52 protein-coding genes and 2 tRNA genes (1 of these 54 only partly in view) are annotated in these 56,667 nt (G+C 65.5%); 20 read left to right on the forward strand and 34 right to left on the reverse strand.

Translation table 11 applies throughout. The features are described from left to right. Positions 1 to 289: 289 nt before the first annotated feature. Positions 290 to 976, forward strand: coding sequence for a monofunctional biosynthetic peptidoglycan transglycosylase (gene mtgA, locus Q0996_RS17525; protein ID WP_299622647.1), 687 nt, complete (start codon positions 290 to 292; stop codon positions 974 to 976). Here mtgA and Q0996_RS17530 read toward each other — a convergent pair. The 8 genes from Q0996_RS17530 to Q0996_RS17565 form a co-directional block, all read right to left on the reverse strand. Beyond that, positions 973 to 2,193, reverse strand: a complete 1,221-nt coding sequence (locus tag Q0996_RS17530; RefSeq protein ID WP_299622650.1) for an O-antigen ligase — start codon at positions 2,191 to 2,193, stop codon at positions 973 to 975. The two genes, mtgA and Q0996_RS17530, sit on opposite strands and share 4 nt — an antisense overlap. Further along, on the reverse strand, positions 2,127 to 3,209 hold the full coding sequence (locus Q0996_RS17535) for a glycosyltransferase (RefSeq protein WP_299622653.1): 1,083 nt from the start codon (positions 3,207 to 3,209) through the stop codon (positions 2,127 to 2,129). The genes Q0996_RS17530 and Q0996_RS17535 overlap by 67 nt, the downstream gene beginning before the upstream one ends. Positions 3,210 to 3,492: 283 nt before the next feature. After that, positions 3,493 to 5,151: a S8 family serine peptidase gene (locus Q0996_RS17540; protein ID WP_299622656.1), complete on the reverse strand. Its 1,659-nt coding sequence runs from the start codon at positions 5,149 to 5,151 to the stop codon at positions 3,493 to 3,495. Between the two features lie 4 nt (positions 5,152 to 5,155). Continuing rightward, positions 5,156 to 5,788 carry a hypothetical protein gene (locus Q0996_RS17545; RefSeq protein WP_299622659.1) on the reverse strand — a complete coding sequence of 211 codons (633 nt, stop codon included), beginning with the start codon at positions 5,786 to 5,788 and terminating at the stop codon, positions 5,156 to 5,158. Further along, positions 5,788 to 6,342, reverse strand: coding sequence for a sigma-70 family RNA polymerase sigma factor (locus Q0996_RS17550; RefSeq protein WP_299622662.1), 555 nt, complete (start codon positions 6,340 to 6,342; stop codon positions 5,788 to 5,790). Before Q0996_RS17550 ends, Q0996_RS17545 begins: the two co-directional genes overlap by 1 nt. A 42-nt stretch (positions 6,343 to 6,384) precedes the next feature. Then, positions 6,385 to 7,512, reverse strand: coding sequence for a hypothetical protein (locus tag Q0996_RS17555; protein ID WP_299622665.1), 1,128 nt, complete (start codon positions 7,510 to 7,512; stop codon positions 6,385 to 6,387). 105 nt (positions 7,513 to 7,617) lie between these two features. Continuing rightward, a complete protein-coding gene (locus Q0996_RS17560) occupies positions 7,618 to 8,847 on the reverse strand; it encodes a hypothetical protein (RefSeq protein WP_299622668.1) in 1,230 nt (409 codons plus the stop codon). 11 nt (positions 8,848 to 8,858) lie between these two features. Then, the gene (locus Q0996_RS17565) at positions 8,859 to 10,883 is read right to left on the reverse strand and encodes a hypothetical protein (protein WP_299622671.1); all 2,025 of its coding nucleotides are present in this window, start codon (positions 10,881 to 10,883) and stop codon (positions 8,859 to 8,861) included. 261 nt (positions 10,884 to 11,144) lie between these two features. On the opposite strand from Q0996_RS17565, the gene Q0996_RS17570 reads away from it, so the two are divergent. Together Q0996_RS17570 and Q0996_RS17575 are read left to right on the forward strand one after the other, a co-directional pair. Beyond that, positions 11,145 to 11,221 (forward strand) — tRNA-Pro (locus tag Q0996_RS17570). 118 nt (positions 11,222 to 11,339) lie between these two features. Further along, positions 11,340 to 11,810, forward strand: coding sequence for an ASCH domain-containing protein (locus tag Q0996_RS17575; protein ID WP_299622674.1), 471 nt, complete (start codon positions 11,340 to 11,342; stop codon positions 11,808 to 11,810). 62 nt (positions 11,811 to 11,872) lie between these two features. On the opposite strand, the gene Q0996_RS17580 is transcribed toward Q0996_RS17575, so the two are convergent. Continuing rightward, positions 11,873 to 12,994 carry a branched-chain amino acid ABC transporter substrate-binding protein gene (locus Q0996_RS17580; protein ID WP_299622676.1) on the reverse strand — a complete coding sequence of 374 codons (1,122 nt, stop codon included), beginning with the start codon at positions 12,992 to 12,994 and terminating at the stop codon, positions 11,873 to 11,875. Between the two features lie 333 nt (positions 12,995 to 13,327). Here Q0996_RS17580 and Q0996_RS17585 point away from each other — a divergent pair, with 333 nt between their 5' ends. The 3 genes from Q0996_RS17585 (at position 13,328) to Q0996_RS17595 (ending at position 14,306) form a co-directional block, all read left to right on the forward strand. After that, on the forward strand, positions 13,328 to 13,741 hold the full coding sequence (locus Q0996_RS17585; RefSeq protein ID WP_299622679.1) for a VOC family protein: 414 nt from the start codon (positions 13,328 to 13,330) through the stop codon (positions 13,739 to 13,741). A 130-nt stretch (positions 13,742 to 13,871) separates the two neighbouring features. Further along, positions 13,872 to 14,177 (forward strand): ETC complex I subunit, encoded by a 306-nt coding sequence (locus Q0996_RS17590; protein ID WP_299622681.1) that lies wholly within the window; start codon positions 13,872 to 13,874, stop codon positions 14,175 to 14,177. A gap of 52 nt (positions 14,178 to 14,229) precedes the next feature. Further along, positions 14,230 to 14,306, forward strand: a tRNA-Arg gene (locus Q0996_RS17595). A 36-nt stretch (positions 14,307 to 14,342) separates the two neighbouring features. Here Q0996_RS17595 and Q0996_RS17600 read toward each other — a convergent pair. Then, entirely contained in the window at positions 14,343 to 14,669 is a 327-nt protein-coding gene (locus tag Q0996_RS17600) for a MocE family 2Fe-2S type ferredoxin (protein ID WP_299622684.1), read from the reverse strand. Positions 14,670 to 14,693: 24 nt separating this feature from the next. Continuing rightward, positions 14,694 to 15,770, reverse strand: coding sequence for a fatty acid desaturase (locus Q0996_RS17605; protein ID WP_299622687.1), 1,077 nt, complete (start codon positions 15,768 to 15,770; stop codon positions 14,694 to 14,696). Between the two features lie 168 nt (positions 15,771 to 15,938). On the opposite strand from Q0996_RS17605, the gene Q0996_RS17610 reads away from it, so the two are divergent. After that, a complete protein-coding gene (locus Q0996_RS17610; protein ID WP_299622689.1) occupies positions 15,939 to 16,967 on the forward strand; it encodes a LacI family DNA-binding transcriptional regulator in 1,029 nt (342 codons plus the stop codon). A gap of 51 nt (positions 16,968 to 17,018) precedes the next feature. Here the strand turns inward: Q0996_RS17610 and Q0996_RS17615 are convergent, their stop codons facing one another. The 11 genes from Q0996_RS17615 to metC all read right to left on the reverse strand — a co-directional run bounded on the left by Q0996_RS17615 (position 17,019) and on the right by metC (position 26,080). Further along, positions 17,019 to 17,225 (reverse strand): hypothetical protein, encoded by a 207-nt coding sequence (locus Q0996_RS17615; RefSeq protein ID WP_299622692.1) that lies wholly within the window; start codon positions 17,223 to 17,225, stop codon positions 17,019 to 17,021. A 184-nt stretch (positions 17,226 to 17,409) separates the two neighbouring features. Then, complete coding sequence (locus Q0996_RS17620) at positions 17,410 to 19,095, reverse strand: DUF3376 domain-containing protein (RefSeq protein ID WP_299622695.1); 1,686 nt, start codon at positions 19,093 to 19,095, stop codon at positions 17,410 to 17,412. A 54-nt stretch (positions 19,096 to 19,149) separates the two neighbouring features. Further along, positions 19,150 to 19,503, reverse strand: a complete 354-nt coding sequence (locus Q0996_RS17625) for a hypothetical protein (RefSeq protein ID WP_299622697.1) — start codon at positions 19,501 to 19,503, stop codon at positions 19,150 to 19,152. Positions 19,504 to 19,562: 59 nt separating this feature from the next. Beyond that, positions 19,563 to 20,498 carry a hypothetical protein gene (locus Q0996_RS17630; protein ID WP_299622700.1) on the reverse strand — a complete coding sequence of 312 codons (936 nt, stop codon included), beginning with the start codon at positions 20,496 to 20,498 and terminating at the stop codon, positions 19,563 to 19,565. Positions 20,499 to 20,758: 260 nt separating this feature from the next. Next, on the reverse strand, positions 20,759 to 21,034 hold the full coding sequence (locus tag Q0996_RS17635) for a hypothetical protein (protein WP_299622702.1): 276 nt from the start codon (positions 21,032 to 21,034) through the stop codon (positions 20,759 to 20,761). Between the two features lie 397 nt (positions 21,035 to 21,431). Continuing rightward, entirely contained in the window at positions 21,432 to 21,680 is a 249-nt protein-coding gene (locus tag Q0996_RS17640) for a hypothetical protein (RefSeq protein WP_299622705.1), read from the reverse strand. A gap of 100 nt (positions 21,681 to 21,780) precedes the next feature. Next, the gene (modC, locus tag Q0996_RS17645; protein ID WP_299622708.1) at positions 21,781 to 22,905 is read right to left on the reverse strand and encodes a molybdenum ABC transporter ATP-binding protein; all 1,125 of its coding nucleotides are present in this window, start codon (positions 22,903 to 22,905) and stop codon (positions 21,781 to 21,783) included. A 10-nt stretch (positions 22,906 to 22,915) separates the two neighbouring features. Next, positions 22,916 to 23,608 (reverse strand): molybdate ABC transporter permease subunit, encoded by a 693-nt coding sequence (modB, locus tag Q0996_RS17650; RefSeq protein ID WP_299622711.1) that lies wholly within the window; start codon positions 23,606 to 23,608, stop codon positions 22,916 to 22,918. 39 nt (positions 23,609 to 23,647) lie between these two features. After that, positions 23,648 to 24,430: a molybdate ABC transporter substrate-binding protein gene (gene modA, locus Q0996_RS17655; protein WP_299622714.1), complete on the reverse strand. Its 783-nt coding sequence runs from the start codon at positions 24,428 to 24,430 to the stop codon at positions 23,648 to 23,650. A gap of 4 nt (positions 24,431 to 24,434) precedes the next feature. Then, positions 24,435 to 24,833, reverse strand: a complete 399-nt coding sequence (gene hisI / locus Q0996_RS17660; RefSeq protein ID WP_299622717.1) for a phosphoribosyl-AMP cyclohydrolase — start codon at positions 24,831 to 24,833, stop codon at positions 24,435 to 24,437. Between the two features lie 32 nt (positions 24,834 to 24,865). Next, a complete protein-coding gene (gene metC / locus Q0996_RS17665) occupies positions 24,866 to 26,080 on the reverse strand; it encodes a cystathionine beta-lyase (RefSeq protein ID WP_299622720.1) in 1,215 nt (404 codons plus the stop codon). 504 nt (positions 26,081 to 26,584) lie between these two features. On the opposite strand from metC, the gene Q0996_RS17670 reads away from it, so the two are divergent. The 5 genes from Q0996_RS17670 (at position 26,585) to Q0996_RS17690 (ending at position 32,140) form a co-directional block, all read left to right on the forward strand. Further along, positions 26,585 to 27,604, forward strand: a complete 1,020-nt coding sequence (locus Q0996_RS17670; protein WP_299622722.1) for an amino acid ABC transporter substrate-binding protein — start codon at positions 26,585 to 26,587, stop codon at positions 27,602 to 27,604. A gap of 110 nt (positions 27,605 to 27,714) precedes the next feature. After that, on the forward strand, positions 27,715 to 28,905 hold the full coding sequence (locus tag Q0996_RS17675) for an amino acid ABC transporter permease (RefSeq protein ID WP_299622725.1): 1,191 nt from the start codon (positions 27,715 to 27,717) through the stop codon (positions 28,903 to 28,905). Positions 28,906 to 28,921: 16 nt separating this feature from the next. Further along, complete coding sequence (locus Q0996_RS17680) at positions 28,922 to 30,037, forward strand: amino acid ABC transporter permease (RefSeq protein WP_299622728.1); 1,116 nt, start codon at positions 28,922 to 28,924, stop codon at positions 30,035 to 30,037. A gap of 30 nt (positions 30,038 to 30,067) precedes the next feature. Further along, complete coding sequence (locus Q0996_RS17685) at positions 30,068 to 30,841, forward strand: amino acid ABC transporter ATP-binding protein (protein WP_299622731.1); 774 nt, start codon at positions 30,068 to 30,070, stop codon at positions 30,839 to 30,841. Between the two features lie 201 nt (positions 30,842 to 31,042). Beyond that, positions 31,043 to 32,140, forward strand: coding sequence for a radical SAM protein (locus tag Q0996_RS17690; RefSeq protein ID WP_299622733.1), 1,098 nt, complete (start codon positions 31,043 to 31,045; stop codon positions 32,138 to 32,140). Here Q0996_RS17690 and Q0996_RS17695 read toward each other — a convergent pair. From Q0996_RS17695 to Q0996_RS17715, 5 genes are all read right to left on the reverse strand, one after another. Continuing rightward, on the reverse strand, positions 32,117 to 33,130 hold the full coding sequence (locus tag Q0996_RS17695; protein WP_299622736.1) for a GNAT family acetyltransferase: 1,014 nt from the start codon (positions 33,128 to 33,130) through the stop codon (positions 32,117 to 32,119). The two genes, Q0996_RS17690 and Q0996_RS17695, sit on opposite strands and share 24 nt — an antisense overlap. Before the next feature lie 20 nt (positions 33,131 to 33,150). After that, the gene (gene sseA / locus Q0996_RS17700) at positions 33,151 to 34,014 is read right to left on the reverse strand and encodes a 3-mercaptopyruvate sulfurtransferase (protein ID WP_299622739.1); all 864 of its coding nucleotides are present in this window, start codon (positions 34,012 to 34,014) and stop codon (positions 33,151 to 33,153) included. A 40-nt stretch (positions 34,015 to 34,054) separates the two neighbouring features. Further along, positions 34,055 to 34,762 carry an alanyl-tRNA editing protein gene (locus Q0996_RS17705; protein ID WP_299622741.1) on the reverse strand — a complete coding sequence of 236 codons (708 nt, stop codon included), beginning with the start codon at positions 34,760 to 34,762 and terminating at the stop codon, positions 34,055 to 34,057. 36 nt (positions 34,763 to 34,798) lie between these two features. Continuing rightward, positions 34,799 to 35,809 (reverse strand): cysteine synthase A, encoded by a 1,011-nt coding sequence (locus Q0996_RS17710; RefSeq protein ID WP_299622744.1) that lies wholly within the window; start codon positions 35,807 to 35,809, stop codon positions 34,799 to 34,801. 176 nt (positions 35,810 to 35,985) lie between these two features. Continuing rightward, complete coding sequence (locus tag Q0996_RS17715) at positions 35,986 to 36,597, reverse strand: NUDIX domain-containing protein (protein ID WP_299622747.1); 612 nt, start codon at positions 36,595 to 36,597, stop codon at positions 35,986 to 35,988. A gap of 176 nt (positions 36,598 to 36,773) precedes the next feature. Here Q0996_RS17715 and Q0996_RS17720 point away from each other — a divergent pair, with 176 nt between their 5' ends. The 6 genes from Q0996_RS17720 (at position 36,774) to Q0996_RS17745 (ending at position 45,595) form a co-directional block, all read left to right on the forward strand. Beyond that, complete coding sequence (locus Q0996_RS17720; protein WP_322096745.1) at positions 36,774 to 37,997, forward strand: bifunctional alpha/beta hydrolase/OsmC family protein; 1,224 nt, start codon at positions 36,774 to 36,776, stop codon at positions 37,995 to 37,997. 561 nt (positions 37,998 to 38,558) lie between these two features. After that, a complete protein-coding gene (locus Q0996_RS17725; RefSeq protein WP_299622749.1) occupies positions 38,559 to 40,265 on the forward strand; it encodes an ABC transporter substrate-binding protein in 1,707 nt (568 codons plus the stop codon). Between the two features lie 148 nt (positions 40,266 to 40,413). Then, positions 40,414 to 41,361, forward strand: coding sequence for an ABC transporter permease (locus tag Q0996_RS17730; protein ID WP_299622752.1), 948 nt, complete (start codon positions 40,414 to 40,416; stop codon positions 41,359 to 41,361). 9 nt (positions 41,362 to 41,370) lie between these two features. After that, positions 41,371 to 42,258 (forward strand): ABC transporter permease, encoded by an 888-nt coding sequence (locus Q0996_RS17735; RefSeq protein WP_299622754.1) that lies wholly within the window; start codon positions 41,371 to 41,373, stop codon positions 42,256 to 42,258. An 11-nt stretch (positions 42,259 to 42,269) separates the two neighbouring features. After that, a complete protein-coding gene (locus Q0996_RS17740) occupies positions 42,270 to 44,381 on the forward strand; it encodes an ABC transporter ATP-binding protein (RefSeq protein ID WP_299622757.1) in 2,112 nt (703 codons plus the stop codon). 161 nt (positions 44,382 to 44,542) lie between these two features. Then, complete coding sequence (locus Q0996_RS17745; protein WP_299622760.1) at positions 44,543 to 45,595, forward strand: SPOR domain-containing protein; 1,053 nt, start codon at positions 44,543 to 44,545, stop codon at positions 45,593 to 45,595. Positions 45,596 to 45,612: 17 nt separating this feature from the next. Here the strand turns inward: Q0996_RS17745 and Q0996_RS17750 are convergent, their stop codons facing one another. Then, positions 45,613 to 45,885, reverse strand: a complete 273-nt coding sequence (locus Q0996_RS17750; protein ID WP_299622762.1) for a hypothetical protein — start codon at positions 45,883 to 45,885, stop codon at positions 45,613 to 45,615. A 239-nt stretch (positions 45,886 to 46,124) separates the two neighbouring features. On the opposite strand from Q0996_RS17750, the gene Q0996_RS17755 reads away from it, so the two are divergent. Next, a complete protein-coding gene (locus Q0996_RS17755) occupies positions 46,125 to 49,244 on the forward strand; it encodes a PAS-domain containing protein (protein WP_299622765.1) in 3,120 nt (1,039 codons plus the stop codon). Between the two features lie 90 nt (positions 49,245 to 49,334). Then, complete coding sequence (gene cls, locus Q0996_RS17760; RefSeq protein ID WP_299622768.1) at positions 49,335 to 50,780, forward strand: cardiolipin synthase; 1,446 nt, start codon at positions 49,335 to 49,337, stop codon at positions 50,778 to 50,780. Positions 50,781 to 50,808: 28 nt separating this feature from the next. On the opposite strand, the gene Q0996_RS17765 is transcribed toward cls, so the two are convergent. The 6 genes in view from Q0996_RS17765 to Q0996_RS17790 are tightly spaced (at most 10 nt apart) and all read right to left on the reverse strand, a layout consistent with a single transcriptional unit that may run on beyond the window. Next, the gene (locus tag Q0996_RS17765; RefSeq protein WP_299622770.1) at positions 50,809 to 51,783 is read right to left on the reverse strand and encodes a type II secretion system F family protein; all 975 of its coding nucleotides are present in this window, start codon (positions 51,781 to 51,783) and stop codon (positions 50,809 to 50,811) included. Continuing rightward, positions 51,780 to 52,790, reverse strand: a complete 1,011-nt coding sequence (locus Q0996_RS17770) for a type II secretion system F family protein (protein ID WP_299622772.1) — start codon at positions 52,788 to 52,790, stop codon at positions 51,780 to 51,782. Before Q0996_RS17770 ends, Q0996_RS17765 begins: the two co-directional genes overlap by 4 nt. Continuing rightward, complete coding sequence (locus tag Q0996_RS17775; protein ID WP_299622775.1) at positions 52,787 to 54,424, reverse strand: CpaF family protein; 1,638 nt, start codon at positions 54,422 to 54,424, stop codon at positions 52,787 to 52,789. Before Q0996_RS17775 ends, Q0996_RS17770 begins: the two co-directional genes overlap by 4 nt. Before the next feature lie 6 nt (positions 54,425 to 54,430). After that, positions 54,431 to 55,672: a CpaE family protein gene (locus tag Q0996_RS17780; protein WP_299622777.1), complete on the reverse strand. Its 1,242-nt coding sequence runs from the start codon at positions 55,670 to 55,672 to the stop codon at positions 54,431 to 54,433. After that, complete coding sequence (locus Q0996_RS17785; protein ID WP_299622779.1) at positions 55,669 to 56,388, reverse strand: CpaD family pilus assembly lipoprotein; 720 nt, start codon at positions 56,386 to 56,388, stop codon at positions 55,669 to 55,671. The genes Q0996_RS17780 and Q0996_RS17785 overlap by 4 nt, the downstream gene beginning before the upstream one ends. Before the next feature lie 10 nt (positions 56,389 to 56,398). Further along, a protein-coding gene (locus Q0996_RS17790) for a type II and III secretion system protein family protein (RefSeq protein ID WP_299622781.1) crosses the window boundary here: on the reverse strand, positions 56,399 to 56,667 show its 3' end. It continues 1,096 nt past the right edge of the window; only the last 269 of its 1,365 coding nucleotides appear in the window; its start codon lies off the right edge, out of view; its stop codon occupies positions 56,399 to 56,401.

The following is a 56,667-nucleotide window of genomic DNA, read 5'->3' on the forward strand; positions in this document are numbered from 1 at the left end:
ATTTCGCCGTCATGGTCCGAGCGCATTTGGCCCGCGGTTAGGAGCGACGAGGAAGGACATGCTCAAGCATATTCGACCCAGTGGGCCCATGGGAGCGACGCGGCCGCGGGCCAAACGCGCCGGATCCCTCTGGGACGGGGCAGATATGCGCCAGGGCGGCGTCGCGGACGCCTTGTGGGGGATCACCCCACGGCGCCGCCCGCTCCTAGCCCTGGCGCACATCTGCTCCCGCCACGACGGCGAAGTGAATGTCAACAGGCCCTAAAGCCTTGCGCCGTCGGGAACAGCCGTGATCAAGCGGGTCTTGCGCGTCTTCCGGCGCCTCCTGTTCTGGACCCTGGGCATCGCTATCGTCACACCGCTGGTCCTGATCCTGATCTATCGCGTCGTGCCGCCGCCGATCACGCCGCTGATGGTGATCCGCGTCGTCGAGGGGCGCGGCCTGGAGCGTGACTGGACGCCTCTGGCAGAGATCAGTCCCCATCTGCGCCGTACCGTGGTGGCGGCCGAAGACAATCTCTTCTGCGAGCACAGCGGCTTCGACTGGGACTCCCTGGAAGCGGCGGTCCGCTCCTATGCGGCGGGCAAGCGCGCCGGGGGCGGCAGCACCCTCTCCATGCAGACCGCCAAGAACCTGTTTCTCTGGCCGCGGCGCAGCGTCGTCCGCAAAGCCCTGGAAGTGCCGCTGACCGGCGCGCTGGAACTGCTCTGGCCCAAGCAACGGATCCTGGAGGTCTATCTCAACATTGCCGAATGGGGCCCGGGGATCTACGGCGCCGAGGCGGCGGCACGGGCGAACTATGGCGTGGGCGCGAAAGACCTCAGCCTCCGCCAGGCCTCCCAGCTTGCCGCCGTTCTGCCCAGTCCGCTGAAATGGCGTGCGGCCCCCGCGGGCGACTATGTTGCCAAGCGTTCAGCGACAATCCGCAAACGCACCCGCCAACTCGGGCCGCTGCTCGACTGCGTGAGCGACTAGGGCTCGACAGAGCCGCCCCGGGAATCCCGGTCGCGGAGTTCGCGCGCGGCCAGCAGACCGAATGGCAGCCACAAGGTCACCCATTCCCGCCCAAGGTTTTGCACCAGGGAACGACTGTCGAAGAGGGACGCAACGAATCCGAAAACCAGCAGCACCAGATAGATCGGCTTTCCCTTCAAGGCAGCTCTGTAAGCCCATAGAGCGGCAACTCCCAAAAGTGCAACGAGCAGCAAGGTTGCCGGAATGCCGCCGTAGAATTGATTGGCCAGGAGCAGATTGTGGGCGGATCGAGACGGCCCGTGCTTGCCGGCAAAGCCGCCTTCCGCCAAGCTGCCGTGACCGAACCAGGGGTGCTCTGCTATAGCCTGGAGGGCTTGCTGCCAGATTTCGAAATGGCCGCTCGGAGCCCGCTCATACAGGTATACAATGGGCTTCAGTTCAAGGAGTACACCGCCCAGAAGCCCGACGGTACAAAGGCCGAAGACAATCATGGCAATGCGGCGGTCTGCAATCAGAGTGGTGATCAGCAGGGCGCAGATCAGTGCGATCAGCGGCCCTCGACTCGCCGTCAACATCATGAAACAAAGCCCAAGACCGATGACCCCGACCCAGAGCAAGCGCTCTCCCATTCCACGTGCCTGAGGCAACAGACAAAAGGCCGCGATCAGGACAACCGAGCCATAGAGCGTCGCCCCGATGATTGGGTGCGACGCCAAGCCGAAGCCGGTCAACCGCCAAAGGTCTGGCTCACCACTGAAAATGCGCACTGCAAAGACGACCAGCAGAGTCAGACTGGCCGAGAGCGCGAAGCAGACAAACAGCCGTTTCTCGAAGCTTTCAGAACCAGCGGCCAACAGCGCTGTGATTGCAAAGAAAACGGATACCAGCAGGGCTAGGCGCAAGAGGTTCGCCATGTCGGTCCAGATCAGCCCCTCGGTCCAGAGTCCCGAGACCAAGACGTAGGCGACGTAGGCGAAGGCAAGCTTTGCAATGCTTGCGTGGCCGAGAGAACGCAGATTCAGTTCGCGCAGGCTCAGAATGAAAATCGGTAGCGCCACAACATAGAAAAGAACTCGGTGGCCGCGCGTCTCAAGAACGAATGCGGTGCAGAGCACCAGAATGTGGGCAGCCTTAACGACCTCGCTGTGCGTCAGTGCGCCATAGATTTTCTTTGCGGTTGTGAAGGTCTTGCCGGGTTCGAGATCGCTTGAAGCCAAGGATAGTTCTCTGAAAGAGGATCGTCGAAGCTCTGCTCCAGGATGTACCTGGCAACCCGCTCTGACGCAAACAACGAATGGCCTGCAGCCCAACCGGCCTCGGCAACCTTTCGACGCTCACGGTCATTGCGGGCGAAGAACGCCAGCTTGTCCACCAATTCGTCAGGACCATCGAAAAACGCGATCTGATTGTCTGTGAAGATGTCCCCGAAACCGGTTGACCTGGAAACGAAAGTCAAAAGGCCGTTTCCAAGTAACTGGCTCATCCGGTCAGAGGCGTAGAGATAAGCGTTGTCCGGTCGGCTGAGGCTGATCCCCATCCGTGCATTGGCCAAAGCGGCAAGGTAAGCGGCACCAAAGACCGGTGGCTTGCCCGGCGTGCAGCGAATGTCGGCGCTCAGACCGGGGACCTGGCTGATGGCTTCGGTGACGAAGTCCACCCGGCTGTCTTTCGTGTTTACAGCAAAGAATACGTCATGGTCCTGGTCATTGCGCATAAAGGCGCGGCCCGTATCGATCGCAGAGTCAACCGGGTTGGGGATGAAGTAGACCTCGGCACGGCTGCCCCGGAGTGTTTCGAGGATAGGTGCCGCGGTCGTCACGAAGATTTTGTCGACGATCTCGGCGCGGCGCTTCACGCGCTTCTGGTTAGGCCCATCTGAAAGGGCATCGACATTCCGGTAGGCAATGCGAATGTCTGGCATTTCGTCTCGAATTGCGGCCAGCGTCGAGTTACGGATCACCTCGCAATGACCGAGAAGCAATAAGTCCGGTCGGAAGTTCCGGCAGGTCGTGATCAGCTTGCGATTTGCCGCATGCCAACCCGTAATCGAAGTTAGCAGCGGTGTTGAAGCCCTGGCGATTTCTCTGTCATTGAAGGCGTGGAGATTGCAGCCATTACGGATGAGACCGTGGAGCAACTTCGGTAAGATCATGTAGAAGGAATTGCCGAAGTCACGTCCGAACACATTTCCGACCAACAAGACCTTGCGGCCCGAGTAGTTGGATGAGTTCATGCTGCCGTCCTGGAGTTCGGAATATGTAAGAGTTGAACGGAAAGCAACCTCTGCGCAAGCCGCTTGTTGCGCGCTCGAATTGCTCGCCGGCCAGATGTACTCGTTTTGGCTAGACAGTTTCATGGATCTGGGCGGGCAACATCTAAGGTGCCACGCACGCGGCAAGGAGCCGCGGATCCACCAGCAGACTCGGCTGCTGCTTGCTTGGGTGAGTGGCTGAGCTTCCAGGTCCCTTCCGTGTGGTTCGGCTGTGAACCAGGTCGATAGGGGCTGAAAGTATTCCTCAGCAGTCCTGCGGCGGCTGTAGAAGCCCCCAGCCGAAGGTGCTGTCGCGGCCGGGAGACCCGAGGTCGCGCGCCTTGTCGATCAGCGCTTGGCTGGCCGCAGAGGGTGTGATGTCGGGCTGTGCAGCCAGCATCAGTGCGGCCGCTGCGGCAACGAAGGGAGCCGCGAAGGAGGTGCCGCTGTTGTAGCCGCCGCCTTGACCGCCGCGCGCGCTCCAGACGTCGACGCCCGGTGCGGCCAGGTCGATGTAGTCGCCGCGATTGGCCTGGCGATAGGGCTGCAGCGCGGCATCGATCGCCGTGACCGCGACCACGGGTGGATATCCGGCCGGGAAGACCGGCGCCGCGTTGGGCCCTTCATTGCCGGCTGCGGCGACCAGCACCATTCCCGCCTCGTGTGCCCGCTCCACGGCCAGGCGCAGGACCAGGTTGCTAGACCCGGAGAGGCTGAGGTTCACGATCCTCACGCCCTGCTGGCCGAGCCAGTCGACGGCCCGTGCGATGGCATCGGTCGTGCCCACGACGCGGCCGTTGGCGCGCAGTCCGAAGATTGCCGCGGCGTAGAGCCGGGCCGATGGCAGCAGGCCCGCCGTTGTGCTGGCGGGATCGCCGATGATCAGCGCGGCGATGGCCGTGCCGTGATCCGCGGGAGCCGCCCGCAGCCCGGCGGCCAGAAAGCTCCGCGCCGTCACGCTGCGGCCGTGCAGCGCGGGGTGCCGGGGGTCGACCGCGGTGTCCACCAGACCGATCTCGACGTCCTGCCGGCAGGAGCCGGTAGGCTCGGGCCAGCCGACGAGCGCTTTGGCATAGGTCCGGGGTTCCGCTGCCGCCTGCGGGCTGTAGAGCGTATTGGCGTCGAAGGTCGTCGCCGGGAAGCCCTGACGCAGGTTGGCAAGGGCGGTGGGCACGTCCAGGCCGTTGGGAATGCCCAGGCGGATCAGCACGAAGCCCAGGGCCTGCAGATCCTGAAGGGTGCGCACGGCATAGCCGAGCCCACCGAGTTGCTGGGTTAAGGCTGTCGCCTGATCCAGGCTGCCGGTAACGGCAAGAACCTCGTCGTCTTCTCGGTCGATGCCTGCGTCACCGAGCGGGGCCGGCGGGACAGGCAGGCCGGGAGGGACCGCTTCGGGCGCTTGCCGGACTGACGGTCCGGCGGGCGTGACGGTCCCTGGCCGGACCGGTTTGGGCGGCTCGGCGGGCCTGCGCTCGACGGTGGCCGTGCGGCGATCCGGATCGATGGGGTTGCCGGCAGCGTCCACGGTTGCCGGACGCGGCCCGCAGATCTGCAGGAGACGGCGCTCTGCCGCGATCTGGTTGCCGCGGCGGTCCTCGATCCCGAGCTGGTACCAGCCGCCCGGCGAGAGGTCCTTCGACTTCGGCACGGTGGCGACGATATGCCGGTCAGACCAGGAGGAGACCGTCAGCGCCACCCGGCTGTTGGCATCCTTCAGGACCAGCGCTTTGCCGCCGGCGCGGCCGAAGTTGGTTCCCTTCACGGTGACGCGGTCGCCAACGTTCAAGCAGGCGCTCGCTCCCACACCGAGAATCTGGGGCGCGGTCCGGCTCGATTGCGCCTGCGCCAAGCCTGCGGTGGCCGCCCAGAGGATCAGCACCACCGAGAGCGGTACCACCCAGCGCGGCGCCGGCACAGGTTTCACAGGATCAGTTCCTCTCCGCATGCGTGACCACGTCGCCCCGCGCGCGCAGCTTTGTGAGCGCTTCTTCAATGGCGGGATCGCCCTCGGCGGGGTCCAGCAAACGCAGGTCGTAGACGCCGATTGCCGAGGGCCCGTCAGCGATGCTGACCCCCGCGGCTTGCAGCACCGCGCGAATCTCCTGCTCGGTGGCCGAGGGGGCGAAGGTGACTTCCAGCACCGCGGGACCCAGGAGCGGCTCGCCGCCGGCCGTGTCGACATCGCCACCGGGCCCGCCGGTCAGGTTCACCAGAACGCCGGCCTGGATCACCACCGCCAGACAGGCGGCGACCGCCAAGGGACGCCACCAATTGGCGATGGAGACGACCTTGCCGCCACCCGCCACTGGCCGATCCCGTTCCTCGCTGCGGTTGATCTCCCGCTTCAGGCGTTGCAGGCCCAATTCGCCCGGGCTGTTCTCCTGGGGCTGGTCCTTCACCTGCCGGCGCAACGCCGTGAGCAGCGCCACCTCTTCGCGGGCTTCGCTGTTGTCTTCCAGGTAGGCCTCGACGGCGGCGCGTTCCTCGGCCGACAAGGTTCCGTTGACGTACCATGGCAAGAGCAGGTCGAGTTCCTGGTCGCTGCGTCCGTTTTCGGCCATCACAAGACTCCCATCTCCTTGAGCCCCGCAAGGCATTTCATCAATGCCTTCTTTGCGTGAAACATCCGGGTCTTCACGGTTCCCTCCGGGCAGCCCACGATGGAGGCGATTTCGCCGTAGGGGAGGTCTTCGAAGAAGGCCAGATGCACCACGCTGCGATGTGCCTCTGAGAGCTGGTCGACACAGTGGCGAACCTGCTCCGCATTCTGGGCCGCCGAGAGTGTTTCCGCCGGATTGGGGGAGTCGTCCTCGGCGATCTCCGGATCCAATTCTACGCTTTCTGCGGGCTTGCGTCGCCGAATCCGGTCGATTGCCTTGTGATGAGCGATACCGAGAACCCAGGTGCTCACAGCGGACCTTCCCTCAAAGCGCCCGGCGCTGCGCCAGACTTCGAACATGACCTCGTTCAGTACGTCGGCCGCTTCGAAGGAATCGTTCACTTTGGAGCGGATAAATCGAAAGACCCGGCCTTCGTAGAGTCGGTAGAACGCGTCGAGGGCGCTCTGGTCGCCCTCGGCCATACGGTGCAAAAGCTCTCGGTCTTCCTGCGCCAACGACTGCTCCCACGGCTGCCGGCGGCCCGCCTCTGCGGGCGCCTAAGGTCGGTAGATTTCCCTTACGGAGCTGGACCCGATCACAGCGCCCTTAGCATCAATCGCGCTGACCTTCCAGAGATAGCGCCGATCTGCGGGAATGTACGCAAGGGAGAAGTGGTTGAAGTGCGCCGCTGTCTGTTCAGCGGACACAAAGATCCCGGCCAGCGCGGTGCCGTCCGGCACTGCGGCTTCACCGGGCGCGGCGAAGAGCTCCAGGTGATAGGCGGCCACGCCGGCAAGGGCGGACCAGGCAAAGCGCGTCTCCTCGCTGAGCACTTCGTCGGGAAAAGGCTTAGTGGTCAGGATGCGCCCTTGGGTTGGCGCAGTCACGTAGTACCGCAGCAGCGGTTCGGCGAAACTGGTCTCCGGCGTCGTGATTCTGAAGCGGACCAGGTTCGAACCCTCGACGGCCGTTGGCAGCGGCGGACTGGTGATGACCGTGCGGCCGCTGGCACCGACGCCCTGGCGCACCAGGGTCAAGGGGCGGAAGACCGGCACCCCGTCCGTCGTGCTGGCGCTGGCGACTTCCCACTGCCCGCTGATCAGCCCGGCACCGCTGGTGGTGATCTCTGCCACCGCGCGCAGGCTGCTGGCCTCGGCGAGCACGCGGACCCGGGACTCGTCGTCGAAGGCCAGGGCAAGCCGCTGGACCGTCAGCCCGGCTGAGCCGGGCCCGCTGGGAACGACCGTGACGCTTGCAGCGGCCTCGCCGCTTTCGAAGCTGTCGGCAAAGCTGCGGCGGACGACCAGTGGGCTGGCCAGCTTGATGGCCCGGAACACGAAGGCCTGAGGGATCACCAGGGTCTCTTCGAAGACCAGACGCTCCGGTATCTGGCTGCCCTCGGTTGCGCGCGCCAGGCGCTGCGGGATCGAACCGACGACCATGCCGTCGATCAGCAACTCCGCCCGCTGGGAGGCGATGGTGCCCGGGCCCGGCGGCGGGCTCACCAGCGTCCTGTCGACCTGCCAGGCAACGGTCAGGCTGCTGGCCCCGGTCGTTGCGACCTGCGCCCTTGCGGGCTTGGGTGTCACCTCGCTCACCGCGGCCTCGGCCGCACCGGTCAAGGGAGCGAGCAAGAGCGCTGTGGCGGCCGCAGCCCTTGCAAAACGGTTGGTGCGCGTAGCCATGTCTCCTACCTCACCTCACGATCCCTGGGGAGAGCCGTCCATGGGACCCGCGGTCCCGGCGGCTGCTCCCATGGGTCGTATGGCGGTGGCGGAAGGTTCAAGGCGTTAGGGCTTATAGATATCCGCCAGCGCGCTGACGCCGATGGTGACGCCGTTCTCGCCGATGGCCTTGACCAGCCAGCGATAGCGGCGGTCAGACGGCAGGTGGGCCAGCGTGAAGTCCTTGAGGCGGGTTTCGGTCACGGCCGCCGGCACCACCACACCGGTCAGGGGCGCCGCCGGCGCCTCGGGCTGGCCGTTGGGGGCTGGATCGAGCGGGGCGTTGGAGACCACGGTTTCCTGGTCCGCCGGCTCGGCCGGTCCGCTGCCGCCCCGGAAGAACTCCAGCTTGTAGGCGGTGGCGCCGGGGATCGCCTGCCAGGCGAAACGGGTCGTCTGGGTCAGGGGCGTACCCGGCCCAGGGCTGGTGGTCAGCAACAGGCGCGGTTGTTGGCCGTCCGGCAGCGGGCTCTCCGGCGTCACGTAGTACTGCAGTTCCGGCGCGTCGAAGAAGGTGCCGGGATCGGTGATGCTGAGGCGCACGATGTTGCTGCCTTCGAAGCGGGTGGGCAGCGGCGGGCTGGTGATCACCACGCGGCGCCCGCCGGCGATGTTCTGGCGCACCAGGGAAAGGGGGCGGAACACCGGCGCGCCGGCGGTGGTCGTCGCCGGGGCGATTTCCCACTGCGCGATAATGAGGCCGCTGCCGGTGGTGTTCAGCTCGGCGCGGGCCCGCAGGCGGCTGCCCTTCGGCAGCACCCGCACCCGCGAATCGTCGTCGAAGGTCAGCGACAGACGGCTCACCGTGAAGGACTCCGACCCGGGCCCGGAGGGATTGAGGATCAGGTCGCCGGAAAGGCTGGCCGGAAAGGGCGCGACCGCGCCGGTGTTGTCGGTGAAGGTGCGGCGGAGCACGAGGGCTGACCCGGACTTTACCGCCCTGAAGGCCAGGGCCTGGGGCACGGTGAAGCTCTCCGTGAAGGTGGCGCCTTCGTTGGCGATGGTGGCGCCGGGAAGGCTGCGGGAGAGGGTGCGGTTCACCGTGCCGACGACGGCGCCGTTCAGCAGGAACTGGCCGCTGGGCGAGGAAATCACGCCGGGGTTCGGGACGATCGTTCCGGGAATGCGCACGACGCGCCAGACCACGGTCACCGTGCTCGGTGCCGTCGCGGAGATGGCGATGCGGCTCGGCACCGCGTCGACACTGACGATCCCGGCCATCGCCGGCCCCGAGGACAGCAGCAGGCCCAGCGCGAATGCCAGGACCGAGAGCAGCGATGCCATGCGGCGGGTCATAATGGAGCCCCTCAGTAGACTACCGGCAGCGAGAGCCGGAGCGTCGTGAAGGCTTCGTACTGCAGGTCGTCCTCGGAGTTGTCGAAGTCGTCATTGGTTTCCTGAATGAAGCCGTTGAAGGCAAGGGCGATGCCCAGCCTGTTGGCGTCCGGCTCGCGCAGCGTCCAGACGACCTCGCCGCCCAGGCTGGAGCTGTCCGGTGTGTCGCCGTCACCGGTCCGAACGTTCAGATTATAGGACAGGGAGGCGGTGAGCACCTGCGGGATCACCGTGATATCGCTGGCCAGTCCGAAGTTGACGGTGCGGTTCGCCTTGCCCAGGTCCTTGTCCTCGAAGACGTCATACTGCACCGTCGGTGAGAGCGTCAGCCAGTCGTCGATCAGGAAGTAGCCGCTGAGCCCCGTCGTGTTGTTGACGGTGTCGCTGGTGAAATTGATCTCGTCCTCGAAGGAATAGATCATATGGGAGACGTTCCAGCTCCAGCTCTCGTAGTTTGAGCCCAGGTTGAAGGTGAGGGAGCGGCTGACGTTGTTGGCATCGTCTGCCGGGAAGTCGACCGAGCGCTCGACCCGTTCGATATCGGTGACGCTGGCGTTGACCGTAAAGAAGGGCTGGCCGTACCAGGGCAGGCTGCCGTCCTCCTCCGGCTCGACGAAGGGGGTGTAGGAGCCGTTGAAGTAGACCCGGATCGTGCGGTCCGTGGGCAGAAAGTCGAAGTCGTCGACGTTGCTGTACTCGTGATCGACCTGCAGGTTGGCGGTGAACTCGTCCCAGAAGAAATCGGTGAAGATGGAGGTGGTCTCCCGGTCGGGCCGAATCCCCGGGTTCGCGAGGCTCTGAAAGAAGGTGTCGATCTGCTCGCGCTGAACGCCGATGGTCCAGTTGAGGATGCCGCCGTCCAGCGTGGTGCCGCGCAGCGGCTCTACGGAGGCAAGGAATGAGTAAGCGTTGGCGGTCTCCGCGTCGAAGCCCTCGTCCTTGCCGTCGAAATCGAAGGTCGCCTCGGCGAACTCGCCGCGCAGCCGGACGCGTTCCTCGAACCACAGGCTGTCCACGGCGACGGACCAGCCGTCGCCCTCGTTGATGACCTCCTCAGTGCCGATCCCGAAGCCGCCGTCGCTGCCCTCGCCGTTGTAGTAGACCCCGGTGAGCACCAGGTTCTCCTTCAGCGCCCCGATGGGCCGCAGCGATACCGAGGCGCCCTCGACCCGGTCCTCGTCGTGGCTGATCCCCAGGACGTGGCGGGTGCCGACCAGGGATTCGGTGCGCAGGACGAAGCCGGTGGCCGTGATCCGTTCGTCGGCGGTACCCACCCTCATGGAAACGCCGCGGCGGTTGAAGTTCGACATCACCAGGCTGTCGATCCCGGTATCGTGGTTGCCCACGGTCAGGCCGGCGAAGACGTCCTCATTCTGGAAGTCGCCGTCCAGGCGGAACTCCCCGAGGTCGAAGTTGCGCTGCTCCAGGCCCAGTTCGAGTTGGGAGTTGTAGATGTAGTTGCCCTGCGCGGAGAGGCGCCAGGTCTCGTCGCCGGCCGCCGCCTCCACATCGCCGCCGCTTTCGCCGGTGACGTGCTGCGAGGGCGTTTGCAGGCCCTCGTTCAGGACCCGCGCGTTCACCTCGCCGGCGAGATCGGCGTTCACCGTGAGGTCGCGGATCAGGGCGGAGTGGCGCACCTCGACCAGCCAGACCCCGCGCTCGGCGATGCTGCCGTCATCGCCGCGTTCGATGAGGCGCACCACGTGGTCTCCGGTGGTGAGCGGTTCGGGAAGGGTGACGGTGAGTATGCCCGGCCCGGTCGTCGCAAAGGCCGTCAGGTCGATGTCGTCGACCTCGACCGCCAGGCGCGGGTAGACCGCCGGGTCCAGGTCGGCCGGAAGGTCGATGACGATGGGATCGCTGCGTCCGCGGGTCTCGCCGGCCGGCGCCCGCAGCTCGGGCACCCAGTCCTGCGCCAGGCTCGGCGAGGAGACGGCAAGTCCGAAAATCAGGACGGCAAAACCCAGGGCTTCAAAGCCGCGTCCGGCTGAGCGCAATAGCCCCCCGCCGCCGGCGCCCGTTCCCTGCGCCGCAGTCAAAGCCGTGGCCCCGTGCGAACCACGTCCCGGACGTCTCATCGCCCCCTGCCTTTCGTTCCACCCCCCATGGCGGTCGGATTACGGCGACTCTCCCACTAAGCATTTTGTCATATCGCGATTGATGAGGGAAAGGAAGGGCCGGCACCCCGGCTTCCCCAAATTGCATCGGCGCTCATGAGCCTTGCCGAGCGCCGCGCGAGTCCCTAGGTTTGCGGCCATCGGGGCGTAGCTCAGCCTGGTAGAGTGCCTGCTTTGGGAGCAGGAAGTCGGAGGTTCGAATCCTCTCGCCCCGACCACCCCCACATACTAATGCCTTGGCCTGCGGTGAGCGCGCCTGCGCCCCACCTTCCTTGCCGCGCGGTCCAGATTGGCTATTCTGCGCAGCGCACGCCGCGCCGGATAGGAGACGAGGGGATGACCGAAACGAGCGAACTGGCGGCCTATCGCGCGCAGGTGAAGGCGGATCTGGGGTTGCCGGCGGACCTGGAGATCGAGGCCTTCTATTTCGGCGACTCGCCGGACTTCGCCGACGAACTGGCGGAGCTGGTGGTCTCCGGCCCCAAGCGGGCGACCGTGGGCTGGGTGGCCGAGGCCGAGCTGCTGGAGGAGCCGCTGCCCCAGGTCGGCGACCTCTTCATCATTCTCGACGGTCGCGGGAGGCCGCGCTGCACCATCAAGACTACCGAGACCCGCCGTGGCCCGCTGCTCTCGGTGGACGAGGCCTTCGCCTGGGACGAGGGGGAGGGGGATCGGACCCTCGGGTTCTGGCTGGAGGGGCACCGCCAGTATTTCGCCCGGCGCTCCAAGGTCCTCGGCATGCCCTTCGACGAGAACGAGAGCGAGCTGCTGTTCGAGCGTTTCGAAGTGGTGCACCGCGCGGCATGACAGGCAGCGCGGGCGGGCCCGGCGCTTGAGACCGGGCCCGCAGCTTGGCCGACCGTGGGCCCCTAATTGGTCAACCCGGTCGCATAGGTGTAGCTGCCCTCGCTCCAGCGATAGACGACGAAGCCCGGCACCGAGACGTCGCCCTTGGCGTCGAAGGCAATCTCGCCAAGGACGGTCTGGAAGTCGTAGCCTCGGAGAGCTGCCGCCACGGTTTCGGGATCGACCGAACCGGCCATCTCGGCGGCCTGGGCCCAGACCTGCACGGTCGCATAGGCGTAGAGCGTGTAGCCTTCGGGCTCGATGCCGTTTTCCTTGAAGCGCGCGACGATAGTGCGGGCCTCCGGCGTCTTGCGCGGATCGCTGGCGAAGGTCATCAAGGTGCCTTCGGCCTGCCCGCCGGCAATGCCCCAGAAGTCTGCGCTCATCAGCCCGTCTCCGGCCATGAAGGTGGCGTCGAGCCCCGCCGATTTCGCCTGCCGCAGCATCAGGCCGATCTCCGTGTAGTAGCCGCCGATGAAGACCAGATCGATGTCGGCCTCTTTCAGCCTGCTGACGACCGCGCGATAGTCTTTTTCTCCGGCGTTGTAGGCATCGCTGAAGACGACGGTCTGGCCGAGATCGGCCAGCTTCTGCCGGGTCTCGTCGGCCAGGCCCTTGCCGTAGGCCGACTTGTCGTGCAGCACAGCGACCCGTGCCTTAGGCATCTGTTCACGGATGAACTGCGCGGCCACGCCGCCCTGCTGGTCGTCACGCCCGGCGACCCGGAAGACCAGGTCGCCGCCGGCCTCGGTCAACTCGGGCGCGGTGGAGGCCGGAGACATCATCAAGACGCCTTCTTCCTCATAGACCCGCGATGCGGGGATCGAGCAGCCGGAGCAGCCATGTCCGGCGACGAACACGATGTCCCGGCCGACCAGACGATTGGCTACGGCAACGGCCTGCTTGGGGTCGCAGACGTCGTCTTCGACGGTCAGGACAAGCGGCTCCCCGAGCAGGCCGCCGCGGGCGTTGATGTCCTTCACCGCCATCTCGGCCCCGCGGCGCAACTGGTCGCCGAAAGCGGCAAGGGGGCCGGTCATGGGTCCGACGGCGGCGATGCGAATCTCGGCCGCGGCCGTCCCGGCAGCGGACAGCAGCAAGCCTGCGAGGGTGAGGGAAAGGGGGAACTTTGATGTCCACGTCATAACATTCTACTCCTTGTCGGAAGTCTCGATGTTGCGGCGCGGCGCGCATTCCTGGCGCGGGCCCTGGATTGGCTTTGCAGGCGCTCAGCGGTGGCCCGGCGTTGGAATGCCGCGCCAACATGACGGAAGACTGTTTCAGTTCGACAACATCAGCAGTGGGAATGTTCGGCGATTGCGCCATGGCTCCCCGGCGCAGAGGACGGGACGGCCTGCGCGGAACGCCGCGACTCCGGTGGCGAAGGCCGTGCTGAGTGCATGACGCCCATTCGGCGGCTATGATCTCTCGCCCGACCACATCGTTTGCCGCTGAGACCCGCAGGGAGGCCGATGGCCATGGCACTTGCCAAGCTCGATCACGTGAACATCCGCACCGCCAACCTCGCGGCCATGGGCGCCTTCTATCAGGAGGTTCTGGGCCTCACCGCCGGTGAGCGGCCGGCCTTCGGCTTTCCCGGCGCCTGGCTTTACTGCGGCGCCACGGCGGTGGTGCACCTGGTGGAGGTGGCCGAGCAGCCGGACCCCCAGGGCGCGCTGCGCCTCGAGCACTTCGCCTTTTCCGGTGCCGGCCTGGGCGAATTCCTCGCCCTGCTGCGCCGGCGCGGGGCGGGCTACGAGATCGGCGTCGTGCCGGGCCTCGGGATCATCCAGGTAAATGTCCACGACCCGGACGGCAACCACATCCACATCGACTTCGATCCCGCCGAGGCCGCCTCGGTCACCGACGAGCCCGTCCTGGCGGCGGTCTGACCTGCTTTAGGGGCCGGCGGGACGGGCGATCAAAGTCGTTGCGCGAGGCCGGGCAGCGGCTATCATGCGCCGCGAATTGACGGGGCCGCGAGTTGATGGGGCCGCGTCGACCCCTGGGAGCAGATCAGACATGCAAGTGCGCATCTATCAGCCACCGAAGACGGCGATGCAGTCGGGACGGGCGCAGACCACGGTCTGGATGATGGAGTTCGAGCCGACGGCGGCGCGCCGCGTGGAGCCGCTGATGGGCTGGACCTCCTCCGCCGATACCCGCGCGCAGTTGCGCCTGAAGTTCGAGACCCTGGAAGAGGCGATTGCCTACGCCAAGGCCGAGGGCCTGATGTACAGCGTGGAAAAGCCGCGGGAAAGAAAAGTCAGACCAAAAGCTTACGCCGATAACTTCAAGTACGATCGCATCGGCCGCTGGACCCACTAGGCTGGCCATAGGGCCGCTGTCCGGCGCCGGCGGTCGACGATCCCTCCCCTGGGCGCCCGTAGCTCAGCTGGATAGAGCAACGGACTTCTAATCCGTAGGTCGCAGGTTCGAATCCTGCCGGGCGCGCCATGATCCCACAAGCTGGACAGGTCTGCGGACTGCGCTTCAGTCGCTGAGGCCGATGTGGACCCTGCCGGCTTCGATGCGGACCGGGTGGATCCTGAGGTTGACGCAGGCGGGGGCCGACTTGGCCTCGCCGCTGCGAATGTCGAAACGGCCCTGGTGTTTGGGGCACTCGATGAGGGAGTCGATGACGATGCCGTCGGCCAAGTGGATCTGCTCGTGGGTGCAGAGGCCGTCGGTGGCGTAGAACGCGCCCTCCAGCGTCCGATAGACCGCGTAGGTCTTCGTCCCGCGGTCGAAACGGATCACATCCTCCTCGTCGATCTCGTCGACGGCACAGACCTCGACCCAGTCCAGTCGGTCGCTCATGCCCCGTTCCTTTCAGGTGACGGCTCAGATGGCGGCCGTCGCGCCGGCCCGGTGACCCTGCGCGCCCGCCGGCAGGGCGCGCCGGACGAAGTGGTCCGGGTCCCTGGTCTGCCTGATCATGGCCGGGATCATCTCCCGGTAGGCTGCCCAGAGACTGGGATAGGGCGGGGGGCAATCCTCCCTGATGGCTGCGTGGAGGGCCGGCAGTGCGTAAAAGGGCACCATCGGGAACATGTGGTGTTCCAGGTGGTAGTTCATGTTCGAATAGATGAACCGCAGCACCGGGTTCAGATGGACGGTGCGGCAGCTCAAGCGGTGGTCGGGCACGTCCTCGGCCAGACCGGCATGCTGGGTCGCCGACAGGATATGGTGCAGCCAGGAGCCGTAGAAGGTCGGCAGCCCGACGAACATGACCGGCATCCAGCTCTGGGCCGCCAGGGACCAGACGATGACCGCCGCCAGGATCGCCAGGTAGGCGCGTGCCGTCCAGACGACCTTGGCGCGCTCGCTCTCCGGCACGTAGTCCGTCTCCACCTCGTTCAGACGGCCGACGCTGTGACGCAGCAGCTTGGACATCTCGATGGGGCCGGTCTTGAGATGCAGCAGGTTGCGGACCATGCCGAAGAGATCCGGCGGGCGCGGGAAGGCGATTTCCGGATCGCGGCCGACGACGATGGTGTGGCTGTGGTGGCGGGCGTGGCTCCAGCGCCAGAGATGGGCATTCTTCAGGGCCATGAATGACGCTAGGTGGTAGAAGGCCTCGTTCAGCCGGCGGCTGCGAAAGGCGGTGCCGTGGGCGCATTCGTGCCAGCGGGAGTCGGCGCAGGACCCGTAGAGCAGGCCGTAGACCAGGAAGGCCGGAACCATCCACCAGGTATCCCAGCTCAGGTAGGCGAGGAGGCCGCTGGCCGCGAGCAGGCCCAGCCACAGTGTGTAGTCCCTGAGGGCCGGTCCGTCGCTGCGCCGGCTTAGCTGCCTGAGCTGCTTGCGTGGGATCGGACAGGCATACCAATCCTCATGCGTCAGGGCAGGGGCGGGGGCCTCATTGGACAGGCTGTAGTCGCGCCATTGCGCTGTCGTGGTCTTTGCGGCCCCGCTCATGGCAAATCCTCGCTGTGCGGATCGGCTGACCGGCTCCTCCCGGATGCGATCGAGCCGGCCCAGAATTGCGGACGCGGGCCAACGGCGCAACGGCACGATGATAGATTCTATCAAGCCATCAAAAATGGCTCATGACAGTTTGATAGAATTCATCATAGCATGGGCTGCATGAGCAAGCGCCCGACAGTCCGCGATGTGGCCGAGCGCGCCGGGGTCAGCGTGGCAACGGTGGACCGCGTGATGAATGCCCGCTGTCCGGTGCGTTCGGCGACCGCGGAGCGCGTGCTGCGTGCCGCTGACGAACTCGACTACCACGCCAGGACTCTGCTGCGCCGGCGGATCGAGGAGACGGCACCCAAGGTCACCCTCGGGTTCCTGCTGCAGAAGTCGAAGAAGCGCTTCTATCAGCAGCTTGCGGTCGATTTGAACGCGCAAACCCAGTCCGAGGCGCGCATCCGCGGCACGCCGCTGGTCGCCTTCGTGGAGGACCTGTCTCCTGACGCCATCGTGGCGCAGATGCGCGCGCTGGGCGACAAGGCGGATGCCCTGGCCGTGGTCGCCGTCGATCACCCGAAGGTGGCCGCCGAGGTCGAAGCCTTGCGTGAGCGCGGCGTTCCGACCTTTGCCCTGCTCAGCGATCTGACCGCGCCGGCGCGGGCGGGGCACATCGGCGTCGACGGCCGCAAGGCCGGCCGCACCGCCGCCTGGGCGGTGGCGCGTCTCGCCCGCATGCCGGGCAATGTGGGCATCCTGGTGGGCAGCCACCGCTACCTCGGCCACGAAGACCGCGAAATCGGGTTCCGCAGCTATTTCCGCGAGCACGCCCCCGGGTTCCGGGTGCTCGAGCCGGTGGTTTATCTCGACGATGCCGTGCTGGCCTATGACGCGGCCCACGAGCTTCTAAAGCGGCACCCCGAGATCGTCGGCTTCTATCACTGCGGCGGCGGCGTGGAGGGCGCGCTGCGCGCCGTGCGGGAGGAGGGCTTCGCACAGCGAATCGCCTTCGTCTGTCACGAGCTGACGCCCTCGTCGCGCGAGGGCCTGATCGACGGCGCGGTGGATGTGGTGATCGCATCGCCCACGCAGCGCATCGCCACAGAGGCGGTGGACGCCATGGTGGCGGCACTGCGCGGAGAGGTCACGGCCGCCCGGCAGATCCTGGTGCCCTTCGAAATCTACGTCTCCGAGAACATCTGATCCGCGGGTCCGCCGGTCCCGTCAACCGCCGTCGGCGGAAATCTGGCGGCCTCAGTTGTCACGTTGGTCCTGGCGCAGCCAGAAGGGGTTGGGATTGCGGGAGTCGCGGTGGCCGTGGGCGTTGCGGGGTGCCCGCGGGGTACAGGCGGCCAGCAGGGGCAGGAGGCCGAGCGCCACCAGGCCGAGGCCGGCCAGGGCGGTTCGGCGCGTGGATCCGCTGGCGGTTGCGGTGGCGGGGCGGGCGTCCTGATCGGTCATTGCGGCGGCTCTCTTCACGATGGGGGCGATCCAGACTGGAGCGCGGCAGGCGGCCGCACAAGCCCGATATAGGGTGGCCGAGGCCGGCGCATGATTCACATCGTCGCTACGACAGGTCAATCCCACGTGAACACACTCACGGCCCGGCAGGGACGAGGCCAAGCCTCGACGGTGGGAGCAGGTTTCACCTGCCGTTTCGGACCGCCGGGCGGTCGGGGTCGCGCAGGGGTGCCAATCCCCCCTCGACGCTCGCCATGATCCTATCGGTCACCTTGCGTTCCAGGGACCACCTGAGGACCAGCTTGCCGGCAAAGCGCAGCAGCCCGTTGAGGATCGGCCGCAGTTCCTCCTCGATCGCCACGTCCCCCAGCGCCCTGACCCTGGCGCGCACCTGCTCGCGCAGGTGATCCATATCGACCTGTTCGGGCTTGGGGCGCTCGGCGACGGGAATGTCCTCGTCGGCTGCCAGGTCCTCAGTAAGCGGGATGATCGGCAGGCCTGGGTGCGGCGCTCCTTTGGAATCGGGCAGCATGCGCCGTTCGCCGTTGCGCTCGCGCACGTACCAGCGCTCCCGCTGCTCCGCGGTGAGGTTCCGGAACAGCGGGTTGGTCTCTGGCAGAGCCAGATAGCGCAGCAGGAACGAGCGGCAGTTCTTGCGGCCCAGGAGGTAGTCGTGGCGACGGAAGGACTCTTCGAAGAAGCCGCCGAAGCCGCCCAGCGTTGCGGAGGCGATCGCATACTCGACCTGCCGGCCGTCGGCGTTGCGGCGCGAGGGTGAAATCATGAAGCGGGAAAAGACGTTCGACTTCTCGGCCAGCATCAGTTCCTCGGGCTTGAAGCGTGCCTGATCCACCAGGGCGCCGAACATCTGTGGCAGGATGGAACGCAGGCGGTCGTCGTTGCTCGGGTGGCGGTCGAACTCGATCCGGTTGGGGAAGGGGTCGATCATGATCACGGCGCGCCGTGCCTCTTCTCCGTCGCGCGGATTCCTCTCATCGCTGCCGCCGGAGAGATGGCGCCGCGCCAGCTCCAGCGGCTCGTTGTTCATCAAGCCGCCGTCGACGCAGACGAACTCGTAGCTGTCGGGTTTGGCCTCACCGAAAGCCGGATCGCGCATCTCCGTCCTGCCGTAGTAATCGTCCGCATCGCGGTCCAGAATCTGCGGACTGAGGCCGATGGGAAAGGCGCCTGTGGCCAAGGCCGCTCGGGCGAGCTTTGGCCAGTTTCCCCCCGGGCAATCGTTCGGGTCCAGCGGGATGAATCCGGCCGGGGCCGCAGCCTGCCAGGCAACGGCAAAGCGCATGTCGTCCATATGGTTGGTCATCCCATAGGCATCGCTTGTGCCGGTGCCGTAGAGCTGAAAGCCATAGGGGACGCCGCGCAGGTTGGCGACGGTCAAATAGACGGCCAGCGGGTCCGCCACCCAAGGCCGTTTGCGCTTTTCACCCTCCGCTTCGAGGGCGCCTTTGGCGATTTCCCAAAGAGCGGTCGAATCGAGTGCCGAGACCAATGCTTTGCGATTTGCCACGTCGCGGGTCCCGAGCAGCTTCTTGATGTCGATTTCCCGGACCCAGGAATTGTAGAGTTGGTTGGTCCGCGCACTGACTGGGTCGGCACCGGGTCGCTGGTGCGCCAGGTCATGCATGAAGTGGACGGCAGAGATTGCAGAGGTCATGCCGCCGGCCGAAGCGCCCGCCAGGACCGGTACGCTGACCCGGTGACGCGGGCCAGTCCAGTCAGGCCGTTCGCGCGCCGCATAATAGCCGTCCAGGGCCTCGATCAGAAAGTCCATGACACCGGCGGTGTAGGCTCCGGCCGAGATGGCACCGGCCATGACCAAACCCAACTGGAACTCATCGTCGTCTGACATTGCAGGTCTCCCGCAGGATCAGGGGTGGCAGAGCGTGCCCCCGGGCCGCAGGGCCTAGAGCGGGACCGGGGCGAACTTGACGGCCTTCTTCAGGAGTTTGTCGAGCAGGCCGAAGACCTTGGTCGCCTTCTCTGCGATCTTGACCGCGTCGTCGAGATCCTTGGTTGCCTTGCGCAGATCGGTGGTCGCCTCCAGGACCTTCGTCTGCGCCGCGGTGAAGGCCGCCGCCTCGCTGTTGAAGCGGGCGGCCTCCAATTCGACCCACTGGGCCCGCAGTTCCTGGGCGCGGTTCAGCAGCGCCTGGCGCTGTGGGATCGGAAGGTTCGGCGCCATGGCTTTCCTGACCATGTCCTCGAACGACTTGAACAGGCCGTCGCGCAGGGCCTTGGACGCTTTCACTTCCGACATGCTTTTCCTTCCTCTGCTGCCCGCCGGGCCTCACCCCAACGCCTGCTCGAGACACACCCTCAGGAGAGGGCGGCACTCAGGCGCTGGAAGGACTCGAAGACCTCCTTGGCGGAGTCCGAATAGCTGCGCACGATGGTCACCAGGTCGGAGAGGTCTTGCGGACCCTTCTCCGACTTCGCATAGCGCACCAGCGCATCGTGGGCGATGTCGAACTGGTCCAGGGTCTGGATGAGCCCCTGCAGGGTGGAGAGGCTCTTGGTGCGCGCCTCCAGGGCCTGGTCGATCTTGGTCAGGGTGCTGAGCCGGGCCGAATTGTTGTTCGACTCCTGGGCTTCGGCGTAACGGATTGTCAGCTCGGCGATCTCAAGCTGTTTCACGGAATCGCGCTGGCGGATGACGAAGGTCAGATCCTCGCGCAGCTTGCCGGAGATGTCCTGGATGGCCGGTGCCGCCTTGGCGATGGCGGCATCCAGGGCGCGCGAGCGCTTGGCGTTGATGATCTCGGTGGCGATGGCATCGGAGATGATCTTCAGCGGACCGGTGATGTCGCTGATCGGCAACTCCCCGAGGATGCCGCTCTCGGCGTTGAGGTCCGTCAGCAGGGCATCGGCGGAGCTGCGGGCGCGCTCGCTGGCGGCTTTCCAGCGCTCGCTGGCATCGCTCTCCGCCAGGGCCGCGAGCATCTGGGTGTACTGCTTCAGCACACCGAAGGTGCGGTCGCGTGCGGCGATGGCCTGCGGCGACAGAATCGGTTCCGACAGCTTTGAGATGTTCAGCGGCCGGTCCGGATCTTCCCGCAAGAGGGTCAGCTCATAGCCGCGCTCGAAGCTGTTGATGCTCTCGACATATTCCAGCGCCACGGACGCAGTCTGGTCCGTCGCGCTCTGAAACTCGCCGATGCTTTCCTGATAGATGGTGAAGTCGCGCGGTGTGCCGCAGGCCGCCACCGCAGCAAGCAACAGAAAAGTCCAGAGTCCTGTAATCGCCCGTTTCAAGACAGCGGCTCCCCCTTCGCTGGTGTACGGCGGCCAAAGCAAGAGACCGAGAGCCAATGGCTTTCCGGTTACGCCCCCCACGTACCGATTGCCTGGCTGAGTCGAGCCGCCGTCGCCGACTCCCTGCGAAATAGTGATGCCGATGAGAGTGTGATCGCAAGCCGGAAATCGGACCTTGCACATCCGGATCGGCAATCCGGGCAGAACCTCAAGTTGGCGGTCCGAGGTCGATTGCCGGGCCGCTACGCCCGGGCGGCCGGTTAGCGTGCGCCGCGGGCCACCGCCGGCTTGGAGCGGGGGGTCAAGAGCTTTGCCGACTTGCTGGGGCCGGACTGCCAGTTCAGATCGATGCCCTGTTCCTTCAGATAGGCTTCGGCCGCGGCCCGGGCTTCGCCATGAGAGTCCGCAAAGCCCTGGGCATAGAAGCGCCCGTCCTTCTCGTAGGAAACGGTCCAGCGGAACTCGGGAGGTCCGCGGCGCGAGCCCGATCCGGGGTTGCCGCGCCAGGGCTCGATCAGGATGTCATGCTTCTTCATCGCGTCATACGCATGGTAATGAGGTTGACTGAGTGGTCATTGTATACAGATGCGGTGTTCTTTGTGGACCCTCTTGTTGTCCGGCCATCGCTTGTGGTGCCGGCGGCGAATGCCAAGTCCGGAACTACAAAGCGAGAGACTGAAGCCGCATTCACAGCGTGTCGGCGCTCCTGAGCGCAGGCTTCGAGGGCGCCGGGGGCGGCGGCTCCTCGGGATAGCCGGGCGGCCAGCCCGGCGGCGGTTCGATATCGGGAGCGGGTTCGCCCGGCGGATGGACCGGCGGCGGTACCGGTGCCGGCGGATCGGGAGGTGGTTTTGGGACTTGTGCGAAGCGTGAGTGCAAACCTGAACTCAAGGGCGGGACAGTCGCGCCGTGGCCGCCCTTCCAGAAAGCCTCCTAGTGTCTGAGGACCAGCAGGGCACCCTCGATCAATTTGACCACGTTGGGGCAGCCGTCGATGGAGGCCAGGTCGCGGGCCAGTTCGAGCTTGGCGATCGCTTCGTCCGGCGTGTTGGCGGCGCGGGAAATGATCTCCTCGTCCAACTCGGACACGCTCTCCTCGGCGGCGACAGGGTCATGCTGATCCTGCTCGCGCAGCAGCCGCGCGCGATGGATGGTCAACTCGTTCAGTGTGTGCATGGACATAATTAAACCGCGCTCTTTGCCGCCCAATCTGTGTCAAATGGCGGGCACCTGAAAATCCAGTTAACCATGATAGCCGAAACGGGCCTCCTTGTCGCCTAAATCATTTGTCTTCAGACAAGAAGCGGGCGGTCCTGTCACGCCGTCCCAAGCTCTGGCGGTCGATGGCGACACTCTTGATCAGGGCAAAGACCTTGAGGCCGGGACGCAGGTTGAGGGCCTTGCAGGAACGCGCCGTGATGCGGGCCCAGATGGCTGTGCCCCTGGCATCGAGCTGTACGTCCACTTGAGGACTGTTTTCCTCACTCATTGCCTTGATTTCGCACTCTATCATATTGAGAATGCTGGTGTTTTCCGGCGGTGACAGAGCGATCGATACATCTCTGGCGCGGATGCGTACGCGTAGGCTCTGGCCGAGCGGCAGCTTCAGGTGCGGCACCCGCAGGCGGCCGCCGGAAAAGCGCAGGTCGGTGAGGCCGAAGGCCTTGTCCTGGCCGGCGACCGAGGTGGTGAGCACGGCACCGGCCTCGTAGCGGCCTGTCAGCGGGCGCAGGTCCAGCCGGCTGGTCAGATCCTCGACGCTGCCCACCGCCTTCACCTCGCCCTCGGACATCAGCACCAGGGTATCGGCCAGACGCACGATTTCCTGCATCGAATGGCTGACATAGACGATGGGCAGCGCCATCTCGTCGCGGAGCTGCTCGATGAAGGGCAGCACCTCGTCCTTGCGCGGCTGATCCAGCGCCGCCAGCGGTTCGTCCATCAGCAGGATCTTGGGGTTGGCGAGCAGCGCCCGGCCGAGGGCGACACGCTGTTTCTCGCCGCCGGAAAGCGCGCGGGGGCGGCGGTCGAGCAGGGCCTCGATGTCCAACAGGGCGACGACCTGCTCCAGCTCGATCTGGCGCTCCTGCTTTGGCACCCGCTTCAGCCCGTAGGTCAGGTTGCCGCGCACGGTGAGGTGCGGGAACAGCCGCCCTTCCTGGAACACGTAGCCCAGGCGCCGGCGTTCGGTGGGGACGTCGATGCCGGCCTTGGAATCGAACAACGTCTCGCCGGCGAGGGCAATGCGGCCGCGGTCCGGCTTCAGCAGGCCGGCGAGCATGTTCACCAGCGAGGTCTTGCCGGCGCCCGAACGGCCGAAGATGGCGGTGATCCCGGAGGCCCGGCAGGCGAAGTCCGCCTTCAGGGCCAAGGCGCCGAGTTGCCGCTGGACGTCGACTTCGAGCATCGCCGGGCCCTCAGTCGCTGAGCCGGGCGCGCAGGCGCCGCGCCAGGGCTTCCGAGGCGCCGAGGGCGGCCAGGGAGAGGAGCACCGAGAGCAGCGCCAGGCGCAGCGCGCCGGCCTCACCGTCGGGCGTCTGGATGAGGCTGTAGAGCGCCAGGGGCAGAGTGCGGGTCTCGCCGGGGATGTTGGAGACGAAGGTGATCGTGGCCCCGAACTCGCCCAGGCTGCGGGCGAAGGCCAGCACGCAGCCGGCGAGAATGCCGGGCGCGATCAGCGGCAGGGTGATCGTGGTGAAGACCGAGAGGCGCGTCGCCCCCAGGGTCCGTGCGGCGGTTTCCAGGTTCCTGTCGACGCTTTCCAGGGACAGGCGGATGGAGCGGACCATCAGCGGGAAGGCCATGACCGCGGCGGCCAGGGCCGCCCCCTCCCAGGTGAAGGGCAGCGAGATGCCGAAGGTCTCATAGAGCCAGGACCCCAGGGGGCCGCGGCGCCCGAGCAGGACCAGCAGGAGGTAGCCGACCACCACCGGCGGCAGGACCAGGGGCAGGTGAATGATGCCGTTCAGCAGGGTCTTGCCGTAGAACTCGTAGCGCTGCAGCAGCCAGGCGGCGGCCAGGCCGAACGGCAGGCTGGTGACCACCGACCAGAGGGCCACGCGCAGACTGAGGCGAATGGCTTCGCTTTCCAGCGGAGTGAGCTCGAACATGGTGTCCGTCGGCTGCCGAGGGGATCAACGCTGTGCCGTTTAGCGTTCCCGGGCGGTGCCTGTAAAGCCGTGCTTGCGAAAGATGGCCGCGGCCTCTTCGCCGGTGAGAAAGTCATAGACCCGGCGCACGGCGGGGCTGTCGCGCCCCGCGACGATGGCCAGGGGATAGTGAATCTCCGGCGTCACCGCGGCGGGGAAGAGGTCGACGACCCTGATGTGCTTGGAGATCGCCGCATCGGTTTCGTAGACAATTCCCGCGGCGACTTCGCCGCGTTCCACCAGGACCAGGGCGGCCCGGACGTTGGCGGCCTGGGCGAGCTTTCCGGACAGGCCCTGCCAGAGCCCCAGCGCCTCCAGCGCCTGTTGCGCGTAGACGCCGGCGGGGACATGGGCCGGGTCGCCGATGGCCAGGCGCCCGTCGCCGAGCTTCTCAGCCAAAGGAATGTCCGGTGCGAGATCCACCCGCAGGTCGGAGTCGCCGGGCGCGACCAGGGCGAGGCGGTTGGACAGCAGGGTCAGCCGGCTCTCCGCGACGATTTGACCCTTCTGGTCCAGGTGGTCCATCCAGCGCACATTGGCGGAGAGAAAGAGGTCCGCGGGCGCGCCCTGATCGATCTGGCGGGCGAGGGTGGAGGAGGCGGCGACCACAGGGCGGATGGCATCGCCGGTCTTGGCCGCATAGGCCTCGGCAATCTCGTTGACGGCATCCGTCGCGCTCGCCGCGGCGAACAGCGTGACGGTCTCTGCAGCGGCAACAGCAGTGCTTCCAAGCCAGATCAGCAGGCCGGCCAGGGTGCAGAATCGGCGACCGCTTCCGGTCATCGGATCAGCCGCCGTAAAGGGTCTCGGGGTCGGTCTCCACCGCCAGGGTTTCCTCCAGGCTGCCGTCCTCGGCGACCCGCTGATAGAAGCAGGACCGCCGTCCGGTATGGCAGGCCACGCCGGTCTGATCGACGCGCAGCAGCAAGCTGTCGCCGTCGCAGTCGACCAGCAGGTCGACGAGTTTCTGGGTCTGGCCCGAGGTCTCGCCCTTGCGCCAGAGCTTGCCGCGCGAGCGCGACCAATAACAGACCTGGCCGTTTGCCAGGGTCTCAGCCAGGGACTCGCGGTTCATCCAGGCGACCATCAGCACCTCGCCGCTGTCGTGCTGCTGGGCCACGGCCAGGACAAGGCCGCGCTCGTCGAAGGTAATGGCCTCTTCCAAGGCGGGGGGCAGTTCACTCATGGAGTCACACTTAAGGTCATGGACAACAGGATCTAGCCGGCGCGGGCCGCGATGGTCTCTTCCGTCGCGTTCAGGCGCTCAAAGCCCGCTTCGAGATCGGCGATCAGATCGTCGCAGTGCTCCAGCCCGGCGTGAATGCGCACCACATGGCCCGGATCGGTCCAGGGCGCCGCGGTGCGGATGGGGCGCGGATCGGTGAGCAGGATGAGGCTTTCGTAGCCGCCCCAACTGGCGCCGATCCCGAAGAGGTCCAGTCCATCGATCATGGCGGTCACGGAGGCGCGCGCGCAGGGGTTTAGGACCATGGCGAAGAGCCCCGACGCCCCCGTGAAGTCGCGCTTCCAGATGGTGTGGCCCGGGTCGCCGGGCAGGGCGGGATAGAGCAGCCGGTCGACCTCCGGGCGCTGCGCCAGCCACTCCGCCAAGCGCCGGGCATTCGCCTGATGACGGTCCAGGCGCACGGCGAGGGTCCGCAGCCCCCGCAGGCCCAGATAGAGATCGTCCGGTGCCGCGTTGCAGCCCAGAAACTGGCCGGTCCGCCGCAGGGACTCATAGTGCTCCTCGGTGCTGGCGATCACGCCCAGCATGGCATCGGAGTGGCCGACCATGTACTTGGTGGCAGCGTGCAGGGAGATATCGACGCCGTGGTCGAGCGGGCGGAAGAACAGCGGTGTGGCCCAGGTATTGTCGATGATCGTGATCACCCCTTTGGCGCGGGCCTCGGCGACGATGGCCGGCACGTCCTGGATCTCAAAGGTCAGAGAGCCTGGCGACTCCATATAGATCGCGACTGTGTTGTCGCGGATCAGCGCCGCGATGCCGGCGCCGATGGTGGGGTTGTAGAAGGTCGTTTCCACACCGCGGTCGCGCAACAGCACCTCGCAGATCCTGCGGCCGGGGAAGTAGATGGTGTCAGGCACCAGGATATGGCTGCCCGCCTTGGCGAAGGTCATGAGCGCCACCGCGATGGCCTGCAGGCCCGAAGAAACGGCGACGGCGCCATAGGCGCCCTCCAGCCGGGCCACCGTGTCTTCGAAGGCGAATGTCGTCGGCGTGCCGCCCCGGCCGTAGGAACTTTTTCCCTTCACCAAACGGTTCCGCCCGGCCTCCTCGAAGGCCTCCACGGTGTCCTTGAGTAGGGTCGAGGCGTGATAGACCGGCGTATTGACCGTGCCGTAGTGAGCCTGCGGATCCCGGCCCAGATGGGTGAGGAGCGTCTCCTGGCGTAAGCGGTCGGTTTTGGTCATTCGTGGCGGCTTTCCCATCGGCTGTCCCGCGTTTCCGGCTGCGCAAACGCTGGTGAAGCAACACGCTTCAAGGTTGGACGATTGCACCGGCGAAGCCAAGCGCGAACACCTGTCGCTGGGGGAAGTGGCCTGCCGCGGCTGCAGCACCCTGGACCCATCCAGGCCATGTCGTCTGGGTTCACGCCGGTCGGAAACACTGCGACGCCATGCTTGCCGACCTCAAAGCAGGTTTTGACGGCCTAAACGCTGCTGATGAGACGGCGACCGCGGGCTGCGCGGGGCCTAAGAGCTTGCGCATCGGTAGAGCCGCGAACTGCCTATTTTTTTGTCAACTCGCCCCCAGCAAGCTGTTGCCTTTCGCCGGAGAGTGAGACATGGTTCGCCCATGCGAACGCTGAAGCATCCCATCGGGAGGCTGAAAGAGTTAACAATAACAGCCAGTCAGAACGGGACGGCAGTTCGCTTAAAGATCAAGAAACGATGAACAGCAGGGAAGGTCTTTCCATGTCTAAATTGAAGGTTTTGCTCGCGGCTGGTGCACTCACCGCAGTCGGCGCGACCGGTGCCTCGGCGGGCACTCTGGACGACATTCGCGCGAAGGGCTTTGTGCAGTGCGGCGTGTCCACGGGCGTCCCCGGCTTCGCCTTTACCGACGACGCCGGTAATTGGCAGGGCTTCGATCCGGCTGTTTGCCAGGGCGTTGCCGCTGCGATCTTCGGTGATTCCAGCAAGGTCAAGTATACGCCGACCACCGGCAAGACGCGCTTCACGGCGCTGGCCTCCGGCGAGATCGACATGCTGGCCCGCAACACCACCTGGACCTTCAGCCGCGACGTCGACCTGGGCTTCACCTTCGTCGGCGTGAACTACTATGACGGCCAGGGCTTCATGATCCCGAAGGCGCTCGGCGTGACCAGCGCCAAGGAACTGGACGGCGCTTCGGTCTGCATCCAGACCGGCACGACGACGGAGTTGAACCTGGCGGACTTCTTCCGCACCAACAACATCTCTTACGAGCCGGTTCCCATCGAGACCAACGAAGAGGCGCGCACCAACTATCTGGCCGGGCGCTGCGACGTCTACACGACGGACGCTTCGGGCCTCGCCGCCACGCGTGCCGCTTTTGACGATCCCGCTGCCCACATCGTGTTGCCGGAGATCATCTCCAAGGAGCCGCTGGGCCCGCTGGTCCGCCAGGGCGACGAGCAGTGGAGCGACATCGTCCGCTGGACGCTGAACGCCATGATCAATGCTGAAGAGTATGGCGTTACCTCCGCCAACGTCGATCAGATGGCGACCGGTTCCAACAATCCGGAAGTCAAGCGGCTGCTCGGCACCGAAGCCGACCTCGGCGGCATGCTGGGCCTTGAGAAGAACTGGGCCCACAACGTCATCAAGCAGGTCGGTAACTACGGCGAGGTCTACGACCGCTACATCGGCGCCAGCACGCCGATCGGCCTCGAGCGCGGGATCAATGCGCTCTACACCGACGGCGGGCTGATTTACGCACCGCCGATGCGCTAAGCGCAGCGACTGGAATGGGCAGAGGGGTACGCTAGCAGGGCCGCTAGCGTACCCCATGCCTATTGCATTCTGCCTTTGAAGTCTCACGGTCGTCGCAGCGGGGTAGTGCCATGGCCGCAATCGAACAAGAGTCCGAACAACTGACCCTGGGTCGCCTTTGGTCGGACAAGCGGTATCGCGCCGTCATCACCCAGATCCTGGTGGTCGCGGGCGTCTTCATGTTGGTCGCCTACCTGGCGGTGAATGCCGTGCAGAACCTGGAAGCCCTGGGCAAGACCTTCGGCTTTGAGTTCCTCCAGGCGCCGGCCAGCTACGACATCAATCAGACGCTGATTCCCTACAATTCGCGCGACACCCATTTCCGGGCGGCGGTCGTCGGACTGCTCAACACGGGCCTGATTGCGATAACCGGGTGCATCTTCGCCACCATCCTCGGCTTCATCATGGGCGTGCTGAGACTCTCCAGCAACTGGTTGGTCAACCGCATTGTCTATTGCTACATCGAGTTCACGCGCAACGTTCCCGTGCTCGTCCAGATCCTGCTGTGGCATGGCGTCATCGTCACGACCCTTGGCGTTCCCCGCAATGCGCTGAGCCCGATGGAAGGCGTCTACCTGACCAACCGCGGCTTCTATGTACCGCGGCCGGTCTTCGAAGACGGCTTCGGCTTGGTGGTCATCGTCTTCCTCGCCGCCATCGTCGGCATGATCGTCTTCAGCCGCTGGGCCAGGAAGCATCAGGAAGAGACCGGACAGATCTACCCCGTATTCTCGATTGGCGTCGGCGCGATCATCGGGCTGCCCCTGATTGCGTTCTTTATTGCCGGCATGCCGATGTCTTTCGACACGCCGGAGCTGAAAGGGTTCAACTTCCAGGGCGGCATGGTGCTGAAGCCGGAGTTCACGGCCCTTTGGTTCGCGCTCTCCGTCTACACCGCGGCTTTCATCGCCGAGATCGTGCGCGCCGGTATTCAGGCGGTCAGCCATGGACAGACCGAGGCGTCCTATGCCCTGGGGATCAAGCCGAACTGGACGATGCGGCTGATCATCATTCCCCAGGCCCTGCGCGTCATCGTCCCGCCGCTGACCAGCCAATACCTCAATCTGACGAAGAACTCCTCCTTGGCGATCGCCATCGGCTACATGGATATCGTGGCGACCTTGGGCGGAATTACTTTGAATCAGACCGGCAAGGAGATGGAGAGCATGATGATCGTGTTGATGATCTATCTCACCATATCCCTGCTGATCTCGGCCTTCATGAACTGGTACAACCGGCGCATTGCGCTGGTGGAACGATAGGGTGGGGGGACGCGTCATGGCCGAAACCACGCAAACCTACGAGCCCGGCACCCATCCGGACCTTCCGCCGCCGCTGGCGACCACCGGTGCCCTCGGCTGGATCAAGAAGAACCTCTTCGGGTCGCCCTCGAGCATCGCCCTCACGGTGATCTCCGTTTACCTGCTCTACTTGATTCTGCCCAACGCCCTCAACTGGGCCCTCTTCGATGCTGTCTTCAATGCCGGCTCGCGCGCCGAGTGCCGCGAGCTTGGCAGCGGGGCCTGCTGGGGCTTGGCGAATGTCCGCTTCAGCCAGTTCATCTACGGCTTCTATCCGGAGCACCTGCGCTGGCGGGTCAACCTCACCGCCGTGCTCTTCTTTCTCGCCATTCTGCCGATTCTTTGGGACAGGACACCCTATCGTCAGCAGTGGTTCATCTACTCGGCGCTGTTCCCGATCATCGGTTATTTCCTGCTGGTCGGCGGCCTGGGGTTGGAGCCGGTAGAAACGACCAAGATCGGCGGCTTCACGCTGAACGTCGTGATCGGCGTTACCGGGATCGTGGCCTCACTGCCGCTGGGTATCCTTCTGGCATTGGGCCGGCGTTCGCAGATGCCCATCGTCCGCACGCTCTGCGTGATGTTTATCGAGTTCATCCGCGGCGTGCCGCTGATCACCCTGCTGTTCGTCGCCTCGACCATGTTGAACTACTTCCTGCCGCCGGGAACCACGTTCGACCTGATCCTGCGCGTGCTGATCATGGTGACCATCTTCTCGGCGGCCTATATCGCCGAGGTGGTGCGCGGCGGCCTACAGGCGATACCCAAAGGACAATACGAAGCGGCCGATGCAATGGGCTTGCGCTACTGGCAGTCCATGCGCCTGATCGTTCTGCCGCAGGCCTTGAAGATCTCCATTCCGGGTATCGTCAACACCTTCGTGGGCCTGTTCAAGGACACCACGCTGGTGGTGATTATCGGTTTGGTGGACGTGCTGGGCGTTGGCCGCGCGGCGCTGTCCGACGCGAAGTGGCAGGGACTGGCCTGGGAGGTCTATGTCTTCATCGCCATTCTGTTCTTCATCTGCTGCTTCAGCATGGCGCGCTACTCGCTGTACTTGGAGAACAAACTGCACACGGGCCACAAGCGCTAGAGCGCGGGCCGAACGAGGAGGCAAAAAAGGATGTCAGACGCTGCTGCGGCGCAACTGTCGATTTCCGATGAGGTGGCCATCCAGATCATCGGCATGCACAAGTGGTACGGCGAGTTTCACGTCCTGAAGGACATCAACCTGACGGTCAACCGTGGCGAGCGCATCGTCATCTGCGGGCCTTCGGGGTCCGGCAAGTCGACGATGATCCGCTGCATCAACCGCCTGGAGGAACATCAGAAGGGCAAGATCGTCGTCGACGAGATCGAACTGACCAACGATCTCAAGAACATCGCCGAGATCCGCCGCGAGGTGGGCATGGTGTTCCAGCACTTCAATCTTTTTCCCCACCTGACGGTGCTGGAGAACTGCACCCTGGCGCCGATCTGGGTGCGCAAGATGCCCAAGGCCGAGGCCGAGGAGATCGGCATGCAGTATCTGGAGAAGGTCAAGATCCCGGAACAGGCGGGCAAGTACCCGGGCCAGCTTTCCGGCGGCCAGCAGCAGCGCGTCGCCATCGCCCGTTCGCTCTGCATGAACCCGCGCATCATGCTGTTCGACGAGCCCACTTCGGCCCTCGACCCGGAGATGATCTCCGAGGTGCTGGACGTGATGGTGAGCCTCGCCGAAAGCGGCATGACCATGCTCTGCGTGACCCACGAAATGGGCTTCGCCCGCAAGGTCGCCAACCGGGTGATCTTCATGGACGGCGGCGAGATCATCGAGGAGAACGAACCGGAAGAGTTCTTCAACAACCCGCAGTCGGCGCGGACCCAGCTCTTCCTCAGCCAAATCCTGCACCACTAGGGCAGGGCTTTTGAAGCACGCGGTCCCGAGGTAGGGGGCCGGGAAGACAGAAGTCGTCGCATGGTACGGAAAGGGCCGGTTTGGATGACCCCGCCGGCCCTTTTCGCTGGCCGGATTGGCGGGCAGCCGATCGTTAATCCCTTGTTGTCGCCGATCTGCTAATCTTTCGTCCTTCAGCCTTCACTCCAGCGGACCAGTCCATTGAGCGACCAAGCGAGGACAGAACAGCGGCCGTCACCGCCAGGGGACAAGGTCGTCTTCGCCCAGGTGGAACCCACGACGCGCTGCAACTTCACCTGCGGCTTCTGCAGCGGGCGCAAGATGGACCAATCCGACTTCGCGGCCGAGGACTTCGCGCGGCTGCTCGATGCCTTTCCCGAGCTCGAGCACATCGAGTTGCAGGGGGAGGGGGAGCCGCTGCTGCACAAGGGCTTCTTCGACATGGCCCGGCAGGCCGCCGCGCGCGGCATCCGCCTCTCCATGATCACCAACGGCAGCCTGTTTTCCGAGGAGCGGGTGGCGGCCATCCTCGACGTCGGCATCGAGGCCATCTACGTCTCGCTGGAATCGCCGGAAGATGACGTCTTCCAGGAGATCCGCGGCGGGCTGTTCAGCAAGGTGAAAGATGGCATCGCGCGCCTGCTCGCGGCGCGCCGGGCCCGCGATCTGGAGCGCCCGACGGTCGGCTTTGCGATCACCGTGCTGAATGACACCATCGACAGTCTGCCACAGGTCGCCGATCTCTATCGCGCGCTGGGCATGGACGGCGGGGCGACGGTCCAGCCGCTGAACCGGATGGAAAGCTACACCGCCGTCTACGATGCGGATATGGCCGCCCGCCTGCTGGGGCCGGAGGACCGCCGCCGCCTGCAGGAGACGATCCACCGCCACCCGGAGATCGGCGCGATGCTCGCCGAAGTGCGCCAGACGCGGCATTTCTACATCGAGATGCGCCGGCGCTATCCCGCCGAGCACGGCTGCCCTTGGGTGAAGGGCGCGCTCTACATCGACCGCCACGGCGCCATCGCGAGCTGCTGCATGGTGAAGGACACGGCGCGCTACGGGCTGGGGAAGATCGGCTTGACGCCGATGGACCTGGTCATGGAAAAGCGGCGGGAGATCGATGCGGCGCTGGACGCCGGACAGCCGCCGGAGCAATGCCGGGGCTGTGCCTACTACGTCAGTCCCCAGCAGCGCGATGCGCGCCGCCTCAATCGTCTGGCGGCCCAGAAGGCGCAAGCCACGCGGCCCGCCCCATCATCACCGTCGCCCGGATCAGGCGGGCAGGGTCCCGCTTAGCCGGGGGTCCGGGATCGTCACCTTCTCCTGGCGATAGGGGCGGAAGCCGAATTTCTGATAGAGCGGCAGGGCCTTGGGGTGGTCCATGGTGTTGGTGTTGACCGTCAGGCGCTGGGGCTCGTAGCTCCAGGCCTGCTCGACTGCCTGGTATAGCAGATAGGGGCCCAGCCCCTTGCCGACGAACTGCGGCAGCAGCCCGAAGTAGGCGAGATCGATCACCGGTTCCTCGCGGCGGTCCAGTTCGAAGTAGCCGGCGGGAACCCCCTCGACATAGAGCACGAAGACCTCGACCCGGTCGTCCTGGATGATGGCAGCCAGGTCCCCGTCGGACATCTCGCGGCGGTACCACCAGGTGTAGTCCTCGCCGACACCGTCATAGAGAAAGCGGTAGAAGCTCACCGTCGGCTGGTGGGCGCGCATCAAAGCGACCTTGGTCCTGTGGGGCGGATGCACCTGGGCCAACTGCGGGCGCTCCGTCATCTCCAGATAGGTGATGGTGAACTGCAGCCTGGTCTCGCGGCCCGCGGCCACCGCAATGTCCGGTGGCAGCGCTTCGCCTTCGGGGGGATCGCCCGGCAGGGCCAGCCAGCGGGCCATGACCGCGCGGGGGGTGTGGGCGTAGCCGAGGGCGGCGTAGAACCCCAGCGCCTGACGGTTGGTTTCCCGCACCATCAGTTGGATCTTCAGGATGCCCTGCCGGTCCAGCCAGTCCTCGGCCTCGCGCACCAGGCGCCGGCCCAGGCCCGTCCCGCGCAGCGCAGGGTCGACCGCCACGGCGTAGAGCCAGCCGCGATGGCCGTCGTGGCCGCAGCAGATGGAGCCGACAACCTCGTCGGAGCGCACGGCCACGATCATGGCGGCGCAGTCGCTGTCCTGCCAGAGAGCGATGTCCCGCTTGGGGTCGTTGTACCAGGCCGCAAGGCCGCAACGCTGCCAGAGGCTGACGCAGCCGTCGAAGTCACCGTCCTCGTAGTCACGAAGATGCAGCAAGGGACCGCCCGCTCAGCGGCTCAGGAGGCCGGACCGGTGGCAACCGGCGTATCGCCCGGCAAGCCCCATTCCGCCCAGGACCCGTCATAAAGGGCCACGTCGGGATGACCCAGCCGGTGCAGGGCCAGCGCGAGCACCGCCGCGGTGACCCCCGATCCGCAGGAGGTCACGATCGGCCGGTCCAGGGAAACCCCCGCTGCCGTGAAGCGCTCCGCAAGGGCGGCGTTGTCCAGCAGGGTCTGGCGCGCCTGGTCGACCAATTCGGTGAAGGGCAGGTTGCGGCTGCCCGGGATGTGCCCGGAGCGCATGCCCTCGCGCGGTTCGGCTTCGCTGCCCTCGAAACGGGGCTGGCGGCGGGCGTCGACCACCTGCTCGCGCTGGTCGGTCAGGTTGCGCAGCACCTGGCTGCGGTCGCGCACGATCATGGCGTTGGCGCGGGCGGTGAAGTGACGCTCCTCCGGCCGGGCCGGACCGTCTTCGACGGGGCGGCCCTCGTCCAGCCACTTGGGCAGCCCGCCGTCGAGCACGGCGACCTCGTGATGGTCGAAGTGGCGGAAGGTCCACCAGACCCGCGGCGCGCTCCAGATGCCGCGCTGGTCGTAGATCACCAGCCGCAGACCGTCGCCGAGGCCGAGGCGGCGGACCTTGGCGGAAAAGATGTGGGGCGGCGGCAGCATGTGGGGCAGGTCGCTGGCCGGGTCCGCGATCTCGTCGATGTCGAAGAACACTGCACCCGGAATGTGCTGGGATTCGAACTCGCGGCGCGGGTTCAGCCCCTCGTTGGGCAGGTAATAGCTGGCATCGACGATGCGCAGGTCCGGCGCCCCCAGGTTGGCGGCCAGCCATTCGGTTGTGACGAGTGCATCCCTGTCGAAGTCGACCATATCGGCTTTCGCTCCCCTGCAGCGGCTTGCCCGCCTGCGGCTATTCGTCAAAGAGAATGTTGATGCGCCGGTTCTGGCGCCCCTTGTTTTCGATCTTGCCGACTCTCACGCGCCCGATCTCGCCGGTTTGCCGCACATGGGTGCCACCGCAAGGCTGCAGGTCGACCCCGGGAATGTCCAGCAGCCGCACCCGGCCGCTGCCCATGGGCGGCTTCACCGACATGGTGCGCACCAGATCCGGCTGTGCCGTCAGCTCGTCTTCGCTGATCCACCGTGGGGTCACCGGGTGATCCGCCTCGATCAGGCGGTTGAGGGCCGCGGTGATGGCTTCCTTGTCCAACTGCGTGTCCGGCAGGTTGAAATCGAGCCGCCCCTTGGCGGCGCCAATCTGTCCGCCGGTGACGTCGCCGGTCACCACGGAACAGAGCAGGTGCAGGCAGGTGTGCATGCGCATGTGGCGGTAGCGCCGCTCCCAGTCGACTTCCGCCTCTACCTTGGTGCCGGGCGCCGGGGCCGGGGTGCCGTCTTCCAGGACATGGACCACGTCCTCGTGGGTATCCCCCTTGACCGCATCGACCACGCGCAGCCGGGTGCCGTCCTCCAGTACGAGAAATCCGCTGTCGCCCGGCTGACCGCCACCCATGGGGTAGAAGACGGTGCGGTCGAGCCGCAGCCCTTCGGGCCCGGCGGCCGTGACGCTGGCCTCGCACCGCTTCAGGTAGGGGTCTTCGCGAAACAGCAGTTCCATGGTCCTCGTGTTCCGTTCCTGTCCGCTGTTACTTGCCTAGCTGCGCCAGGACAGCCAGTCCGGCACCGGCAGGTCTTTTTCGCGCAAAAACGCCGGATTGAACAGCTTGCTCTGATAGCGCATCCCGCCGTCGCAGAGGATTGTAACGATTCGATGGCCGGGTCCCAGCTTCCTGGCCAGGCGCAGGGCGCCCGCGACGTTGATCCCGCTGGATACGCCGAGGCAGAGCCCTTCGGACTCCAGCATGTCGAAGACCAGCGGCACCGCCTCGGCATCCTGGATCTGGAGCGGCTCGTCGATTTCGGCGCCGTCGAGGTTGTCGGTGATGCGCCCCTGGCCGATGCCTTCGCTGATGGAGCTGCCTTCGGCCTTCAGTTCGCCATGGGCGTAGTAGTTGTAGAGCGCCGCGCCCATGGGGTCGGCCAGGCCGATCATCACGTTCTTGTTGCGCTCCTTCAGCGCCATGGAGACCCCGGCCAGGGTGCCGCCGGTGCCGACGGCGCAGACGAAGGCATCCACCCGGCCGTCGGTCTGGTTCCAGATCTCCTGGCCCGTGGTCTCGTAGTGGCCGCGCCGGTTCGCCGTATTGTCGAATTGCCGGGCCCAGATCGCGCCGTTGGGGTCGCTTGCGTTCAGTTCCTTGGCCAAACGCTCGGAGACATGGACGTAGTTGTCCGGGTCGCGGTAGGGGACCGCCGGCACCTCGCGCAGTTCGGCGCCGGAGATGCGCAGCATGTCCTTCTTCTCCTGGCTCTGGGTGTCGGGGATGACGATGACCGTGCGATAGCCGCGGGCCCGGCCGACCAGGGCCAGGCCGATGCCGGTGTTGCCGGCGGTGCCCTCGACAATGACGCCGCCGGGCCGCAGGGCGCCGCGCTCCTCGGCGTCCTTGATGATCGCCCAGGCCGCCCGGTCCTTCACCGAGCCGCCGGGATTGAGGAATTCGGCCTTGCCGAGGATCTCACAGCCCGTCTCTTCGGAGAGCTTGCGCAGGCGAATGAGGGGCGTATTGCCGATCGTACCGACAAATCCATCGCTGACATCCATGAGATCCGGTTCCTTGCTAGGGGCGATTGGCTTGAGGCTATGGGCTGGAGGCATGGCTTGTGGCTTCCCCGACGGTTGGAGGCGGCTTAGCACTGCCTGAAAGTCCTCACCGGCGTCAGCCGGGAAGGGCCGGACCCGTCGGCTTGGGTCCCTATTAGGCAGTACGTCGCCGTAGATTACTTCCAAATACGCACAATCTCTGTGCAATTCAAGGCCAGCCACTGCAGGGCGACCACGGCGGTGAAGTTGGCGATGGCGCCCTCGGACAGCAGTTTCAGGGCCTGGGGGCGGGGCAGGGGCAGCACCCGGATGTCTTCGCCCTCGTGTTCCAGGCCATGCAGGCCGCCGGCCGCGCTGGCGTCGACCCTTCCGCAGAACAGCGTCAGGGTTTCCGAGGAGCCGCCCGGGCTCACGAGGTAGCGGCCGATCGGCTCCAGGGCGGAAATCTCGCAGCCCGCTTCCTCCATCGCTTCGCGGCGCACCACCGCTTCGGCCGTCTCGCCGGGATCGATGATTCCCGCCACGATTTCAATCAGCCAGGGTTCCTCGCCCGCGGCATAGGCCCCGACCCGGAACTGCTCGATCATTACCACCTGGTCCAGGGCCGGGTCGTAGAGCAGCACCGCGGCGGCGTGGCCGCGCTCGAAGACCTCGCGCCGCATTTCCGCGGTCCAGCCGCCGTCGAACTTGCTGTGGCGCAGGCGGTAGCGGTCGATCTGGAAATAGCCCTTGAAGGCCTCGGTCTTCTCGATGATCTCGATGCGCGGGTCGCGGTCGGCTTTGTCCATGCCTCTGGTCCTGGGTGATGGGCTTGTGGTGCTGTCTCAGACGGGTGTAACGCAGCATTGGTTTACGGCATCTCCGTCGCGCCGGATAGCGGCGGTCCAGCTTGCCAAGATATTGAATGGCATGTTCCGATCCTCCTGCCGGCGCCGGCGACCCTAGCTAAACGGAGACCACGTCCATGGCAATGAAGAGCGAGAAACTGACCTTTGCGGGCTCCAGCGGGGAGATGCTGGCAGCGCGGCTGGACCTGCCGGCGGGCCCGCCGCGGGCCTATGCCCTTTTTGCCCACTGCTTTACCTGCACCAAGGACATCTTCGCCGCCTCGCGGATCGCCGGAGCCCTCGCGGAGCAGGGCATTGCCGTCCTGCGCTTCGATTTCACCGGGCTCGGCGCCAGCGAGGGGGACTTCGCCAACACCAACTTCTCCTCCAACGTCGAGGATCTGGTGCGGGCGGCCGATCATTTGCGGGAGACCCGCCAGGCCCCGAAACTGATCATCGGCCACAGCCTGGGCGGGGCGGCGGTGCTGGCGGCGGCGGGCAAGGTGCCGGAGGCGGTAGCAGTGGCGACCATCGGGGCGCCGGCGGAACCGGCCCACGTGGCGCATCATTTCACCGAGGCGCGCGAGGAAATCGACGCCAAGGGCGAGGCGGAGGTGCTGCTGGTCGGCCGCCCCTTCACCATCAAGAAGCAGTTCCTGGAGGATATCGAGGCGCAGCGCCTGGAAGACGCCATCGCCGGCATGAAGAAAGCCCTGATCGTCTTCCATGCGCCCCGGGATCAGACCGTCGGGATCGAGAACGCGGGCAAGATCTTCGGTGCCGCGAGACATCCGAAGAGCTTCGTGTCGCTGGACGATGCCGATCATCTGCTGAGCCGGAAGGTCGATGCGATCTACGTCGCCAATGTGCTGGGTGCCTGGGCCGCGCGCTATCTGGGCGACCTCGATGTCGCGGCGGCGCCGGCGGCGCGGGCGGGCACCGTGGTGGTGCAGGAGACCGGGGAGGGGCGCTTCACTCAGGCCATCGCGGCCGGGCCGCACAAGCTCCGCGCCGACGAGCCGGAAAGCTATGGCGGACTCGATTCCGGCCCCTCGCCTTACGATCTGCTGCTGGCCGGTCTCGGCGCCTGTACCTCGATGACCCTGCGCCTCTACGCCGAACACAAGAAGATCCCTCTCGAGGGGGTCCAGGTGACTCTCACCCATGACAAGATCCACGCCGTCGACTGCGAGGAGTGCGAGACCAAAGCGGGCAAGATCGACCGGATCGAGCGGAGCGTGCGCGTGACCGGCGCTCTCGACGAAGACCAGCGCAAGCGTCTGCTGGCCATGGCCGATCGCTGCCCGGTGCACCGCACCCTGGAGAGCGAGGTCCAGGTCGTGACCAAGATGGCGGACTGACCCGCGGGCGTCGCCGGAACCGACCCAAGGGGTGCCGGGGCGGATGGGTCGCATATGGTTCAGGGATTGTCGCAAACCTACAACTCGCGGGTTTCAGGCGACGATAAAGTCTGCTAGGCTCTTGGTTGAAAAGAACAAAACCGATCCGGGCCAGCGGCGGGACAATGCGCCGCGGCACCCGGCATCGGCATAAGAAAGAGAGTTTTTTGAGCAACAGGGAAGGTTTGGGGTTTGCGGATAACCGCTGACAATTCGGGGTCAGCGGCCGAGGTAGGAGTTGACCCTGAGGTCAGAGCCGCTTGGCGGCAGGGGCCGCCGGTAGCGGCTTGTCAAAAGTGATCCACCGATCTTGCAGACCCTGGAAAGAGGGGAGCGCGCCTTTTGGCGCGCCTGAATTTTGGCAATCGATACGGTTTGACCGGCCACGAAAACGTGATCACGTTTGGATCCGGCAAGGCGGTCACATCGGTTCGTGAAGAGCGGGTTGGCATAAATCGAGCTGAGCCCTGACGCGGCATGCCGTCGGCAGGCTCCGAACAAGTTCACCAGGGAGACATGCATATGACTAAAGAGTTGGAAACCATCAACGGCAAGCCGCTTCACCCCGGCGTCGAAGAGCTTTGTGAGCAGTTCAAGAGCGGCAAGTTGGACCGCCGCGAGTTCGTGCGGCTGAGTGCCTTCCTGGGAGTTTCGGCTGCCTCGGCCTATGCCTTTGCGGGCGATCCCAGCGGCGGCCTCTTCAAGGCGGCGGCGGCGGAGACGCCGAAGGCCGGCGGCATCCTGCGCCTTGCCATGCTGGTCCAGGAGATGGTGGACCCGGCGACCTTCGATTGGACCGAGAAGTCGAACCAGGCCCGCCACATCGTCGAATACATGACCATCACCGGCCCGGATAACATCACGCGGCCCTACCTCGCGGAAAGCTGGGAGGCGTCAGACGACCTGAAGACTTGGACCTTCAAGCTGCGCCAGGGCGTCAAGTGGAACAACGGTGACGACTTCAACGCCGACGACGTGGTGTTCAACTTCACCCGCTGGCTGGATCCGAAGACCGGCTCGTCGAACCTCGGCCTCTTCTCGGCCATGACTGAGGAATATGACACGGGCGAGAAGGACGACAGCGGCAACCCCAAGATGGGCAACCGGATGACCGAAGGCGCGGTCGAGAAGGTGGACGACCACACCGTGCGTCTGCATCTCAACTCGCCGGTTCTGTCGATGCCGGAGAACCTCTACAACTACCCGACCGCCATCGTGCACCGGAACTTCGAGAAGGAGGGTGGCGATCTCTCCAAGAACCCGGTGGGCACCGGCGCCTTCGAACTGGTCGACTTTGCGGTCGGCGAGAAGTGCATTCTGCGCAAGCGCCAGGATCCCTACTGGGGTGGCGAGGTCTACCTCGACGAAATCCACTACATCGACACCGGGCAGGATGCCGCGGCGGCCATCGCGGCGCTGGCTTCCAAGCAGGTCGACGCCGTCTACCGGCTGGACATCTCCTCCATTGAGATCGCGGAACGGGTGCCCGGTGTAGTGATTTCCCAGGCCGTCACGGCGCAGACCGGCGTCATTCGCATGAAGGTGACCGAGGCGCCCTTCGACAACCCGAAGGTGCGGCAGGCAATGGCGCTGGCTGCCGACAATGATCAGAACCTCCAGCTGGCCCACCGCGGCCTCGGCTCGATCGGCGAAAACCATCATGTCGGCGAGATCCATCCGGAGTACGCCAAGCTGCCGCCGCTGAAGCGCGACGTGGCCAAGGCCAAGGCTCTGCTGGCGGAAGCCGGCTATCCCGACGGTCTCAAGGTGACCTGCAATGTCGGCAACACCGACGGCACCTGGCAGCAGGATTCGGTCCAGGTTCTGAAGGAACAGGTGGCCGAGGCCGGCATCGATATCGGCATCAACGTCATGCCGGCGGCCCAGTATTGGGAAGTCTGGGACAAGGCGCCTTTCAGCCTGACCGCCTGGACCCACCGTCCGCTGGGCACCATGGTCTTGAGCCTGGCCTACCGGCGCGGCGTGCCGTGGAACGAGGCGAGCTACGACAACCCGGCCTTCGACGAGGCCCTGAACGCGGCCGAAGCCATTCTCGACGTGGAAAAGCGCCGCGAAGCCATGGCCAAGGTGGAAAAGATCCTTCAGGACGACGCCATCATGGTTCAGCCCTTCTTCCGCTCGGTCTTCACCGCGACGACCGACAAGGTCAAGGGCTACAGCACCCATCCGACGCTCTATCACCAGTTCAACGGCGTCTGGCTGGCATAGTGAGGAAGAGGCCGCGGAGCTTCGGCGCCGCGGCCTTCTCGATTTTGGGCGCCGGGATGACCCGTCGCCACCGCTTCGAAAGTCCGCAGGTCTGAAGAGTGCGAAGCGCTGCAGACCGCTATCGGGGGGACGGGAAGGCTAGGAAGCGATGCTGATATTCATTGCGCGACGCATAGGCACCATGGTGCTGACGATGCTGGTCGTGTCTCTGCTTCTGTTCTTGCTGCTGGAGATCAATGTCGAGGGCGTGGCCATCAAGGTCCTCGGCCCCTACACCTCTGACGAGCAGCGCGAGATCTGGCTGGAAGACAACGGCTATTTCGATCCCATGCCGGTGCGCTACGCGCGCTGGGTCGGCAATGCTGTGGTTGGCGACTTCGGGGATTCGGTGCGCTTTAAGGTGCCGGTCTCGGAGATTCTGCCGGGGCGGATCTGGAACACCGCGATCCTCGGCTTCTGGGCGCTTCTGATCGCTTCCATCATCGGGCTGTTCCTGGGCGTCATCGCCGGTATGCGCGAGGGGTCCGGACTTGACCGCACGGTCTCCGTCGGCTCCATCGTGACCACCTCGGTGCCGGAGATCGCCAGTGCACCGCTGCTCTCCGCGCTCTTCGTGTTCTATCTGCCCCAGGTGATCGGCTGGGGCCTTCCCGGAACCAGTTCCATGGCATCCGGCTTCGACTGGGTTCAGCTGGTGCTGCCGATCATGGTGCTGGTGCTTTACGACTTCGGCTACATCGCGCGCATGACCCGGGCCTCCATGGCCGAAGTCATGATGACCCACTACATCCGCACCGCGGTGCTGAAGGGCCTGCCCTACGGAACGGTGATCCGAAAGCATGCCCTGCGCAATGCGCTGATCGCGCCCTTCACGGTGATCATGCTGCAGATCAACTGGCTGCTGTCGGGCGTCATCGTCGTCGAGGTCTTCTTCGCCTACAAGGGCTTCGGGGCGCTGCTTCTGGAGGCTTCGCTGAACCAGGACATCTTCCTGATCGAGGCCTGTGCCATGGTGGCGGTCTTCGTTGCCGTGGGGACACAGACCCTGGCCGACATCGGCTACACCTACCTCAACCCCCGTATCCGGTTCAGCTAGGAGGGCGCGATGACGGAAGATGCCATTTCGGCCCCGCGCCGCGAGTCCTCTCTGATCCGCCTCGTCAAGGGCATGGCGCTGATCCGCGAAAGCTGGGTCGGCATGATCGGCCTCGGGATCATTTTCTTCTGGGTCTTGGTGGCGTTCTTTGCCGATGTGCTGGCGCCCTTTCCGCCCAATTCCCCCGGGGCGCCGATGACCTTGCCGGGCGGCCCGGCCATCGACGGCACCAGCATTCACTGGCTGGGCACCGACCATCTGGGGCGCGACATTCTCTCGCGGATCATCTACGGCTCGCGCCAGGTGCTGCTCTATGCGCCCCTGGCCACGGTCTGCGCCTATGCGGTGGGCATTCCCATGGGCCTTGCCGCCGGCTACCGCCGCGGCTTGACGGACGATGTGCTTTCGTTCATCGCCAACGTCATTCTCTCCTTCCCGGTGCTGGTGCTCTACATCATCATCATCGCCACCATCGGCGCTTCCGGCTTCAACATCGTGATCGCCGTCACCTTCGCCTCGGCACCCGGCATCATGCGTATCGTGCGCGGACTGGTGCTCGACCTGCGTAATCGTGAGTACGTCTTCGCCGCCGAGACGCGTGGCGAATCGTCCTGGCGGATCATGATGGTGGAGATTCTGCCCAATGCGCGCGGCCCGCTGATCGTCGACTCCTGCCTGCGCCTGGGTTACGTGATCATCACCATCGGGACGCTCGGCTTCCTAGGCCTCGGCCTGCCGCCGCCCGATCCCGACTGGGGCGGGATGATCACCGAGACCCGGACCTTCATTCCCTTCATGCCGCATATGGCGGTCTTCCCCTGCATTGCGATTTCCTCGCTGGTGCTTGGTTTCAACCTGCTGGCCGACGGCCTGCGCGAAGTCTCCTTGCGGGACTAGAGGAGGACGTCATGGCAAACGGCGGAAACGGCTACGACGGCCCGGTTCTGGAGTGCAGGGACCTCTGCATCTCCTATTTCACCCGGGCCGGCGAAATCCCTGCGGTGATCGATTTCAACCTGACCCTCGAACAGGGCGGGTCGGTGGGCCTGGTGGGCGAGTCCGGTTGTGGCAAGTCCACGGTCGCCATGGCCATCATGCAGTACCTCGGCAAGAACGGCGCCATCGTCGGTGGGCAGGTGCTTTACAAGGGCCGCGACCTGTCCTCCTTCAGCCAGGAAGAGTTGCGCCAGTTGCGCGGCAACGAGATCTCCATGGTCTACCAGGAGCCCATGGCCTCGCTGAACCCCAGCATGACTCTGGGCCGGCAGTTGATGGAAGTGCCACTCTGTCACGAGGACATCAGCGAGAAGGAGGCCTACGACCGCGCCGCCCAGATCCTGGCCGACGTCAAGCTGCCGGACCCCGACCGGGTGATGGCAGCCTATCCGCATCAGATTTCCGGCGGCCAGCAGCAGCGCGTGGTCATCGCCATGGCGCTGCTGTCCAATCCCTCGCTGCTGCTGCTCGACGAGCCGACGACGGCCCTCGACGTGACGGTGGAGGCGGGCATCGTCGAACTGATCGGCGAGATCGCCGGGCGCTTCAACACCTCGATGGTCTACATCTCCCACAATCTGGGACTGATCCTGGAGACCTGCGACCGGGTCAACGTCATGTATTCCGGGGTGGTGGTGGAGCACGGCTCCGTCTCCGAGGTCTTCGACCACATGCGCCACCCCTATACCAAGGGCCTGTTCGGCTGCATTCCCCTGCCCGGTGCCGACAAGACTGCGCATCCCTTGGTCCCCATCCGCGGGCAACTGCCGCTCCCCCACCAGCGCCCCAGCGGCTGCTACTTCGGGCCGCGCTGCGACTTCTTCACCGGCGGAACCTGCGACCAGGACGGGCTGCACATGACCGAGGTGCCCAACGAGCCGGGGCATACCGTGCGCTGCCGCCGCTGGCAGGAGATCGATTGGGACAGCTACAATCCCGAGGGCGTGGGGGCCGGCGACATGCAGGCCGGAGACGTGGTGCTCTCCATCGACAACATGAAGAAGTACTACGAGGTCACCGACAACTCGATCGCCGCCATGATCAAGGGCAATCGGGTGCGCCACGTCAAAGCCAACGAGAGCATCACCTTCGATGCACGCTCCTGCGAGACGGTGGCCATCGTCGGCGAGTCCGGCTGCGGCAAATCGACGTTCGCCAAGGTGCTGATGGGCCTGGAGACCGCCACCGAAGGCAAGGTGGTGTTCAACGGCAAGGACATTTCCCAGGAGGAGGTCCAGAAGCGCTCGCCGGAGCAGATCGGCTCCATGCAGATGGTCTTCCAGAACCCCTTCGACACCTTGAACCCCAGTCACACGGTGGGCTCCCAGCTCGCCCGGGTGATCCGCAAGTTCGGCGTCGAGACCGACAAGCACAAGGTCGAGGCCCGGGTCATGGAACTGCTGGATCTGGTGAAGCTGCCGCGCGAATTCGCCCGGCGCAGGCCGCGCCAGCTTTCCGGCGGACAGAAGCAGCGCGTCGGGATCGCCCGGGCCTTTGCTGGCAATCCCTCCACGGTGGTCGCCGACGAGCCGGTCTCGGCGCTCGACGTTTCCGTGCAGGCCGCGGTGACCGGGCTGTTGATGGACATCCAGTCCACCTATCGCACCACGCTGCTGTTCATCAGCCACGATCTCAGCCTGGTGCGCTATCTGGCGGACCGGGTGGTGGTGATGTACCTCGGCAACATCGTGGAGCAGGGGACGACGGACGAGGTCTTCGCGCCGCCCTATCACCCTTACACGGAGGCGCTGCTCTCGGCGGTTCCCATCGCCGACACCTCGGTGGAGAAGAAGCGGATCATCTTGGAAGGCAATCTGCCCTCGGTCACCAACCCGCCGAGCGGATGCCCCTTCAACACCCGTTGCCCGCGCAAGATCGGCGAGATCTGCGAGACCCAGGCGCCGCCGACCTACGAACCGACGTCGGGACACCAGATCGCCTGCCACCTCTCGGTTGAGAGTTTTGAGGCGATGCAGCCGGTGATCGTGCAGGCGGACCAGCCTGCCAGCCCGGCAGCGGAGTAGAACCCCCGGCCGCTCCGTTCTACCCGGACTACCGCTTCTGCGCCGCCGCGTTGGACCAGCGGAGCCTTGTGGCCGCCGTCATGCGGTCGTACCCTTTTGCCATGAATCACGGGGTTGGTGTCTCAATGGTTAATGGCCGGACCGGGGGACTGTGGCGCCTGATGGCGATGACTGCCTGCGTGGTTGCCGCCGCGGTCCTGTCGGCCTGTACCGTAGAGGTCGGCCCGCCGCCCGAGTCGGACCCTCCGTTGGTCGCGGAGCGGGAGAAGCAACCACCGCCGCCGCCACAACCCACCGAACCGCAGGCCTGGTCCCGGGACATCAATTTCGAGGGCGGGGAGCAGCGGGTCCAGCGCGATCAGATGGCCGAGGGACTGGTCGGCGAAGCGGAAGCGCCCAATTACAGCGGGGAGCGCCTCACCTATGAGAGCGCCCTGTCCGGCGAACGTCCGCCGACGCCGGCCGAGCTGATGCGCGAACGCGCCCGCCAGCGGCTTCTGGAGGCCCAGGGCGGGGCAAACGGGACGGCCGCGGTGCCGCCGCCGCAGATCGCCGCCGCGCCTGTGGCGGACGTCAGCACTGAATCCCTGCCGGCCCAGGGTGACCAGGATGGCCAGGAGATTGAGACGGCGGAGCAGGCCCCGACGCCGCCCGTTGCCGCGGACGCGGCCGCGGATGCGATGGAGCCGATGTCTGAGGACCCGGTCGCCACGCCCTCCGCGGAGCCGATCGCAAGCGCGTCGAACCCGGACGCGGCCCCGGCCACGACCCCGACCACGACCCCGGCGGATGCGGGCGAAGACCAGACCCTGGCCGTGGCGCAGCCGACGGTCGCCGACCAGAAGCGCGCCGATCTGTCAGCCTCGGCAGAGGGCTCCAGTGCCTCGGTGACCGAGGAGGAGACGGCAGCGCTGCCTCTGGAGCCCTGGGATGCCCCTGCGGGCACCATTCTGGTCCAGGTCTCTGCAATCCAGGACAGGGGAAAGATCGCCGGCGAGTGGCAACGTCTGAAGGCGGGCTACCCCTCGGTCCTGGGTCCGCTGCGTCTGGTGGTGGAGGAGGCCAAGCTCGGCGACAAGGGGGTTTTCTTCCGTGTGCAGGCCGGCGGCTTCGCATCCCAGGAGCAGGCGGAAGAAGCCTGCTCTGTGCTGACGGGGCAGGGTCAGGCCTGCTTCGTGGTCGAGCGGCCCGCAGGGACGCAGGCGGAGTCTTAGGCGGAATCTCGGGCGGGTTAGCGCGTGATCCTGATTTCGCTGTCAGTGACGGTGGCAAAGGGGACACGCATTGCGACCAGCTTCCATTCCGGTCCGCGGCCTTCCGCCCAGTGGCGAAACTGCTGCTTGGCGCGGTGCACCACCTCGTCTTCGCTCTGCTCGTGGGCACTGATCACCTGTTGGTAGATCTCCAGGTGAATCTGATGCTCATCGTCGTCCAGCTGAAGCTTCACATCGTACTTCGGCATGGATTTGCATCCTGCTTTGATTTCATCGACCTTTAGGATCATGGGCTAAGACCCCTTGAGCTTTCGTTAAGTGAGCCGCAGGCCGGTTCGGAGCTTTGGTTAAGACTTCCTTAATCCCGGCTTGATAGCTCTCTAGTCGACGAATCGTTAACCTTGGTGTCATTTGAGTTAATATCGTTCTTTGTGAAACCCGGTGTCAGGGTTGGGATACGGGGGCAAGGATGGGCCGGACCGCTCAGCCACTTTTTGAAGGAATGATCGGGAGTCTGCGCGGAACAGGCATGCCCCTCGGAGAGACAGGCCAAAGCATCGATCATTGGGATCCGGCGACCTTCGCCGGGCGGGCCATCGAACGGCTTCCCGTCGCCGTGGCCATCGCTGCGTGCAATGGCATGCAGAGCGAACCGTCGCTGATCTACGGCAACGCCGCCTTTGTCCGCCTGACGGCAACTGAGCCGTCGGCAGAGGCGCCGCGGCCGCTGTTGCAGTGCCTGGGCGCCGAGCGGAGCGTGGCAGAGGACCGGCGGGCCGCGCGTTGCCTGGATGACGGAGAGGGCTTTGTCGAAACGCTCTCCGCCTGTGTGCTCTCTGAGACGAAGAAATCGCTGCGCTGTCAGTGGGAACCGCTCGGCCTCGCTTTCGGCGGCGCGCCCTGCTGGACCGTGACCCTGACCGAGATGGAACAGCCCAGCAGCCTTCCCGACAGCGAAGACTGCCTGCGCATGGTTCTGGAGTATGCGCCGCTCTACATCAACTTCAAGGACCGGGAAGGGCGTTACATCGCCGCGAGCCGACAGTGGCGCAAGCTGCATAATCTCACGCCCCGGGAGCTGGCCGGCCGCCTGCCCGAGGAGATTTCGGAAGACAAGGACTGGGCCCGCCAGACCAGCAAGGCCGATCGCGAGGTTCTGGAGAGCGGGCGCCTCTTCGCCCAGGAAGAGTCCCTGATCATCAATGGCGAGTCGCGGACGGTCCTGACCATCAAGTTCCCGCGATTCGGATCCGACGGAGAGATCATCGGACTGGGCACCCTGGGAAGCGATCTGACCGAGCGCAAGCGCGCGGAGCGGGCGCTGCTCCTCAGCGAGATGGAAGCCGCCCGGACCAAGGCCCTGCTCTCGGAAGCCGTCGAAAGCATGACCGACGGCTTCGTCTGGTACGGCGACGACGGCAACCTCATCCTCTGCAATCGCAAGTATCGGGAGCTCTTTCCGACGGTAGCGGAGGATCTCTGCCCCGGCGCGAACTACAACGACCTGGTGAAGCTGGCCTTCGACCGCGAGCAGTTCTCGGTTCTGGCGGTCGAAGAGTCCAGCCTGGAGGAGATGTCGCGGGCGGACTACATCAGGCAACAGCCTCGGTTCCGCACCAAGACCAGCGAGGGGCGCTGGATCGAGGCCCGCAATCACCCGGTGGAGGCCGGCGGCTTCATCGGTATCCGCCTGGATATCACCGAACAGGTTGCCGCGGAGGAAGCGCTGAAGGAGAGCGAGCTGCGCTTCAAGGATTTCGCCCAGTCCGGCCCCGGGGGCTTCTGGGAAATGGACGAGAACCTGCGGATTATCTCCTTCTTCGACGTGCAGACCGCCAGCGGGCGCTCGCGCCCCCTCGCGCAGGAGGCCATCGGCCGAACCCTCTGGGAGCTTTTTGCGGTCGATGTAGAGCAGCACGCCCAGTGGCAGAATTGCCGCAGGGATCTGGAGCTGCGGCGGCCCATCAAGGACCTGCGGGCGGCCTATCGCGACGAGGCCGGGCGCCACTACTTCTGGCGCATCAACGGCAAACCGCACTATGACCGGGCCGGACGTTTCAGCGGCTATCGCGGCGTGGCCGAGGACGAGACGGCGGAGGTGGAGGCGCGGCGGCGCGCGGAAGCGGCGGAGGCGCGGCTGATCGACGCCATCGAGAGCATGTCGGAAGGCTTTGCCCTCTACGATGCCGAAGACCGGCTGGTTCTCTGCAACAGCAACTACCGCAGCATCTGCGCCAACGGCGGTGCGCATGTGGTTCCGGGCATAGCCTTCGAGGAAATCATCCGCATCAATGTCGCCCATGGCTATATTCCGGGCCTGCAGAGCGGACGGGCCGTGGAGGATTGGATTCAGCGCCGCCTTGCCAAGCACCGCTCCGCCAACAGCTGTGTGACGCAGCGCTGGTCCGACGGGCGCTATTTCATGGTGATGGAACGGCGCACGCGCGAGGGGGGGATCGCGTCGATCCTCAGCGACATTACGGCCTTGCAGAACGCCCGGCGGGATGCGGAGCGTGCCAACGACGCAAAAACACGATTTCTGGCCGCCGCCAGCCACGACCTGCGCCAGCCCCTGCACGCGATCGAGTTGTTCATCGCGGCCCTGGATGCGACGGTCGAGGGCGAGGACGCCCACGAAATCGTCGCCGACCTGCGCGAGGCCTCGGAGGCGGCGGGACGGCTCCTGGACGCGCTCCTGGACATCTCGGAGCTGGAAACCGGCAAGCTCGAAGGACAGTTCCAGTCGTTCCCCGTGCAAAGGGTTCTGGACGGGATGCAGAAGGTCTACAGCCAGCAGGCGCGTCAGAAGAACCTGACTTTGCGCGTGGTCCCCTCAACGCAGTTGGTCTATAGCGACCCCGTCCTGCTGGAACGCATCCTCAGCAACCTTCTCTCCAACGCGGTGCGCTACACCGAGGCGGGGACCATCCTGCTTGGCTGCCGCCGGCGCGGGAGAAAGCTGTGCATCGAGGTCTGGGACACAGGTCCCGGAATTCCCGAAAACGAACGGGTCGCGGTCTTCGAGGAGTTCCACCAGCTTGAGAACCCTGCCCGGGATCGACGGAAAGGCGTTGGCCTGGGCCTTTCCATCGTTCAGCGGCTGGCCAACATCCTGGGTCACGAAGTCCACCTGCGCTCGCAGCCGGGCCACGGCAGCATGTTTGCCGTCGAGCTTACGCTGGCGGATACCACCCACGCCGTGGACGGCCCCCGCCGCTCAGCCGCGATTTTGCCACCGCCGCTGCAGGGCCTTCGGGTCTTGGTGATCGAGGACGATATCCAGGTTCAGAAGGCCATGTCGGCGGCGCTGGAGCCCGCGGGATGCCGGGTTTCCGTCGCATCGGACCATCAGCAGGCCCATGAGCTACTGTGGGAGCTGGATGCAAAGGTCGACCTTATCGTGTCCGATTACCTCTTGCCCATGCAGGTCAACGGAGTCGAGACGGCCCTCAGTCTGCGCCGCGCCTGCGGCCGGCAAATCCCCGTCCTGATCGTAACCGCCGATCAGGGCGAGGGCCCGCGCCGGGAGATTGCCGCCCAGGGCTTCAATGCCTTGCAGAAACCGGTCAGTTTCGAAGCGCTGCAGTCCGCCCTCACCAACCTGATCGAACGCGAAGACGACGATAGCTGGGGCTCAGCGGCAGAATAACGTAGGGGATGGCTTACAGTCCTCTTGCGCCGCCGCTGCGGGCGTGAGCGAATAGCGCCTGCGTCGCGTCAATCAGCTTCGGACCTTCTCTTGGCCCCTGCGCCGATCGACAATTACTGGCTGCTGCTCGTCCTTGTTGCAGGGCTGATCCACCTGTCCGGCATTTTCTCGGCCCTTCACGCCGTGGTCCGCACCCGCACGGCACAGGGGGCCGTTGCCTGGACCATCTCGCTGATCACCTTTCCTTATCTCGCGCTGCCGCTCTATTGGGTTTTCGGCCGCGGCAAGTTCCACGGCTACGTCGCCGCGCGGCGCAGCGGCGACTTGAAGATCCACCACATCGCCGCCGATCTGCGCAGGCGTCTGCACGGGCCGCAGATCCGCTTCGATAGCGGCGGCAACGACAGTCTTGCTGTGTTCGAGCGCCTGGCGGGCATGCCCTTCACGGCGGGAAACCGCATCTCGCTGCTGCAGGACGGCGGCGCCACCTATGGTGCCATGTTCAGTGCCATCGACGCCGCGGACCGCTATGTCCTGCTTCAGTCCTACATGATCCGCGATGACGATCTGGGCCGCGATCTCAAGGCGCGCTTGCTGCGCAAGGCCGCCGACGGCGTTGCGGTCTATCTGCTCTACGATGAGATCGGCAGCTACGGACTGCCGGCGGAGTTCGGTGCGGAGTTGCGGGCCGGCGGCGTCGATGTGCGGGCCTTTTCGACCACCCGGGGCCGGGTCAACCGCTTCCAGCTGAACTTCCGCAATCACCGCAAGACCCTGATCGTCGATGGCCTGACCGCTTTTGTCGGCGGCCTGAACTTCGGCGACGAGTATCTCGGGCGCGACGGAGCCGTCGGTGCCTGGCGCGACACCCATGTGCACTTCGCCGGGCCCGCCGTGCAGGCGGTCCAGTTGGCCTTCGTCGAGGACTGGTACTGGGCGGCCCGTGACGTGCCGGAGCTGTCCTGGAATCTCCAGGAGGGGAAGGGCGAGATGGCGGCCCTCGTTCTGCCCACGGGGCCGGCGGACTATTGGGACAGCTGCGAGCTCTTCCTGATCGAGGCCGTCTCCCGGGCGAGGCGGCGAATCTGGATCGCCAGTCCCTATTTCGTGCCCGACGAACAGATCCTTGCCGCCCTCCAGCTTGCCCGCCTGCGCGGGGTCGAGGTTCGGCTGCTGCTGCCCAACAAGGCCGATCACATGCTCGTCGACAGGGCCAGCTATGCGCACTATCCGATGGCCGAGCGCGCGGGGATTGAGATCTATCGTTATGAAGCCGGCTTCCTGCACCAGAAGGTCCTGCTGATCGATGACGAGCTGGCCTCCGTCGGCACGGCAAATCTCGACAACCGCTCCTTCCGCCTGAACTTCGAGATCTCGCTGGTCGTCTGGGACGCCCGTTTTGCCGAGCAGGTTGAGGCCATGCTGCTGCGCGACTTTACGGTCAGCCGGCGGGTGATTGCCGGTGAGCTGGACGAGAAGTCTCTCTGGTTTCGCTTCGGGGTCAGCCTGTCGCGCCTGCTGGCGCCGATCCTGTGATCCGGCGGCGAGTGGGCTCGCAGGCCGGCTACATCTTGCTGAAAGCGTCGATGGTGCGCAGCGCCGCCGGGCCGATGAGCACGACGAACAGTGGCGGCAGGATGAAGACGATCATCGGCACCGTGAGCAGGGCAGGCAGGCGGGCCGCCTTTTCCTCCGCCTTCATGGCGCGTTCCTCGCGGGACTCCGCCGACAGCACGCGCAGCGAATGCGCCAGGGGCGTGCCGTAGCGTTCCGCCTGCAGCAACGTGCTGACCATGCCGCGCAGAACGGTAAGGTCGGTCCGCAGGGCGAGGTTCTGCAAGGCCACGCGCCGGTCCGGCAGGAAACCGAGCTCAAGGCCGGTGAGGCTGAACTCGTCGGCCAGCTCCGGCGCGGTCCTCTGCATTTCGTCGGCCACGCGCAGCAGGGTCGCGTCCAGGCTGAGGCCGGCCTCCGAGCAGATGACCATCAGGTCGAGCGCGTCAGGCAGCGACTTGCGGATGGCCTCGCGTCGTTTCTGGGCTGCATTGCGCACCAGGATGTCCGGCAGGTAGGCACCGAAGATCACCGCGCCCAAGGCGGCCCCAGCCTTGCCCACCGGGCTCAGGTTGTAGGCGTCCAGGCCGTAGATCAGAAAGGTCGCAATGCCGCCGAAGGCGAAGGGCAGGGCGAGCTTGAAGAAGAAGAAGCGGACCACGGCATCCTTGCTGCGCCACCCCGCCTGCATCAGCTTCAGGCTCACCTTCCGCGCCTGGGCGCTGCGCAGCAGCTTCAGTTTGTCGACCACCTTGTGCATCAGGGTGAGGCTGGGGAGCTGAGCCTCCCGACGGCGCGGCGTCATCATCCCGGCGCGCAGGTCGCGGCGCTGGTCGGCGATGAGCTTGGCCCGCTTGCTGGTGGCGTCGCGGTGCAGCAGCGCGAACCAGACCGCCAGGATGCTGACCAGGACGGAAACGCTCGAGAGGGCGACCAGCAGGTCCTCCACCGACATGCCGGCGGGCAGGAGGTCTTCCAGCGTCATATCTCGAACTTCACCATGCGGTACATCACGCCGGCGCCGACGGCAAAACTGAAAAGTCCCAAGAATACGAGGAAGATACCGCGCGGGTCTTCAGTAAGATCTGAGATGTATCCCGGATTGACCAGAAAGATCAGCAGCGCCATCACAAAGGGCAGGGAGCCGATGATATAGGCGCTGGCCTTGGCTTCCGAGGAGAGCGCCTTGATCTTCAGCTTGAGCTGGCGCCGCCGGCGCAGGACGTCGGACAGATTGGCCAGGGTCTCGGCCAGGTTGCCGCCGGTCTCGGCCTGGATCGAAAGGGCGACCGTGAAGAAATTGAACTCCTGGATGTCGAGCCGGCTGGAGGTATCCCAGAGCGCTTCTTCGAGCTGCTCGCCGAGCCGGACCGCGTCGGTGATCCCGGTCAGCTCGGTGCCCACCGGATCGACGATCTCTTTCCCGGCAGTCTTGATGGACTCGGTGATCGGCAGGCCGGAGCGCAGGCCGCGGACCATCAGGTCGATGGCCTCGGGGAAATGGGCGATGAAGCGGTTGCGTCGGCGGCGGATGAGAAAGCTGAGACCGGCATGGGGCAGCATGATGCCGGCGAACAGTCCGAACAGTGCCGCGACGATGAGTGGAATGAAGCTGACGAACCTGAGTCCGCCGAAGGTCGCGATGCCGAGGATCAGGCAGATCAGGAGATAGCGGCCGAGGGAGCTGTTGAAGCCGGCGCTGGCCAGGCGCAGGCGCAAGAGCTCGGGGCGCGGCAGCAGGCGCTTGATCAGCGTGTCGATGAAGGCGATTTCGCTGTCCGTGTTGGACCGACGGATGGAGACGATCTCCTGCGGCGTCATCTCCTTGTTGTTCGCCGCCTTGATCCGTTCGATCCGCCGTTTGGTCTGCTTCTTCGCCTTGTCGCCGCCGAAGACCAGAATGAAGATGACCAGCGCCACCAGGGCCGGCAGCACGACCAGCAGCAGCTCCACCGAGACGGGGCCGAGGCCGTATGGCAGGTTGATGGTCATCCCATGGCTTCCAGCAGCGTCTTGTCGAGCCCGAAATAGGCGGCCTTGGGCAGGAAGTGGGGCCGCAGGCCCGACGACTTGAAGGTGCCGAGCAGCAGGCCGTCCTTGCCCTCGCCCTGGAACTCGTAGGTGAAGAGGTTCTGGGTGGTGATGATCTCGCCTTCCATGCCGACGATCTCCTCGACATGGGTGATCCGGCGCATGCCGTCACGCATGCGCGAGACCTGGACGATCATGTCCACCGCCGAGGCGATCTGCGTCCGCACGGCGCGGGCCGGCAGGTTGATGCCCGCCAGGCCGATCATGTTCTCGAGGCGGGTCAGCGCCTCTCTGGGCCGGTTGGCGTGGATGGTGCCGAGGGAGCCGTCGTGGCCGGTGTTCATGGCCTGCAGCATGTCTACGGCCTCGGAGCCGCGCACCTCGCCCAGGATGATGCGGTCGGGGCGCATACGCAGGGCGTTCTTCACCAGATCGCGCATGGTGATCTCGCCGCTGCCCTCCAGGTTCGGCGGCCGCGTTTCCAGGCGCACCACATGGGGCTGCTGAAGCTGCAGCTCGGCGGCGTCCTCGATGGTGACGATACGCTCGCCGGGGTCGATCAACTGCGACATGGCATTCAAAAGCGTCGTCTTGCCGGAACCCGTACCCCCGGAGATCAGGATGTTGAGCTGGCCGCGCGCCGCGATCTTCAGCACCGTCGCCATCGCCGGGGAGATGTTGCTCTGGCGCTGCATCACATCCAGCGTGATGCCTTTCTTGGCGAACTTACGGATGGAGATCGAGGGGCCGTCGATGGCCAGGGGCGGAATGATGATGTTGACGCGGCTGCCGTCCAGCAGGCGGGCGTCGACCAGCGGCGTGGTTTCGTCGACGCGCCGGCCGATCTGCGAAACGATCCGACGGGCGATGTTCAGCACGTGCTCGTCGTTCTGGAAGCGGACGTCCGTGACCTCCAGCTTGCCGCGGCGTTCGACGTAGATCTGATGCGGGCCGTTGACCATGATGTCGGTCACCGACTCGTCGGCCAGCAGCGGTTCCAGCGGCCCCAGGCCCAGCATGTCGTCGAGCATGATGTCGACGATGGACTGCTGCTCGGGGCCATTGAGGTTCAGCTTCTCGTCGATGACGATCTCGCGCACGATCTCGCCGATCTGGCGGGTCAGGTCGTCGCGGGGAAGCTGGGAGGCGGCGGAGACGTCGAGACGCTCCATCACCAGGGGATGCACCTTGCTCTTGGCTTCTTCGATGATCGGCGTGTGCTTCGTCGCCTTGCCCTTGGGGTGGCCTTCCGGCGGCGTGACGGCGCCACCCTGGGCCTCGGGCACGGTGCCCATGATCTGCTGGCGTTCCTCGGGCTGCAGCGCGCTGCACTGAAGCAGCCAGTCGATCAGCCCGGAAACCAGCTTACGCCGCTGCAGAAGGCCCAGCTTGGTGCCGCTGCGCTCGACCTCGTTGGTCAGCAGGTTGCCGATCCGCAGGGCCAGCTCGGGCCGTGGGATCATCGAGACATCGTCGTCTCCGAAGAGGGAAAGGACCGCGGGCTGCAGTTGCCGCCGGACGGCATCGAGGTTGCTGTCGTCGACGCTCTCCGCCTCCGACTCCGCCTCCGGCCCGATGTTGGCAACCCCCGTCACGGCGTCCTACTTTCTGCGGAAGAGTCGTCCCAGACCCTTCTTCTTGGTGGCCTTGCCGTCCTTCTCCTCCTTGAGCTCAGGCAGCTTGATGTCGCCGGCGAGCTTGCGGATGGCCTTCGAGACCTTCGCCTTGGCATGGGACTGGGCGAGGGGCTTGCCGGTGTTGGCCGCCGAGTTGAAGGCCTTCGGCTCGTCTGGCAGCAGGAGGTCGACCTTGTGCTCGAGGGCGCGCTGAAAGTCCTTGAGCTGCATCGCCTGCTTGCCGCCGGCGGCGCGGTTGGCAATCACCCTGACCTTGGTTTCCGGCGCGACTTCCTTGATCCCGGCCAGAATCCGCAGCGAGTCCCGCAGGCCGGAGAGGCTGAGCTCGGTGATGAGGAGAATCTCGGTTGCCGCCTCGAAGACCCGGCGCCGCACCGCGTAGGCACTGCGCGGAACGTCGATGACGATGGCGTCGTTGATGCGCCCCAGGGCCTCGAAAAGGGCCTCCACGGCATTGGGGTTGAAGTTTACCTCGGCGGTCAGATTTTCTTCGGTGGCCATGACCGAGAGTAGGTCGGTCAGCTTCGCCATGGCGCTGGAGATGAACAGACCGTCGACGCGCGCCGGGTTCTCCAGGGCTTCGCGGAGGCCGCGGGTCGGCTCGATGTCCAGGGACAGCGCGATGGTGCCGAACTCGAGATCCAGGTCGACCAGCGCCGTCTTGCGCTTCATCTCCTCGCTCAGGATCCAGGCGAGGTTGACGGCCAGGGTGCTGGAGCCGACACCGCCGCGCGAGCCGATCACGGCGATGCGCGCCTTCTCCTCGTGGACCACCTCGGGCGCGGCCGGGTCGTCGCTCTCTTCGGTCCGGTTGAGGGCCGAGGCCAGGGCCTTCTCGGTGACCGGCTTGACCAGATAGTCGGTGGCGCCGGAATCGACAATCTCCCGATAGACGGCGATGTCGTTGACGGTGCCGATGCCGATGATCTTGGTGGTCTCGGGGATTGCCGCCCGCAGGGACATCATTGCGGTCTGCGGCGAGGCCGCCTCCGACACGTCGACGATCAGCACCGAGGGGGGGACGGTGGAACTGAGGAACTCGATGGCGCGGTTGGGACCGCCGTCCCTCAGCAGGGGTTCGGCGAAGTATTCTCTCAAGACCGAATCGACGACGGAGTGCGTCTGATTGTCGCCGACGAAGGCGATGCACTCGGCCGCGGTCGCATCGGCGGACTTATGTTCCAGGACGCGCTCTGCCACGCTCATTGCGACTTGGTGTCCTCGGTGTCCAGAGGTGTGATCTTGCCGACCCGGTAGCGCTGGATCGAAAGCGACTGCGCCTCGCCGTCACCCGGCTCCAGGGTGCGGCCCTGCACGAGATCGGCCGGATTGGCCACCATGACGCCGAGATTGTGGGCATTGGAGCAGCCGAAGGCGGGATCGAAAGCCGGGGGGTGCGGCTCCAGCGGCTGCGGTTGCGAGCAGTCCGGCAGGATCGGCATGTATTTGGCGAGGGTCAAACGAACCTCGTTGCCGCCGGGCGGCGCCGCCGGAACCTCTTGCGGCTGCTGGCCCAGGACCGTTTCGTATCCGCGGTCTGCCAGGGCCATGCGCACCGACTCCAGGCGCTGCAGCGCCAGGCGGTCGTAGCGGTTGGCCGCGCCGCTGCCGGCGCTCAGCAAGACGGTGGTTCCCGGATCGGGGGCCGCCTCCATGATCAGGGCGTCGATGGCATCCTCTGCACGCCGATCGAGGATCGCCGAGCCGTCGCGAAACAGCACCGACTGCTGAAACACGATGGCTTCCGCCTGGTTCTCCGGGGTCGCGGGGATCTGCTGCCACTTGGCGTGGTAGAAGACATGGTTGATCACGTCGGCGACCGCCTGGGCTTCTTTCGGGCGGTTCGGATCGCCCTCGCAGCCGGCCGCCAGCAACGCGAGCGCCAGGGCCGCGGTCAGCCGTCTGCACATCGGTCCGCTCATCTTGCCGCTCCTAGTCCAGTTTGAAGCCGGTGTTCTTGTTGCCGCCGAGGCTCTCGGCCTGGGCCGGGCTCAGCGGAACCGTGGCGGCGGACTGCGAATCCTTCTGCTCCGGCACCTGGCTGGTGGCCGGCGGCGGCGCCCGATAGGGATCGAGCGGCGTCTTCAACTCGTTGGCATCCACCGGGCGCACGATGTAGGGCGTGACGATGATGACCAGCTCGGTCTCGTCGCGCTCGAAGCGATCGCTCTGAAAGAGAGCACCCAGAATCGGCAGATCGC

It is taken from the genome of Pelagibius sp., from assembly GCF_028289705.1.
In the GTDB taxonomy this organism is placed as follows: domain Bacteria; phylum Pseudomonadota; class Alphaproteobacteria; order Kiloniellales; family Kiloniellaceae; genus Pelagibius.

Coding starts and splice junctions, on each gene's coding strand:
- Q0996_RS17715 (WP_299622747.1), bottom strand. CDS start 36,597: ATGGACAAAGCCGACCGCGACCCGCGCATCGAGATCATCGAGAAGACC.
- Q0996_RS17705 (WP_299622741.1), bottom strand. CDS start 34,762: ATGGAACTGCTGTTTCGCGAAGACCCCTACCTGAAGCGGTGCGAGGCC.
- Q0996_RS17685 (WP_299622731.1), top strand. CDS start 30,068: ATGTCAGACGCTGCTGCGGCGCAACTGTCGATTTCCGATGAGGTGGCC.
- Q0996_RS17710 (WP_299622744.1), bottom strand. CDS start 35,809: ATGGATGTCAGCGATGGATTTGTCGGTACGATCGGCAATACGCCCCTC.
- metC (WP_299622720.1), bottom strand. CDS start 26,080: ATGACCAAAACCGACCGCTTACGCCAGGAGACGCTCCTCACCCATCTG.
- Q0996_RS17670 (WP_299622722.1), top strand. CDS start 26,585: ATGTCTAAATTGAAGGTTTTGCTCGCGGCTGGTGCACTCACCGCAGTC.
- Q0996_RS17610 (WP_299622689.1), top strand. CDS start 15,939: ATGAGCAAGCGCCCGACAGTCCGCGATGTGGCCGAGCGCGCCGGGGTC.
- Q0996_RS17745 (WP_299622760.1), top strand. CDS start 44,543: ATGGCGATGACTGCCTGCGTGGTTGCCGCCGCGGTCCTGTCGGCCTGT.
- Q0996_RS17785 (WP_299622779.1), bottom strand. CDS start 56,388: ATGAGCGGACCGATGTGCAGACGGCTGACCGCGGCCCTGGCGCTCGCG.
- modC (WP_299622708.1), bottom strand. CDS start 22,905: ATGCTCGAAGTCGACGTCCAGCGGCAACTCGGCGCCTTGGCCCTGAAG.
- Q0996_RS17750 (WP_299622762.1), bottom strand. CDS start 45,885: ATGATCCTAAAGGTCGATGAAATCAAAGCAGGATGCAAATCCATGCCG.
- Q0996_RS17720 (WP_322096745.1), top strand. CDS start 36,774: ATGGCAATGAAGAGCGAGAAACTGACCTTTGCGGGCTCCAGCGGGGAG.
- Q0996_RS17590 (WP_299622681.1), top strand. CDS start 13,872: ATGCAAGTGCGCATCTATCAGCCACCGAAGACGGCGATGCAGTCGGGA.
- Q0996_RS17545 (WP_299622659.1), bottom strand. CDS start 5,788: ATGGCCGAAAACGGACGCAGCGACCAGGAACTCGACCTGCTCTTGCCA.
- Q0996_RS17575 (WP_299622674.1), top strand. CDS start 11,340: ATGACCGAAACGAGCGAACTGGCGGCCTATCGCGCGCAGGTGAAGGCG.
- Q0996_RS17635 (WP_299622702.1), bottom strand. CDS start 21,034: ATGAAGAAGCATGACATCCTGATCGAGCCCTGGCGCGGCAACCCCGGA.
- Q0996_RS17730 (WP_299622752.1), top strand. CDS start 40,414: ATGCTGATATTCATTGCGCGACGCATAGGCACCATGGTGCTGACGATG.
- Q0996_RS17735 (WP_299622754.1), top strand. CDS start 41,371: ATGACGGAAGATGCCATTTCGGCCCCGCGCCGCGAGTCCTCTCTGATC.
- Q0996_RS17580 (WP_299622676.1), bottom strand. CDS start 12,994: ATGACGTGGACATCAAAGTTCCCCCTTTCCCTCACCCTCGCAGGCTTG.
- Q0996_RS17780 (WP_299622777.1), bottom strand. CDS start 55,672: ATGAGCGTGGCAGAGCGCGTCCTGGAACATAAGTCCGCCGATGCGACC.
- Q0996_RS17770 (WP_299622772.1), bottom strand. CDS start 52,790: ATGACCATCAACCTGCCATACGGCCTCGGCCCCGTCTCGGTGGAGCTG.
- Q0996_RS17605 (WP_299622687.1), bottom strand. CDS start 15,770: ATGAGCGGGGCCGCAAAGACCACGACAGCGCAATGGCGCGACTACAGC.
- Q0996_RS17675 (WP_299622725.1), top strand. CDS start 27,715: ATGGCCGCAATCGAACAAGAGTCCGAACAACTGACCCTGGGTCGCCTT.
- Q0996_RS17765 (WP_299622770.1), bottom strand. CDS start 51,783: ATGACGCTGGAAGACCTCCTGCCCGCCGGCATGTCGGTGGAGGACCTG.
- Q0996_RS17740 (WP_299622757.1), top strand. CDS start 42,270: ATGGCAAACGGCGGAAACGGCTACGACGGCCCGGTTCTGGAGTGCAGG.
- Q0996_RS17620 (WP_299622695.1), bottom strand. CDS start 19,095: ATGTCAGACGACGATGAGTTCCAGTTGGGTTTGGTCATGGCCGGTGCC.
- Q0996_RS17640 (WP_299622705.1), bottom strand. CDS start 21,680: ATGTCCATGCACACACTGAACGAGTTGACCATCCATCGCGCGCGGCTG.
- Q0996_RS17680 (WP_299622728.1), top strand. CDS start 28,922: ATGGCCGAAACCACGCAAACCTACGAGCCCGGCACCCATCCGGACCTT.
- modA (WP_299622714.1), bottom strand. CDS start 24,430: ATGACCGGAAGCGGTCGCCGATTCTGCACCCTGGCCGGCCTGCTGATC.
- Q0996_RS17585 (WP_299622679.1), top strand. CDS start 13,328: ATGGCACTTGCCAAGCTCGATCACGTGAACATCCGCACCGCCAACCTC.
- Q0996_RS17560 (WP_299622668.1), bottom strand. CDS start 8,847: ATGACCCGCCGCATGGCATCGCTGCTCTCGGTCCTGGCATTCGCGCTG.
- modB (WP_299622711.1), bottom strand. CDS start 23,608: ATGTTCGAGCTCACTCCGCTGGAAAGCGAAGCCATTCGCCTCAGTCTG.
- Q0996_RS17625 (WP_299622697.1), bottom strand. CDS start 19,503: ATGTCGGAAGTGAAAGCGTCCAAGGCCCTGCGCGACGGCCTGTTCAAG.
- Q0996_RS17755 (WP_299622765.1), top strand. CDS start 46,125: ATGCCCCTCGGAGAGACAGGCCAAAGCATCGATCATTGGGATCCGGCG.
- sseA (WP_299622739.1), bottom strand. CDS start 34,014: ATGGTCGACTTCGACAGGGATGCACTCGTCACAACCGAATGGCTGGCC.
- Q0996_RS17725 (WP_299622749.1), top strand. CDS start 38,559: ATGACTAAAGAGTTGGAAACCATCAACGGCAAGCCGCTTCACCCCGGC.
- Q0996_RS17615 (WP_299622692.1), bottom strand. CDS start 17,225: ATGACCGATCAGGACGCCCGCCCCGCCACCGCAACCGCCAGCGGATCC.
- Q0996_RS17600 (WP_299622684.1), bottom strand. CDS start 14,669: ATGAGCGACCGACTGGACTGGGTCGAGGTCTGTGCCGTCGACGAGATC.
- Q0996_RS17535 (WP_299622653.1), bottom strand. CDS start 3,209: ATGAACTCATCCAACTACTCGGGCCGCAAGGTCTTGTTGGTCGGAAAT.
- hisI (WP_299622717.1), bottom strand. CDS start 24,833: ATGAGTGAACTGCCCCCCGCCTTGGAAGAGGCCATTACCTTCGACGAG.
- Q0996_RS17555 (WP_299622665.1), bottom strand. CDS start 7,512: ATGGCTACGCGCACCAACCGTTTTGCAAGGGCTGCGGCCGCCACAGCG.